The organism is Methanobrevibacter sp. (assembly GCF_030539555.1).
Taxonomy (GTDB): Archaea; Methanobacteriota; Methanobacteria; order Methanobacteriales; family Methanobacteriaceae; genus Methanocatella.
Genome location: NZ_JAUNXX010000003.1, coordinates 1 through 57,671, shown reverse-complemented (window position 1 = coordinate 57,671; position 57,671 = coordinate 1). Strand labels below are relative to the sequence as shown.

Annotated in this window: 58 protein-coding genes, 4 tRNA genes and 1 other RNA gene (1 of these 63 running past the window's edge); 46 read left to right on the top strand and 17 right to left on the bottom strand. The window is 32.9% G+C overall.

The features are described from left to right. From Q4Q55_RS01565 to Q4Q55_RS01555, 3 genes are all read right to left on the bottom strand, one after another. A protein-coding gene (locus Q4Q55_RS01565) for a hypothetical protein (RefSeq protein ID WP_303371060.1) crosses the window boundary here: on the bottom strand, positions 1-1,950 show its 5' portion. 942 nt of this gene lie to the left of the window's left edge; 1,950 of the gene's 2,892 nt are visible here — the first part of the coding sequence; it begins with the start codon at positions 1,948-1,950; its stop codon lies off the left edge, out of view. 126 nt (positions 1,951-2,076) lie between these two features. Continuing rightward, entirely contained in the window at positions 2,077-2,715 is a 639-nt protein-coding gene (locus Q4Q55_RS01560) for a cobalt-precorrin-7 (C(5))-methyltransferase (RefSeq protein ID WP_303371059.1), read from the bottom strand. Between the two features lies 1 nt (position 2,716). Further along, on the bottom strand, positions 2,717-3,100 hold the full coding sequence (locus Q4Q55_RS01555; RefSeq protein WP_303371058.1) for a helix-turn-helix domain-containing protein: 384 nt from the start codon (positions 3,098-3,100) through the stop codon (positions 2,717-2,719). A 131-nt stretch (positions 3,101-3,231) separates the two neighbouring features. Between Q4Q55_RS01555 and Q4Q55_RS01550 the strand changes: the two genes are divergently transcribed. Both Q4Q55_RS01550 and Q4Q55_RS01545 read left to right on the top strand, forming a co-directional pair. Next, positions 3,232-4,017, top strand: a complete 786-nt coding sequence (locus Q4Q55_RS01550) for a protein-ADP-ribose hydrolase (RefSeq protein ID WP_303371057.1) — start codon at positions 3,232-3,234, stop codon at positions 4,015-4,017. Beyond that, positions 4,017-4,868, top strand: a complete 852-nt coding sequence (locus tag Q4Q55_RS01545; RefSeq protein WP_303371056.1) for a hypothetical protein — start codon at positions 4,017-4,019, stop codon at positions 4,866-4,868. The genes Q4Q55_RS01550 and Q4Q55_RS01545 overlap by 1 nt, the downstream gene beginning before the upstream one ends. Here the strand turns inward: Q4Q55_RS01545 and Q4Q55_RS01540 are convergent. Both Q4Q55_RS01540 and Q4Q55_RS01535 read right to left on the bottom strand, forming a co-directional pair. Further along, complete coding sequence (locus Q4Q55_RS01540; RefSeq protein ID WP_303371055.1) at positions 4,865-6,991, bottom strand: phage holin family protein; 2,127 nt, start codon at positions 6,989-6,991, stop codon at positions 4,865-4,867. The two genes, Q4Q55_RS01545 and Q4Q55_RS01540, sit on opposite strands and share 4 nt — an antisense overlap. After that, on the bottom strand, positions 6,988-7,857 hold the full coding sequence (locus Q4Q55_RS01535; RefSeq protein WP_303371054.1) for a metallophosphoesterase: 870 nt from the start codon (positions 7,855-7,857) through the stop codon (positions 6,988-6,990). Before Q4Q55_RS01535 ends, Q4Q55_RS01540 begins: the two co-directional genes overlap by 4 nt. 79 nt (positions 7,858-7,936) lie before the next feature. Here Q4Q55_RS01535 and Q4Q55_RS01530 point away from each other — a divergent pair, with 79 nt between their 5' ends. The 3 genes from Q4Q55_RS01530 to Q4Q55_RS01520 all read left to right on the top strand — a co-directional run bounded on the left by Q4Q55_RS01530 (position 7,937) and on the right by Q4Q55_RS01520 (position 10,583). Further along, positions 7,937-9,127 (top strand): redox-regulated ATPase YchF, encoded by a 1,191-nt coding sequence (locus tag Q4Q55_RS01530; RefSeq protein WP_303371053.1) that lies wholly within the window; start codon positions 7,937-7,939, stop codon positions 9,125-9,127. A 111-nt stretch (positions 9,128-9,238) separates the two neighbouring features. Continuing rightward, positions 9,239-9,553 carry a TIGR04076 family protein gene (locus tag Q4Q55_RS01525; RefSeq protein WP_303371052.1) on the top strand — a complete coding sequence of 105 codons (315 nt, stop codon included), beginning with the start codon at positions 9,239-9,241 and terminating at the stop codon, positions 9,551-9,553. A gap of 19 nt (positions 9,554-9,572) precedes the next feature. After that, a complete protein-coding gene (locus tag Q4Q55_RS01520; RefSeq protein WP_303371051.1) occupies positions 9,573-10,583 on the top strand; it encodes an SLC13 family permease in 1,011 nt (336 codons plus the stop codon). On the opposite strand, the gene Q4Q55_RS01515 is transcribed toward Q4Q55_RS01520, so the two are convergent. From Q4Q55_RS01515 to Q4Q55_RS01505, 3 genes are all read right to left on the bottom strand, one after another. Further along, a complete protein-coding gene (locus Q4Q55_RS01515) occupies positions 10,570-11,583 on the bottom strand; it encodes a hypothetical protein (RefSeq protein WP_303371050.1) in 1,014 nt (337 codons plus the stop codon). The two genes, Q4Q55_RS01520 and Q4Q55_RS01515, sit on opposite strands and share 14 nt — an antisense overlap. Before the next feature lie 23 nt (positions 11,584-11,606). Then, entirely contained in the window at positions 11,607-11,882 is a 276-nt protein-coding gene (locus tag Q4Q55_RS01510; protein WP_303371049.1) for a 2TM domain-containing protein, read from the bottom strand. A gap of 84 nt (positions 11,883-11,966) precedes the next feature. Beyond that, positions 11,967-12,365, bottom strand: coding sequence for a C-GCAxxG-C-C family protein (locus Q4Q55_RS01505; protein ID WP_303371048.1), 399 nt, complete (start codon positions 12,363-12,365; stop codon positions 11,967-11,969). 88 nt (positions 12,366-12,453) lie between these two features. Here Q4Q55_RS01505 and cfbD point away from each other — a divergent pair, with 88 nt between their 5' ends. From cfbD to Q4Q55_RS01450, 11 genes are all read left to right on the top strand, one after another. After that, the gene (gene cfbD / locus Q4Q55_RS01500; RefSeq protein WP_303371096.1) at positions 12,454-13,527 is read left to right on the top strand and encodes a Ni-sirohydrochlorin a,c-diamide reductive cyclase catalytic subunit; all 1,074 of its coding nucleotides are present in this window, start codon (positions 12,454-12,456) and stop codon (positions 13,525-13,527) included. Continuing rightward, positions 13,524-14,120 (top strand): imidazole glycerol phosphate synthase subunit HisH, encoded by a 597-nt coding sequence (gene hisH, locus Q4Q55_RS01495; RefSeq protein WP_303371047.1) that lies wholly within the window; start codon positions 13,524-13,526, stop codon positions 14,118-14,120. Before cfbD ends, hisH begins: the two co-directional genes overlap by 4 nt. A gap of 2 nt (positions 14,121-14,122) precedes the next feature. Beyond that, the gene (locus Q4Q55_RS01490) at positions 14,123-15,487 is read left to right on the top strand and encodes an AIR synthase-related protein (RefSeq protein WP_303371046.1); all 1,365 of its coding nucleotides are present in this window, start codon (positions 14,123-14,125) and stop codon (positions 15,485-15,487) included. 97 nt (positions 15,488-15,584) lie between these two features. Then, on the top strand, positions 15,585-16,022 hold the full coding sequence (locus Q4Q55_RS01485) for a hypothetical protein (RefSeq protein WP_303371045.1): 438 nt from the start codon (positions 15,585-15,587) through the stop codon (positions 16,020-16,022). A 50-nt stretch (positions 16,023-16,072) separates the two neighbouring features. Next, positions 16,073-16,146, top strand: a tRNA-Arg gene (locus Q4Q55_RS01480). Positions 16,147-16,166: 20 nt separating this feature from the next. Next, positions 16,167-17,429: a tRNA pseudouridine(13) synthase TruD gene (gene truD / locus Q4Q55_RS01475; RefSeq protein ID WP_303371044.1), complete on the top strand. Its 1,263-nt coding sequence runs from the start codon at positions 16,167-16,169 to the stop codon at positions 17,427-17,429. Between the two features lie 8 nt (positions 17,430-17,437). Further along, complete coding sequence (locus Q4Q55_RS01470; protein ID WP_303371043.1) at positions 17,438-18,220, top strand: zinc-ribbon domain-containing protein; 783 nt, start codon at positions 17,438-17,440, stop codon at positions 18,218-18,220. A 14-nt stretch (positions 18,221-18,234) separates the two neighbouring features. Beyond that, a complete protein-coding gene (locus tag Q4Q55_RS01465) occupies positions 18,235-18,624 on the top strand; it encodes a DUF126 domain-containing protein (protein ID WP_303371042.1) in 390 nt (129 codons plus the stop codon). A 9-nt stretch (positions 18,625-18,633) separates the two neighbouring features. Next, positions 18,634-19,848, top strand: a complete 1,215-nt coding sequence (locus tag Q4Q55_RS01460; RefSeq protein ID WP_303371041.1) for an amidohydrolase family protein — start codon at positions 18,634-18,636, stop codon at positions 19,846-19,848. After that, positions 19,845-20,636 carry a nitroreductase family protein gene (locus Q4Q55_RS01455; RefSeq protein WP_303371040.1) on the top strand — a complete coding sequence of 264 codons (792 nt, stop codon included), beginning with the start codon at positions 19,845-19,847 and terminating at the stop codon, positions 20,634-20,636. Before Q4Q55_RS01460 ends, Q4Q55_RS01455 begins: the two co-directional genes overlap by 4 nt. 55 nt (positions 20,637-20,691) lie before the next feature. Continuing rightward, entirely contained in the window at positions 20,692-23,184 is a 2,493-nt protein-coding gene (locus Q4Q55_RS01450; protein WP_303371039.1) for a heavy metal translocating P-type ATPase, read from the top strand. Between the two features lie 5 nt (positions 23,185-23,189). On the opposite strand, the gene Q4Q55_RS01445 is transcribed toward Q4Q55_RS01450, so the two are convergent. Both Q4Q55_RS01445 and purB read right to left on the bottom strand, forming a co-directional pair. Next, positions 23,190-24,038 carry a hypothetical protein gene (locus Q4Q55_RS01445; RefSeq protein WP_303371038.1) on the bottom strand — a complete coding sequence of 283 codons (849 nt, stop codon included), beginning with the start codon at positions 24,036-24,038 and terminating at the stop codon, positions 23,190-23,192. A gap of 8 nt (positions 24,039-24,046) precedes the next feature. Beyond that, entirely contained in the window at positions 24,047-25,396 is a 1,350-nt protein-coding gene (gene purB, locus Q4Q55_RS01440) for an adenylosuccinate lyase (RefSeq protein WP_303371037.1), read from the bottom strand. Between the two features lie 151 nt (positions 25,397-25,547). Between purB and Q4Q55_RS01435 the strand changes: the two genes are divergently transcribed. The 19 genes from Q4Q55_RS01435 (at position 25,548) to Q4Q55_RS01345 (ending at position 39,647) form a co-directional block, all read left to right on the top strand. Then, positions 25,548-25,751 (top strand): helix-turn-helix transcriptional regulator, encoded by a 204-nt coding sequence (locus tag Q4Q55_RS01435; RefSeq protein WP_303371036.1) that lies wholly within the window; start codon positions 25,548-25,550, stop codon positions 25,749-25,751. A 163-nt stretch (positions 25,752-25,914) separates the two neighbouring features. Then, the gene (locus tag Q4Q55_RS01430) at positions 25,915-26,685 is read left to right on the top strand and encodes a CPBP family intramembrane glutamic endopeptidase (RefSeq protein ID WP_303371035.1); all 771 of its coding nucleotides are present in this window, start codon (positions 25,915-25,917) and stop codon (positions 26,683-26,685) included. 22 nt (positions 26,686-26,707) lie between these two features. After that, entirely contained in the window at positions 26,708-27,109 is a 402-nt protein-coding gene (locus Q4Q55_RS01425; protein ID WP_303371034.1) for a hypothetical protein, read from the top strand. An 86-nt stretch (positions 27,110-27,195) separates the two neighbouring features. Then, positions 27,196-28,692, top strand: a complete 1,497-nt coding sequence (gene trpE / locus Q4Q55_RS01420) for an anthranilate synthase component I (protein ID WP_303371033.1) — start codon at positions 27,196-27,198, stop codon at positions 28,690-28,692. Continuing rightward, positions 28,689-29,273 (top strand): aminodeoxychorismate/anthranilate synthase component II, encoded by a 585-nt coding sequence (locus Q4Q55_RS01415; protein ID WP_303371032.1) that lies wholly within the window; start codon positions 28,689-28,691, stop codon positions 29,271-29,273. Before trpE ends, Q4Q55_RS01415 begins: the two co-directional genes overlap by 4 nt. Further along, on the top strand, positions 29,270-30,277 hold the full coding sequence (gene trpD / locus Q4Q55_RS01410; protein WP_303371031.1) for an anthranilate phosphoribosyltransferase: 1,008 nt from the start codon (positions 29,270-29,272) through the stop codon (positions 30,275-30,277). Before Q4Q55_RS01415 ends, trpD begins: the two co-directional genes overlap by 4 nt. Before the next feature lie 5 nt (positions 30,278-30,282). Then, on the top strand, positions 30,283-31,059 hold the full coding sequence (gene trpC, locus Q4Q55_RS01405) for an indole-3-glycerol phosphate synthase TrpC (protein WP_303371030.1): 777 nt from the start codon (positions 30,283-30,285) through the stop codon (positions 31,057-31,059). Beyond that, positions 31,052-31,651, top strand: a complete 600-nt coding sequence (locus Q4Q55_RS01400; RefSeq protein ID WP_303371029.1) for a phosphoribosylanthranilate isomerase — start codon at positions 31,052-31,054, stop codon at positions 31,649-31,651. The genes trpC and Q4Q55_RS01400 overlap by 8 nt, the downstream gene beginning before the upstream one ends. Beyond that, complete coding sequence (gene trpB / locus Q4Q55_RS01395) at positions 31,648-32,832, top strand: tryptophan synthase subunit beta (RefSeq protein ID WP_303371028.1); 1,185 nt, start codon at positions 31,648-31,650, stop codon at positions 32,830-32,832. Before Q4Q55_RS01400 ends, trpB begins: the two co-directional genes overlap by 4 nt. Further along, positions 32,825-33,598 carry a tryptophan synthase subunit alpha gene (trpA, locus tag Q4Q55_RS01390; protein ID WP_303371027.1) on the top strand — a complete coding sequence of 258 codons (774 nt, stop codon included), beginning with the start codon at positions 32,825-32,827 and terminating at the stop codon, positions 33,596-33,598. The genes trpB and trpA overlap by 8 nt, the downstream gene beginning before the upstream one ends. An 83-nt stretch (positions 33,599-33,681) precedes the next feature. After that, positions 33,682-34,416, top strand: coding sequence for a proliferating cell nuclear antigen (pcna) (gene pcn / locus Q4Q55_RS01385; protein WP_296804093.1), 735 nt, complete (start codon positions 33,682-33,684; stop codon positions 34,414-34,416). Positions 34,417-34,474: 58 nt separating this feature from the next. After that, positions 34,475-35,347 carry a hypothetical protein gene (locus tag Q4Q55_RS01380; protein WP_303371026.1) on the top strand — a complete coding sequence of 291 codons (873 nt, stop codon included), beginning with the start codon at positions 34,475-34,477 and terminating at the stop codon, positions 35,345-35,347. A 217-nt stretch (positions 35,348-35,564) separates the two neighbouring features. Beyond that, positions 35,565-35,843, top strand: coding sequence for a 50S ribosomal protein L44e (locus Q4Q55_RS01375; protein WP_292743332.1), 279 nt, complete (start codon positions 35,565-35,567; stop codon positions 35,841-35,843). A gap of 9 nt (positions 35,844-35,852) precedes the next feature. After that, on the top strand, positions 35,853-36,032 hold the full coding sequence (locus tag Q4Q55_RS01370) for a 30S ribosomal protein S27e (RefSeq protein ID WP_067044971.1): 180 nt from the start codon (positions 35,853-35,855) through the stop codon (positions 36,030-36,032). A 64-nt stretch (positions 36,033-36,096) separates the two neighbouring features. After that, complete coding sequence (locus tag Q4Q55_RS01365; RefSeq protein ID WP_303371025.1) at positions 36,097-36,894, top strand: translation initiation factor IF-2 subunit alpha; 798 nt, start codon at positions 36,097-36,099, stop codon at positions 36,892-36,894. Between the two features lie 6 nt (positions 36,895-36,900). Next, entirely contained in the window at positions 36,901-37,071 is a 171-nt protein-coding gene (locus Q4Q55_RS01360) for an RNA-protein complex protein Nop10 (RefSeq protein WP_292821201.1), read from the top strand. Between the two features lie 3 nt (positions 37,072-37,074). Continuing rightward, entirely contained in the window at positions 37,075-37,845 is a 771-nt protein-coding gene (locus Q4Q55_RS01355; RefSeq protein ID WP_303371024.1) for a proteasome assembly chaperone family protein, read from the top strand. A 30-nt stretch (positions 37,846-37,875) separates the two neighbouring features. Then, positions 37,876-38,436, top strand: coding sequence for a DUF2112 family protein (locus Q4Q55_RS01350; RefSeq protein ID WP_303371023.1), 561 nt, complete (start codon positions 37,876-37,878; stop codon positions 38,434-38,436). 23 nt (positions 38,437-38,459) lie between these two features. Further along, positions 38,460-39,647 carry a TIGR00375 family protein gene (locus tag Q4Q55_RS01345; protein ID WP_303371022.1) on the top strand — a complete coding sequence of 396 codons (1,188 nt, stop codon included), beginning with the start codon at positions 38,460-38,462 and terminating at the stop codon, positions 39,645-39,647. 2 nt (positions 39,648-39,649) lie between these two features. On the opposite strand, the gene Q4Q55_RS01340 is transcribed toward Q4Q55_RS01345, so the two are convergent. The 3 genes from Q4Q55_RS01340 to Q4Q55_RS01330 form a co-directional block, all read right to left on the bottom strand. Beyond that, positions 39,650-39,723: transfer RNA gene (locus Q4Q55_RS01340), tRNA-Arg, on the bottom strand. 54 nt (positions 39,724-39,777) lie between these two features. Then, positions 39,778-39,851, bottom strand: a tRNA-Arg gene (locus Q4Q55_RS01335). A gap of 90 nt (positions 39,852-39,941) precedes the next feature. Further along, complete coding sequence (locus Q4Q55_RS01330) at positions 39,942-40,499, bottom strand: endoglucanase (RefSeq protein ID WP_303371021.1); 558 nt, start codon at positions 40,497-40,499, stop codon at positions 39,942-39,944. Positions 40,500-40,657: 158 nt separating this feature from the next. Between Q4Q55_RS01330 and frhA the strand changes: the two genes are divergently transcribed. The 4 genes from frhA to frhB are packed head-to-tail and all read left to right on the top strand — an operon-like array spanning position 40,658 to position 44,166. Continuing rightward, entirely contained in the window at positions 40,658-41,872 is a 1,215-nt protein-coding gene (frhA, locus tag Q4Q55_RS01325; RefSeq protein WP_303371020.1) for a coenzyme F420 hydrogenase subunit alpha, read from the top strand. Between the two features lie 19 nt (positions 41,873-41,891). Further along, the gene (gene frhD / locus Q4Q55_RS01320; protein WP_303371019.1) at positions 41,892-42,461 is read left to right on the top strand and encodes a coenzyme F420-reducing hydrogenase, FrhD protein; all 570 of its coding nucleotides are present in this window, start codon (positions 41,892-41,894) and stop codon (positions 42,459-42,461) included. Further along, positions 42,461-43,303 (top strand): coenzyme F420 hydrogenase subunit gamma, encoded by an 843-nt coding sequence (gene frhG / locus Q4Q55_RS01315; protein ID WP_303371018.1) that lies wholly within the window; start codon positions 42,461-42,463, stop codon positions 43,301-43,303. Before frhD ends, frhG begins: the two co-directional genes overlap by 1 nt. Before the next feature lie 11 nt (positions 43,304-43,314). Then, positions 43,315-44,166, top strand: a complete 852-nt coding sequence (frhB, locus tag Q4Q55_RS01310) for a coenzyme F420 hydrogenase subunit beta (protein ID WP_303371017.1) — start codon at positions 43,315-43,317, stop codon at positions 44,164-44,166. A 96-nt stretch (positions 44,167-44,262) separates the two neighbouring features. On the opposite strand, the gene map is transcribed toward frhB, so the two are convergent. Then, positions 44,263-45,180, bottom strand: coding sequence for a type II methionyl aminopeptidase (gene map, locus Q4Q55_RS01305; RefSeq protein WP_303371016.1), 918 nt, complete (start codon positions 45,178-45,180; stop codon positions 44,263-44,265). Positions 45,181-45,281: 101 nt separating this feature from the next. On the opposite strand from map, the gene Q4Q55_RS01300 reads away from it, so the two are divergent. The 5 genes from Q4Q55_RS01300 to Q4Q55_RS01280 all read left to right on the top strand — a co-directional run bounded on the left by Q4Q55_RS01300 (position 45,282) and on the right by Q4Q55_RS01280 (position 47,356). Beyond that, positions 45,282-45,689 (top strand): hypothetical protein, encoded by a 408-nt coding sequence (locus tag Q4Q55_RS01300; RefSeq protein ID WP_303371015.1) that lies wholly within the window; start codon positions 45,282-45,284, stop codon positions 45,687-45,689. 8 nt (positions 45,690-45,697) lie between these two features. After that, positions 45,698-46,213: a hypothetical protein gene (locus Q4Q55_RS01295; RefSeq protein ID WP_303371014.1), complete on the top strand. Its 516-nt coding sequence runs from the start codon at positions 45,698-45,700 to the stop codon at positions 46,211-46,213. A gap of 103 nt (positions 46,214-46,316) precedes the next feature. Next, a tRNA-Met gene (locus Q4Q55_RS01290) sits at positions 46,317-46,391 on the top strand. A gap of 20 nt (positions 46,392-46,411) precedes the next feature. After that, positions 46,412-46,694, top strand: an RNA gene (rnpB, locus tag Q4Q55_RS01285) — RNase P RNA component. A 110-nt stretch (positions 46,695-46,804) separates the two neighbouring features. Continuing rightward, on the top strand, positions 46,805-47,356 hold the full coding sequence (locus Q4Q55_RS01280) for a DUF2115 family protein (RefSeq protein WP_303371013.1): 552 nt from the start codon (positions 46,805-46,807) through the stop codon (positions 47,354-47,356). An 18-nt stretch (positions 47,357-47,374) separates the two neighbouring features. Here Q4Q55_RS01280 and dusB read toward each other — a convergent pair whose 3' ends face one another. The 3 genes from dusB to Q4Q55_RS01265 all read right to left on the bottom strand — a co-directional run bounded on the left by dusB (position 47,375) and on the right by Q4Q55_RS01265 (position 50,455). Then, positions 47,375-48,355, bottom strand: coding sequence for a tRNA dihydrouridine synthase DusB (gene dusB, locus Q4Q55_RS01275; RefSeq protein ID WP_303371012.1), 981 nt, complete (start codon positions 48,353-48,355; stop codon positions 47,375-47,377). A gap of 39 nt (positions 48,356-48,394) precedes the next feature. Further along, positions 48,395-49,483, bottom strand: a complete 1,089-nt coding sequence (locus Q4Q55_RS01270; RefSeq protein WP_303371011.1) for an acyltransferase — start codon at positions 49,481-49,483, stop codon at positions 48,395-48,397. Between the two features lie 123 nt (positions 49,484-49,606). Further along, a complete protein-coding gene (locus Q4Q55_RS01265; protein ID WP_303371010.1) occupies positions 49,607-50,455 on the bottom strand; it encodes a DUF1002 domain-containing protein in 849 nt (282 codons plus the stop codon). Between the two features lie 306 nt (positions 50,456-50,761). Here Q4Q55_RS01265 and Q4Q55_RS01260 point away from each other — a divergent pair, with 306 nt between their 5' ends. Next, positions 50,762-55,531: a cobaltochelatase subunit CobN gene (locus tag Q4Q55_RS01260; protein ID WP_368660128.1), complete on the top strand. Its 4,770-nt coding sequence runs from the start codon at positions 50,762-50,764 to the stop codon at positions 55,529-55,531. 138 nt (positions 55,532-55,669) lie between these two features. Beyond that, a partial coding sequence (locus tag Q4Q55_RS01255) for a right-handed parallel beta-helix repeat-containing protein (RefSeq protein WP_303371008.1) occupies positions 55,670-57,671 on the top strand: 2,002 nt, incomplete at its 3' end.

Here is a 57,671-nt window from a genome sequence, read left to right as displayed (position 1 = left end):
GACTACATTAAATTCATTTGAATATTTGTCGGCAAATTCGTCTGCAAGCCATGCAACTTCAAGTGATGCTAAGTGCATTCCATAAACATTCATTTTTCCGAATTTGGTCAGGTAACTGTTACTTAAACTGATCCATTTTTTTAAAGTATCTGAAGTTATCTTTTCATTAATTATGGTATATGTTTGCAATACTTCAAATCCCATTGTTTTGCGGTATTTTTCTCCTAAACCATAACTGATTGTTTCTATTTTTTCTGTTTCCTCTTTTCCGTCAATAAGAAATCTTGTTTGTATATCCTCTTTAGAGATGTATCCGACAATATTCTTTCCGAAGTATGAAAAAGTAACTGGTTTTTTGGTATTTGCAAATTTTATTAATGCTGTATTGTGATTAGTAACTTCATCATAACTTTTGGAATTGAACTCATTGATTGATTTGGAATAATATTTGGATAAACTGTAACGTAGTCCGTATTCATCAAAACTTTGTGTTTGGATGTTTATTTTTGCCATTATTTCATCATTCTGTAAGTAAGTTATTGTTTCACTGTTGGAAGGTCCTTTATCAGCATATACCCCGAATAATTCTATATTTCCACTAGTTTTAGATTGATAATCGATTTGAGTATATCCGTTAATTTTTGTGATGATTATTCCGTTTCCTTTTAAGTTATTCTTATTCACATCACTTCTGATTCCACTTCCGTCAAATGGAATAAAATAGCTTTTATAATCTATTATTTGTGATTCAATACCGCTGATTTTTGAGGTTGTAAATGTGTAGTTTTTATTTCCAACCTGTACTGTAAAAACTTCATTTTTTGGCATTTTTATTATTCCATTAAAACCGGTTTTTATTGAATATTTAGAGTTTTTAAATACATAGGGGATGGTTACATTAACATAATCAGGAATCAGGCTTGAATGCATTAAACTTGATTTTTTTATTACTTTATTGACCGTTATTTTATTTGTTGATTTGAGGTCAAGGTATTCAGTGGTTATTGTATATGTTCCAACTTTCAAATTCAAATATAAAGTTGCAATTCCATTGGAATTTGTTTTTTTGGTGTAGGTCTTTCCATCAACATTTATTGTTATTTTTTTATTAGGTGAAGCTTTTCCAAAACTATTAAGTATTTTTACATTAAATTTAGCAGTATCGCTTTCATTGCATATCAAATTCTTTGTTTCGATTAGTGATTTAATGAATACTGTATTTCTGATTGTTTCTGTAGTTTTAGGGTTTATTGAAGAAATATTGTATTTTCCAGGTTTTAGATTAACATATAATTTCCCGACACCTTTACTATTTGTTTTTATTGAATAAGTCTTGGAGTTCAATTTAAATTTCACATCTATGTTTTTCAATAGTCTTCCTTTTTGGTCGTAAAATGTGGCATAATATGCCGCATTATTCTTATAATATTTTGTAAAATCGCTGCATTTTATTGTACTTTTGATTGTTACAGTGCTCTTTGTAGTTTGTTTTAGATATTTGCTGGTTTCATCGAATGTTGTTAAAACGTTATAGGTTCCACTTTTTAAATTCAGATTAATTGATGCGGTTCCTTTTTTGTCAGTTACTTTATTGTAAGTTGCTCCATTGATAGAAATTTTAACTTTAGCGTTAGGTATTGCTTTTTTGTTCTTATCTTTTAGAGTAACTTTAAATATTGTTCCATCTTTATAATGCATTTTCACATTAGGTGCAGTCAGATATACTGTCTCTTTGGTTTGTTTGGAGTTTGTATTTTGGTTTGCACATAATTTTTTATCTGCATAAAAACTGTCTTCTTTACTTTCAACACTCACTTTACATAAATCCTGGTCAGGATCTGGTTGTTGAATATTAGTTGATGTTTCATTTTCAATATTGGCCGCTGAAACTGCCGAAATTAAAAAAACAAATAAGAAAATGAAACATATGGTGTTTATTTTCCGATTCATAGTTATCAACCCGTTAATTTTTTTATCCAAATTAACAATTAAACTATGATTATCGGACTATATAATCTTTAATTTTAGATTTAAATAGAAAATATTTATTAAAATGAATTTTTAAGCTAAATTATATTAGTATATGACCATAATGCACATATACGTAAATTCGCTATTTGCAATATTTTTCAATGTTGACTCGACAATTTTTTCATCCGGATAACTTAATCGTTCACAGACTATGACTTTCCTGTCTTCTTCAACACCATTGTCAAGTAAAAATTGGGCCATATCTTTCACTTTTCTTGATGGGAGTGCAATTGTTGTTTTTCCGTTGTTGATTACTGGTAAGATGTCTTCTATGTTTTCTCGCCCATGGAAAGTCATCACATTGGCATTGTCCCACTGTATGTGGCATTTTGCAGCAGCAAGCTGGAGGGAACTGATTCCGGGGATTACTTCAATATTTTCTTTATCAAATCCTTTTTCATCAGATATTCTCAAAACAGTATTCAAAACGCCTGAAAAACCAGGATCTCCTGTTGACAATATTGAAACTGTATTTCCTTCACAAGCTAATTGAACACCTTCCTTGAGCTTATCCAATAGCTCTTTAACATTAAATGCAATTTTATTGTTGACATCATCAAACAATTCAATCGCTCTTGTGCTTCCAACAGTGTAATCACTTGATTTGACAGTGTCAATTGCTTTTTTAGTTAAATATTCACTTGCACCAGGTCCAATTCCAATAATAAATATTTTTCCAGCCATTTCAATCATCAATTTTTAAAGTTTTTCTGAATGTATTTTTCAACTCTTCACGGGTTTCATCCGAATAGCTATTGTCATTTTCATCATGCAATGTAAACATGGCAAGTTCAAAAACAATTCTGTTCATTGATTTGCCGTATTCGGTTAGGTAATATTCAGTTGTTATGGGAGTAGTATTTAAAACCTTTTTTTGAATTAATCTGTTTTCTTCTAACTCTTTTAGACAATTTGATAATACTTTATTGCTTAATTTTGGTTTATCTTCTTTAAATTCTTTAAAATGTTTTTTACCAAAAAACATGTCTCGGATAATCTGAATGCTCCATTTTTTATTAATTAGATTCAGGGTTTTATCAACAGGACAAACAATCTTTTCTGTGTTCATAATAGTTAATTTGTTAAAATGTTATTTATCTTTTTATGGTTACTTCAGGGTAACATGGTTGCTTTTTAGTTACAAAAATCATTTAAATACTCAAGTTATATTATTATTAACAAAAATCATGGAGGGATAAAATGAATGCTGATGAACAATTGGATTTTTTAATTGGGTACTTGATAGATGAACGAGACGAGATAATTGAAATTCCAAATGATGTTCAATCAAAAAAGAATTTACTTAGATCATTGATGAATATTAGATTGCCTTCTTCCGTATCTGGTGAGTTTTTAAAAGTTCAGGATGATTATCTGACTAGTGAAATCTTAAATAAAACTTTAACTTCTCCAATTGATATTAAAGAAGTTAAAGGTAAAATTGCACTTTGGAAAGGTGATATAACCACATTAAAAGTAGATGGGATTGTCAATGCCGCAAATTCTAAACTGCTTGGCTGTTTTGTTCCTATGCATAATTGCATAGACAATGTGATTCACTCAGCTGCGGGCATTCAGCTAAGGGAAGAATGTAATTCCATTATGCAAAGCCAGGATGAAGATGAAGAAGTCGGGAAAGCAAAAATCACGGGCGCCTATAATTTGCCTTCTAAACATGTTATCCATACAGTAGGTCCGGCTATTCCTCAGGGTTTGAAACCTTCCAAAAAGGAATGCGAAGAATTGGCCAGTTGCTATACCTCTTGTCTGGAAATTGCTGAGACTAATAAACTTGAGTCTTTGGCATTTTGTTGCATTTCAACTGGTGTTTTTAATTTTCCACAGGAGTTAGCCGCAAAAATAGCTATAAAAACTGTTGAAGAATATTTAAGTTCAAATGAATGTAGCTTGAAACATGTGATTTTCAATGTTTTTACTGATGAGGATTACTTGATTTATAAAAAATTATTATGGGGTGATGATTGATGGATAGGTTTGTTCAAAGATTGGATGCTGCCATGAAAGCTATTAACGATGCGGATTATATTCTTATAGGTGCTGGAGCAGGATTTTCTGCTGCTGCAGGATTGGAATATTCGGGCAAACGCTTCGATGATAATTTTCAGGACTTCATTGAAAAATATGGTGTTAAAGACATGTATTCTGCAACATTTTATCCGTATGAAACCTCTGAGGAAAAATGGGCGCATTGGGCACGTCATGTTTATGTCAACAGATATTCTGTTGGTAAAACCGAATTATATGCTCAATTACTTGAATTGGTGAAGGATAAGGAGTATTTTGTATTGACAACAAATGTGGAGCATCAATTTTGGATAAATGATTTTGAGGATGAAAGAATTTTTGCTACCCAAGGAGATTACGGTTTGATGCAGTGTGAAAAAGCATGTCATGATAGGTTATATTCGAATAGGGATTTGGTATATGAGGCAATTGAAAAAACTGATGATTGTAAGATTCCAACGGAATTGGTTCCGGTATGCCCAGTTTGCGGAGGACATATGGAAATAAATGTAAGAAAGGATAATTTCTTTGTTGAGGATGAAAAATGGCATGAAATGAGCAAAAGATATCAGGAATTTTTAGAAGGTATTGATGAAGATAAAAACGTGGTATTTTTAGAGTTGGGAGTTGGTTTTAACACACCAGTAATTATAAGGTATCCCTTTGAGCAAATGACTTATGATAATCCGAATACAACATTAATTAGATTAAATAGGGATTATCCACAGGCAATACCTCAAAATAAAGATAAAACAATAAGTTTTGATGAGGATATTTCTGAAATATTAGCTTATTGGAATAGTAGAATTTAAATGTTTTTTAAATTCTCTATTTCTTTTTTTAAGAATTTATAGATGGATTCAGCACCTACCAAATCACCCGGATTTTTCCAATCTGAAGGATATATGATGAATGGTTTTGTTTGACTTCCTCCAAGTCCTCCATGACTTCCTATTAATTCTTCAAATGCGCAAACTTCATCGTTTTTAGAGTCATAAAAGCTATTGACCAGTATGTCAGGCATATTCTCAAATGTATTTTGTCTAATGAGGTGTTTTGAAGCATTTTTTCCAAATCCTTCAAGAGGATCTTCGCCAACAATTTGCCCCTTGTCGATGTAGTTTATTCCATTTTGCCCAATAACCATTGCACCATTATTGATGGAATTGACAAGTGTAAAGCCAATTCCTGAATGTTTGACAAGACCTGGAATCAAATCAGGAAACAACATTACAATTTCTTCATAATTTAATCGCTGTTTCCATTGGGTTAAATAAATTAGTCCTAAATTTCCAGATCCCAAAACAATCAATTCGGAATCTTTTGATTTTTTGGTATTGTGCTCCACACTTTCATGTCTTCTGATATACTCAAGACTGTTAGAATATTTTTTTCGCAAATTGAGATACTGTTCATTTTCAAATATTATTGGAGGTTTTCTATTTTCTATTTCTTCTTTATCATTTTGAACGGACTCCTTTTCATCAAATAAAATGTCACGTATATTTCCAACTTTTTCTTTAATGTTTTTTATTTGCTTATTTTCTGGAATAACTGCATCTCTAAAGTGGTCTATATTATATTCTTCTTTAAATACTTTCAAATCATCTGGAAGCAGTCTTCTAACATAATCATCTAAGGTAATACCATATCTCTGTTTGAATGTTGCACCTTTACTTTGTCCGTGGTCAGATAGAATAACGATTTCATAATCTCTTTCACTCATTTCTATGGCCGTTGATAATCTCTGAAATTGAACATCAATTTGTTTTAAAGCATTCCAGACGTCGTTATCCTCTACTCCTGAATGGTGAGCTATTTCATCATACCCCATAAATGTTGCATATGCAGTGTCGATGTCTCCGGTCAATATTTCTCCGGTTAAAATCTCGGTTGTAGCCTCTCTTAAAACTACATTCGCCCCTGCCCTTACAGCAGCATAGACTATGGTTCTTCTAAGACGGGGTTGGATATTTTTTAAGCAATGAATTAATTGGGATTTTAATTCCAAAAGGATGTCCCACAAAAACAGAATAAATATCCTTTGGAAGTTATAGGCATCTAAAAATACGGTATGGAGTGTTTTATTGTATAATCTGGTTAGACCTTCTAGTTTTGAAGATGTTAATGTGGAAATTTCGCTGTCTCCAGAAAACATATTTCCTATGCTTATCCCATCAACAAGTAATCCGTTTCCGTTACTTATTCTTTTCTCAATTTTCGGTGAATCACTTAATTTTCCAGAAACTATTATCTGGTTGTCATTTTCTTTTTCCACCCATCTGTATGCAACAATATTTTCATTATTTCCATGTAAAATTCCTGCTTGGCTTGCTCCAGTTTGAGAAGATAAATCTGTTTCCCATTCTTTTAGCGTATGTGTTTTTTTATCTAACCATTCTTTTAAATTCGGCATTAAATCATTATCAATAGCTTTTTTTAATGTATCAATTGATAAACCATCGATTTCAAGCATGATTACTCCAGGATATCTCTTTTTATATTCTAATTTTCTTTTTTGGGAATGTTTTAAGATATTTTTGATGTATCTGTCGAAGTAATTTGTGTTTGTGATGTTGGTTATGAATGTTGTAGCTATTGCCATTACAATGGGAACCTGAAATGCTCCATATGCTCCAACATAAACTCCTGGAATAAAATAAGAAGCGATATAAAATATTAAAGAGTTTATAAGAATTGCCCCAATTCCAAATGTAAATATGATAAATTTCATTAGAAATCTTTGAAAAATGGGCCACAATAATGAATTTGCAATAGCCACTGCAATTACAATAATTATGGCATTATACCACGCACCAACATTAAAGTCAGTGCTGATATAATCCACGCCATATATAACTATTAGATTGGATACTAGTAGTAATATGGAGGTTATTAATGTTTTTGAATATGAAATGAATTTATTTTTAATCATTCTATCATTATTTTTTGTCTGTTCTTAGTTTTTAGAGTAATTATTGTAATTTCCGGTTTGCAGTTAATTCTTATTCTAAATGAATTTGTTCCAAGACCTTTGCTTGTGTATTGAATCATATTTCCAACTTTATAAAGTCCAACAGGATATCTAGTTGAATTCGGCCCTCTAAATGGAGTAGTTTCAAATTTAGGAATGATAAATTGCCCTCCATGGGAATGTCCTGATATCTGCAAGTCAATTCTATTGGTTTTTGATGATTCTTTTGCAAAATCAGGTTCGTGTGCAAGCAATATTGTTGGAGCATTATCTTTTAATTTGCGAAGTACTTCATCTAAATTATCTGCACAAACGGTACAACTGTCAACACCAGCGATATTTAAGCAATCTTCATCCTTTATGATTGTTCTCACATCATTGCTTAAATCAATAACATCCGATTCTTTAAATATGTCTCTTATCATTTTAGCATTCATCCAATGGTCATGATTTCCCAAAACTCCAAATTTACCGTCACGGGCTTTTAATTTTTTAAAAAAATTTTTTAAAGCATCTTCATAACCATCAATAATATATGAAAAATAATCTCCGGTTAATGTGATTAAATCAATATTCAACGTGTTTACATAACCTATCAAGTCGTCCAAATATTGAGGATTAATCCATTGGCCTAAATGGATGTCAGTTAAATTTAAAATCCTATAATTGTGAAAATTCCAACCTAAATTGTCCAGTTCAATATCTATTTCAACTAAATCAACGCTTTTTTCACTGAACTTTTTATCGGGCAGGGAATATGTCATTGCATCTTGGATTCCTTCCCGAATTTTCATTGCAGGGGGTCGTTCAACATCTTCATCTTTCATAGATTATTATATGATTTATGAAACTATTTATATTTTAAAATGCAAATATTAAGTTGTTATTAATTTTAATGTGATTATTATGCTTCAAATTGCAGTTTGTGGAAAACCAAATGTCGGAAAATCCTCATTTTTCAATTCAGCAACCGCTTCTAGTGTGGAAATGGCAAATTACCCGTTCACAACAATTGATGCAAATAAAGCAGTTGCTCATGTAATTAAGGATTGTCCATGTAAAGAATTAGGTGTTACTTGCAACCCTCACAATTCAATCTGTGTTGATGGAAAAAGATTGCTTCCGATTGAATTAATAGATGTTGCAGGTTTGGTTCCTGGTGCTCATGATGGAAAAGGATTAGGTAACAAGTTTTTAGATGATTTAATGCAAGCCAAAGTTTTTATTAACGTTATTGATGCTTCAGGTTCTACAGATTTGGAAGGAAATCCAGTTGATTCAGGCAGTCATGATCCCTTGGAAGACCTTGAATTTCTAGAAAATGAAATTGTAATGTGGATGTACGGAATACTGTCAAAAAATTGGGTAAGACTTATTAGAAAAGTCGGTGCCGAGCATTTAGATATTTCAAAAGTATTATTTGATCAATTATCAGGTACCGGAATAGCTATTGAAGACATTATTGAAGCTAAAAGAACAATAGAACCAGATTATAACAAATGGGAAGAAGAGGATTTAATTGAACTTACCCGTAATATCCTGCACATTGCAAAGCCTATGATGATTATTGCAAATAAGGCGGACCTTCCGACTTCTAAGGAAAATATTGAAAGAATTAAAGAAAAATATCCAAATGTGATTCCAACTTCTGCAAATTCTGAAATAGCACTTGTTAAGGCTAACGAATCAGGTTTAATCAGTTATGTTTCAGGTGACGACCATTTTGAAATTTTAAAACCTGATGAATTGTCTGAACCTCAAAAGAAAGCATTACAATATATTCAAACTAATATTTTGGATGTTTATGGAAGCACAGGTGTTCAGGATGCCCTAAACTATGGTATTTTTGAGCTGTTGGATAACATTGTTGTATATCCTGTTCAGGATGAAAACAAATACACTGACCAGAAAGGAAATGTCCTTCCTGATGGATTTTTAGTGAAAAAGGGGTCCACTCCAAAAGAATTGGCCTATATTGTCCACACAGATATAGGGGACAAGTTCATGCATGCAGTTGATGCAAGATCAAAAATGCGCGTGGCCAGTGATTATGAACTGAAAGACGGAGACATTATCAGTATAGTTACAAGAGGTTGATTCCTCTACTTTTTTTATTATTTTGTTGTTAATGTCTGCGGTCTAAAGATTCAAGATGGAATTGATTTATATTATATAATATTTGAATCTAATATGTAGCTGGGTGATAACTTGAAAAAAGTTAAAATCACTGTTGTTAAAAAAGTTAGGCATGATGATTTGATTGAAAAATATGAAAATCCTCTGGAACATGAGTGTGATGTTGAAGAAGGAGATATTTTCATAGCTAATGGATGGGAAAAACCAGAAAATTTCTGTGATAGTGCATGGGAAAGCCTTTCACCTTTTATATTGGCTTTGGCTAATGGTGCTGAAGATTTCTATGGAGGATGGATGAAAAATAAAAAATCTGCAATGATATCATGCAATGATGGTTTTAGACCTGTTAGTTTTCTTTTGGAAACATTAGAGGAAAACGCTGATTGAACCGTTATTAACTGATATTATGAATAATATAATCGATAAAAGTTTTAATTTTTTTAAAAAAGAAATTATATTTTCCATATCTCTAATATTAGCTATTATTTCTTGTTTTTTTGTCAAGCCAAGTGTTAATTATTTTTATTATATTAATTGGCAAACAATTTCATTGTTATTTGTGATTATGGTCATTGTTGAAGTCTTAAAAAATTTGGCCATTTTTGAAAGACTGGTTCGTAAGTTATTAACTAAAATAAAAAATACTCGAGGGCTAGTTTTTGTTTTGGTCTTTACCTGTTTTTTCAGTTCAATATTCATCACGAATGATATTTCTTTAATAATATTTGTCCCATTTTCCATATTTGCATTAAAAAAGGTCGATAGGAGTGATTTAATAATATTGGCGATTTCGTTGCAAACCATTGCCGCTAATATCGGATGCATGGTTCTTCCAATCGGAGCTCCACATAATATTGTAATGTATACGGTGTCCAATATTTCTTTTGAGTCATTTTTCCTACTGCTTTTACCTTATATTGTAGTATCTATTTTATTTTTGTTAATATTATTATTTTTAATCCCTTCAGATGACATTGCTTTGCCAAAAATGTATAAAATAGAATTTACGAGTAAAAATTTCTTTAAACGTGTTTTTCTTGGTGTTGATTATTATTTGCTCTTGACATTCATAGCTCTTTTCATATTGGTGGGTAATTTGGAAAACATTTCATTTTTCAGTTTCTTATTTAAAAAGTGGATTATTGGCAATGAGGTTTTCTGTGGCGTTATTGCATCACAGGTCATTTCCAATGTCCCTGCTGCAATATTGCTCAGCGGTTTCAGTACTAATTATGAAGCAATCATTGTTGGAATTAATATTGGTGGTTTTGGAACTCTAATAGCATCCATGGCAAATCTTATTTCCTATAAAATTCTTGTTCGTGAATATAATGAATTTAAAATCAAATATTTGTTGGTATTCACAGCTTTAAATCTGGTCTTACTGATAATTTTGTTAGGTATTACTCAATGGTAAGGTCGGGATTGTTTTTATTCTGATATGAATACCAGGTACTATTTTCAATCAGTGATTCCCGAGCAAGAAAGATAATCAGCTCTTCTGTTTCTCCATTCAGCAAGATTTCATTTTCAGCTCTTTGATACAATATCGCCATTCTTCTGTGGTCTTCAATTGTGTTGGATAATGACATCTTTCCATAATAACTTCCACTGAATAAAGTTATTGCGGACATAGTTCCAATTACAATTTTTAAAATTGAACGAATCATGTCTGTTGGTGTTAATCCAACCATTATTCCCCATCCTTGTAAGCTTTTTAAAATCCCGCTTAGCAGCTCAGAATTTATTTCACCTGATGGAATGGTCAGCATATAAATTTCAAACCCTAATGCAATAAGATAAGTGCTGATTGTAATATATAGCACTATACGTGAAATTCGTTCGTCCCTTTCTTTTTTTGCTGTTAGTTTTACAAGTTTGCTTTGATGATACTTCAATTGGTCTCTAATCCAGCAGTTTATAATGGATTCCTTTTTATTTGTATCTCTTTTAGGCAATGCCAATAAGACTTCATCAATCCAGGGGATGCCGTTTTTAATAAACCATGGTAAAATATCGGGGACCTGCTTTTTAACGCCTGCTATTGATAAGAAATATTGAATACGAAGTGTTTCGGCAAGCACCCTATATTGCAAGTATTTTCTATGGCACTCATGTCTTTCAGCCAATTTATAAAGTTGATAAACGAGAATAATCACTACTATACATCCAAAAATAAGCCAATGCAATTCTGCTTCATCATAAAGCAGGAATAGCATTGTGATTATTGTTCCAAATGCAGACAATAACCAGAGATTACGTTCATGTGTTATGGCATTTTCTATACTTAGAACGTCGGCCGCACCATAAATTCTGTCAATTTCCTTTAGTGCCGGGTCTGTAATGTTATCTTCAATGTGGGTAAATGGAATTTCACAATTTTCCATATCCTTGTAAAAGTTTTCCTTTAGAGTCATTTAAACACGATATTTTTGCAGGATTATTTTTTCATTTTTTCCATTTCTTTTTCAATCATCTTGTCTCTGTAGTCACCATCAAGTTTTTCATTTAAGACAAATGTTTTCAGGAAGTGGAATATCAGTCCGATTCCCCAAAATCCGGTTATCCAATAAAACCACCAGTCGCCTTTAAAAAAGATAACATTCATAATAATGAAAATGACATTGACAATGATAAAACTGTATAAGTGGCGATAAAAGCCAATCTTTTCATCAGCCCTTCTTTCTGCTTTTTTATATAATTCATTTTCAGACACAATATCACACTACTAGATGTACATTTTTTTATAAAATTTGCTATTAATTTTATATTTTCAACTATTTAATTTAATAGTTGCTAATTATTCGTCCCATAAATCAGCTACTTTATTTGCAATAAATACGCAGCAGTCAACACATGGAGATTTATCTTCTCCGTTATTGGTTATTGTACCGCAACATACACTTCCATATTCCTCTTTAAATGTGTTGAATATTTCTTTAGCGTTTGCTTTAATTTTTGATGGGTCATCAATTACCAATCCGTTTGCTATTAATGCGCCAGTTACGGCACCGCAGGTTCCCTCATCAAATGTTCCTCCTATTCCACCTGCAAATCCGCATCCCAATTTCACCATTTCTGCTTGAGAAATTGGATATTCTGCAGTTTCACAAAGCCCCATCAATGTTGATTCTGAGCAGCTTTTGAATTTTCTGTATTCTCTGATTTTTTCTTCTAAAATTTCTTTGTCAAGTTTCATAATGCAATCTCCGGAATTTGTTAATTAATTATATTAATTACAAATTAAAAATACTTATTTGTTAAAAATTTTTTAGGTGATAAAAATTATACATCCAAGACCAAGTCCTATTGCCGCTACCCTTTACACATTAAGGGATATGAATGTTGATGTTATTGTTATGCACGGGCCTACAGGCTGCTGTTTTAGAACAGCCAGGCTTTTAGAAGGTGATGGTGTACGTGTGGTAACTACCGGAATGTCTGAAAATGATTTTATATTGGGTGCAGGTGAAAAATTAGTCGATACCCTGATTGAAGCATATGACATGTTTCATCCAAAACTGATGGGTATTGCAGGTACCTGTGCGAGCATGATTATTGGTGAAGACATGAAAGAAGCTATAGCAACTGCTGATTTACCGTGCACAGTTATACCGGTTGAATCTCATGGGGGGTCCGGTGAAGGGGACAATACAGTTGGTGCGATAATGGTTTTAGATGCTGCAGTTGAATGTGGGGTAATTCCTCGTGAAGAGGCTGACAGGCAAATTGAAATGTTAGAAAAGGCAACAGAAGTCGAAAAAACTCGTGGAATGGCTCAAGGTAAGTACATTAAACCTAATTTTGGTGATTCTAAAGAAAATGTTGCAAAAACTGTTGTTAAAGCTCTGAAAGATGATAAAAAAGTTGCTTTTGTATTGAATGTTAAAAAGGAAACATCATACTTATTTTCAGATATCATAAATTTTGACTACAAAGAGATTAATCCGGATAACAAACCTATTTTTGTGGCTAATCTCGATGAAAACATTGGTCTTCCAAGAATCAGACAGCATGCAGTTAATATTAAAAATCAGCTGGATTTAAAACCTGATTTTATCACAGGAGGTCTTGATGAATATCCTATAACGGCAAATAAGGCAGCAGAATATTTAAAAGATAAAGATGTGGACTTGATTATCGTGTTTGGTGTGCCTCATGCATTTCCAATTGAAGATTTTGATGCAGAATCCGTTGCAGTAACAGATGGGCCTCGTTTGGTAGAACCTCTTAAGGGGTTAGGTTACACTCATGTTGTTGCGGAGCTTGATGCTCATTCAAAGACATTGGGCACTGATGAAATAGTATTTTCTGATTTTGGAGGAATGATTCGATCATCAATCGGGTGGTTAAACGAATGATAACAATAATTGATTATAAAAGCGGAAACTTGAAAAGCATTTCAAATGGATTTAAAAAAATTGGTGCTGATTATCAGATAACTGATGATAAAGAACTCATGGCAGATAGTGATTATTTGGTTTTACCTGGTGTCGGAGCATTTGGAAGCGCAATGGAGAATTTAAAACCATTTGAAGATGTGATTCATGAGCATGTCGCAGATGACAAGCCATTTCTGGGAATCTGTCTTGGCCAGCAGGTTTTAATGAGTTCAAGTGAAGAAGCTCCTGGAGTTAAAGGTTTGGATTTATTCAAAGGGCATGCAGAATTATTGCGTGGTGATGTCAAAATTCCACATATGGGTTGGAATAAATTAAATGTATGCAATGACTCACCTATTCTGGAAGGTATTGATGGAGAGTACTTTTATTTCGTTCATTCTTATCATGTGGTTCCGGATGATGAAATCATTATTGCAGGAACCTGTGATTATGGAGGGGATGTTGTAGCATCTTTAAGTCAAAATAATTTGTTTTCAACTCAGTTTCACCCGGAAAAAAGTGGTGTTGCCGGACTTAAGATTTTAAAGAATTTCACTAATTTGGAGATATAAATATGGATATAGAAGGGTTTGTAAGAGCAAGAATAGATGATTATGATTATAATGATTTGGCAGATATTTTAGCGGTAAGAATCAGGGAATACAAGACAATTTCAGAAGGAAACTCCATTGAAATGGCAAAGGCTGTAATCGATGAAGTTTCAACCACCTTAAAATTGCAGGAAAGTAATGATGAATTCTTAAAGGAAATAGCCCGTGTCAATAAGGCTGATGTGTTGATGGGTGAGATGGGAGTAGGTTCTCGCGGTGCGGGAGACTTCTTTGTTCACAGAAAAATAGCTGAAATTGTTTCATCAACCAATACTGCTTCTTTGGTTAATCCTTCCGAACAGGACGATGGAGGAGTAGTGAAAGCTCCGGTTAAAAACGATGAGGTTTACATTACCACTGCCGTTGACGGAATCCATTCACGTTTAAGTGAATATCCGTTTTTGGGAGGTTTTCATGTAACTCGTGCAACACTGAGGGATGTATGTGTAATGGGAGCAGATCCTGTAGCTATTTTAAGTGATGTTCATTTGGCAGACGATGGAGATGTTGCCAAAATATTTGACTTTACAGCGGGTGTTGCTGCAGTTTCAGAACTGGTGGATGTTCCGATTGTTGCAGGAAGTACCTTACGTGTCGGAGGAGACATGGTTTTAGGTGACAGATTCGTTTCAGCTGTAGGAAGTGTTGGTGTATCAGCATATCCTCCAACTGCAAGAAAAGGTGCAACCGAAGGAGACATCATCCTTTTAACAGAAGGTTCCGGTGGAGGAACAATAACAACAACAGCACTTTATAATGGATTCTTTGATGTGGTATGGGATACAATGAATGTCAATTTTGTCCAAGCATCTCATGCACTCTTTGAAGCCGATTTGGTAAAAGACATTCATGCAATGACCGATGTTACAAACGGAGGTCTTAGAGGGGATGCACATGAAATATCCAATACAACCGGTGTTGGTTTGGAATTCTATGAAAAAGAAATCAGAGGCATGGTTGCTCCAAACGTATTGAATATGCTTGAAACATTAAACATTGATCCATTGGGTGTTTCAACAGATTCATTGATGTTGATTGCACCTCCAGAAATTGTAGGTGACATTAAAAAAGCTGTTGCTAAATATGATGTTGCAATTTCTGAAATTGGGGAAGTCAACAATTCCGGTGAACCGATATTGATGAAAGAGGATGGCTCTCAGGAAAAATTAGTGCCGTTATTTAGAGAAGCGGCATATACTAAGATTAAAAAATTGGTAGGCGAAACAACTCCCGAAGACTTTGAATTGATGAAAGAAAAAGTTCAAAAGGCTTCAGATGCTGCAATTGCCAAAAAAGAAAAAGTTATTAAACACATTCGTGAAAATTAATTTTTTCACGCTCATTTTTTTTAAAGTGCGACTGTATGCAAAATCACACTTCTGCACTTCACAATTTTTTATAAATCTTTACTTCCAATTCTTATTCATGTTAGATGAAAAGGGAAATATTTTTATCATTGAAGCAATTTTGGCTATTACTTTGCTTTTGTTTGTATTTTTAGTATTCAATTATACAATTTCTATTTCGAATTCAGATTATTCTGCTCAAATCAAGGAATCTAAAAATGCAGAAGATATTATGGAGATTTTAAGCGGAAAAATCAATTTCACGGACAGGACTTTCATTGGTGACATTTCTGTAATTCTTAATGATAATGAAAATTCAAAGGAATCAATCCATGAAGTTTCCAAGTTGTGTGATGAGAAGTTTTCGAGTTTAAAACTTAAAAATTACAGGTTTAGTGAAACAAATATTTTAAATGATGAGGTATTTTCATCATCAGGTGATTATTCAAGTGCAGATAATGTATCGGTAGCCATCAGAACCTATGCTGATTATTCATATACATTGTCGGTATGGTAATAATTAAATACTATAAAATTCTTATACTTATATGTTATCTTATTTTGTTGGCCCTGGTGGTGTAGTTTGGATAACACATGGGACTGCGGATCCCATTCCCCGGGTTCAAATCCCGGCCAGGGCATTATATTTTCCGTGATTATTATGTTGAATGCTAATACTTATGTTACTTGTGAAAAGGGTATTGGTGGAACTATCAGAAACCAATATGAAGATTTTTATGTAGAAGAAATTCCCGAAATTATTCCGGAAGGAGAAGGTCCAAACGTTTATATCTGGATTGAAAAATTGGGAAGGACCACGTTGGATGTTGTTTTGGACATTGCCCGTGATTTGCATATCTCAAGAAAGAGAATGGGCTTTGCCGGAATGAAAGATAAGAAGGCCATAACTCGCCAATGGATTTGCATTGCCAATATGGACTCAGAGGAGCAGCTCAACCAGGTTAAGGCATTGGACGGGAAAATCTATAAAACTGATTTTTTAAAAATTATTCGAGGTCGCAAAAAGCTTAGAATGGGCCAGCTTAAGGGAAACAAGTTTAAAATTTTAATTAAGGATTTGGATGATATTGAAGAAAGTGCAAGTATTTCCAATGATGTTTTAAAACAATTGGAAATCACTGGTGTTCCTAATTATTTTGGCTGGCAGAGATTTGGGAAGCCAAGAACAATCACACATTTGGTTGGAGAAGCTTTAGTTGAAAACGATTTGGAAAAAGCTGTTGGCAGATACATTGGAAATCCTGTTGAAGACGAAAGTGAAGAAAATAAAATGGCAAGACAAGCCTTTGATGAGGGCAATCTTGAGGAATCCTTAAATTTAATGGGTAAAGGGATGAGATACGAAAAAATGATGATTAAGGAGTTAATCAAGGATTCCAAAAAGGGAGAATTAAGTGATAAATCCTATATGAATGCATTACATGCTATTCCAAAACCTCTGCAGAGAATGTTTGTACATGCTTATCAATCTTATTTGTTCAATGAAGCCGTAAGCAATAGGGTTGAAATGGGAATAAACAAATATGTTGAGGGAGATATTATTATTGACTGTGAGGAACATATTGTTCGTGATAAAACCCCTGAAGAATTCCAAGAATTAATTGATAATTTCCAAGCTAGTCCAACATGTCCGCTATACGGCACTAAAGTTCCATTTGCAGGGGGAATTGTGGGAGAAATGGAAGAGAACATATTGACAAATTATAATTTGGTAAAAGAAGATTTTAAAGTTCCGAAAATGCCACGTTTGGGGAGTCATGGGCTTAGGAGATCCATGCGTTTTCAAGTTTGGGATGCTTCGGCCATTCCTACTGATGATGGTGTTTTATGTGAATTTTCTATTAATAAAGGTTCTTATGCTACGGCTGTTCTAAGAGAAATAATGAAAAAAGATGTTGTTTAGGTGATAAAATGGTAATATGTCCTGATTGTGGAAAAGAAGTAAAAGATGCAAAATTCTGTTCTAACTGTGGTTCTATTCTTCCAAAAGTAGATGATGTCAAGGAATCTGTTGGTGAAGTTGAAAATACTATAGATGCTAAATTTGCTGAAAAACCTGTTGAGGATGAGCCGGTTAATGAACCGGTTGAAGAGGTTGTTCCTGCTGAAACTGTTGAAGTTGAAGATGTTGATGTTGTTTCTGATGTGGTTGTTCCTGCTGAAACTGTTGAAGTTGAAGAGGATGGTGCTGATTCTGAGGAAATTGAAGTTGAAACAGCCGATAAAGAAGTTATTGAAGTTAATACAGTTAAAAAATCTAAGTTCTGTACTAATTGTGGTGCAGAGATTGTATCGGGTGCTCCATTTTGTCCACAATGTGGATTCAAATTAAATCAAGAAGAGCAAGCACCCCAAACAAAATTCTGTCAATCCTGCGGTAAAAAAATTAGCATTAATGCTGAAATTTGCCCACATTGCGGTGTCAGAGTTGCAGGTCTTGCTTCAAGTGGCGAAAAAAGTGTTTTATTGGCTGCAATATTAAGTTTCCTGTTCCCAGGTTTGGGCCACTTATATAACGGGCTAACCACAAAAGGAATTAGTTTTATAATTGCATATATTGTTTCATTTATTCTCATATTCATTCTCGTAGGACTTGTTTTGGTTATTATAGTTTGGCTTTGGGCTTTAGTTGATGCTATTAAAACCACAGAAGCTATTAACAGAGGAGAAGCAGTGGAAGATAAATTATTCTAGATTGGGGTGATTTAATGATTGATTGTAGAAATATTGCAAAGGGTAAAGCAAAAGGGGAATTAATTGTTTCATCAGAGCCAATTAGTTTTCTTGGTGGTGTAAATCCGGAAAATGGTGAAATTATTGATCCTAATCATGAATTGAAAGGTCAGATAATTAAAGATAAGGTCTTGTTCATTCCTGGTGGAAAAGGTTCGACAGTTGGTTCTTATGTTATTTTTCAAATGATGAAAAACAACACTGCTCCTAAAGCGATAATTTGCCTTAATGCTGAACCAATTATAGCTACTGGGGCTATAATGTCTGATATTCCTATGGTGGACTCACCGACTGAAACTAAGGACTTGACAAATGGGACTTTAGTCGAAGTTGATGGGGATAATGGAACTATAGAAATTTTATAGGCGATTCAAATGCAAACTCTAATACAAAATGTAAATGTCATCAACCCATTTGAGGAAATAAAAACCGGGCATAATGTTTTAATTGAAGATAATAAAATCAAAGAAATATCTTCAGGAAAAATTAATTCTAAAGAAAATGTTACAGTAATTGATGGTCAGGATAATTATTTGCTCAGCGGTTTTATTGATTGTCATAGCCATATTTTCGCAAAAGGATTTCACAAAGAGGAAAATATGGCAAATCCCCTGGGAATTCATTTCTACAATGCAGTTCCCCATGCACTTCAAACAATCGATGCCGGGGTCACTTCAATTAGGGATTGCGGATCAGCAGATTTAAGTTTCAAATTAGCCCAACAAAGAAAACTATTCACGGCTCCAAAAATCTATTTGTCAATCACTCCATTGGTTATGACCGGAGGACATTTTGATTTGCTGTTGCCTTCCGGATTTGACATGGAAATAATATATCCTGGGTTTCCAAAAGGAAGATGTGATGGTATAGAGGAAGTTCTAAAAAAGACCCGCGAAATAAAAAGGGCAGGTGCTGATTTTATTAAGGTAATGTGTAGTGGGGGAGTTTTAACAACAAACACCTCTCCTGAATTTTCACAATTCAACAAAAAAGAACTTAAGACAATTGTTAATGAAGCATGTGCAAATGATATGAAGGTTTCAGCGCACTGCCATAGTTTAAAAGGAATGAAAAATTGCATCGATGCGGGATTTTCATCAATTGAACATGGAACATTCATCGATAAAAAAACCGCTCAAAAAATGGTTAAAAAGAATGTAAGTTTAGTTCCAACACTTTTGGTCCATCAATTCTTATACAAAAATGGTTTTCCTGCATGGGATAGCTATGCAAAAGAAAAAACAGAAAAATTAAAAGAAATAGTTAAAGTTCATAAGGAAAACATTTCTCTAGCCTATGATGAAGGAGTCAATATATTAATGGGAACGGATAGTGGTGTTATTCCTCATGGACACAACTTGGAAGAACTAACTCATTTGGTGGATATTGGGATGTCAAATGATGAGGCAATAGCCAGCGGAACTATTAAAGCTGCACAATATTTGAATCAGGATAATTTGGGTTTGATTAAAGAAAATTATATTGCTGATTTGATTTTAGTTAATTCCAATCCTTTGGATGATGTTTCTGTTTTAAGTGATAATGATAATATCCTGAATGTTTTCCAAGATGGTGAAATTGTAAAATGAAACTGATTATAAATGAAGAATTATGCAAAGCTTGCAAACTCTGCCAACGCGTTTGTATTCGAGACAATATTGTTGTAGAGGATTTTGCCACTGAAACAGGAAATAACTGTTTTGAATGCGGGCACTGTATGGCTATCTGCAAAGAGAACGCAATCACTTTAAAGTCTTTTGAAGGTCACGAAGATAGGATTGTTGATTATGATCCTCGTGAAATTCCAATCAGTTATGATGATTTGCTTCAATTATTAAAGCAAAGAAGGTCTGTTCGTTGGTTTAAAAATAAAAAAATAGATGAAAAAACTTTTTTTAAATTATTTGAAGGCGCTTATTACTCTCCGTCAGCTCAAAATGAGCAGGATGTTGAATTCGTGGTTGTAGATGAAAAATTGGATGAATTCATGGAACTTGTTTATGAAATAATTAAAGTTGAAGAGGACGAATTTTTCAGAATTAAGGAATTTGGTGAATATTTAAATGATAACACTACTAAAAAGTACCATCCGTTGCTATGGGAAGGTAGACAATTGATATTGACCTTTTCAACAGATAAAACAAGTGCTGTTATAGCAAATACTCGTTTGGAATTGCTTGCTTATTCATTAGGCCTTGGTGGTTTCTATTCATTGTTTATTCTCAAGGCTGATGAAATCAATCATGAAAAATTAATGAACTTTTTCCCAGAAATAGATTCAAAAAAACATTTGTACTCTTCTTTTATTATCGGATATCCTAAACTTAAATTCATGAGAACAATCCCCCACAAAAAAATTAAAGTTACTTATAAATAAAACTTTTTTTATAGAAGTATCAATATAATTATTGTTATAATGATAGGGGTGAGACATGATGAAACATAAACACATGGATTTGCCAATTGAAGGCATGCATTGTGCTTCTTGTGTTTTAAGTGTAAACAAAACATTTGAAAAAATCGAAGGTGTGGAAGAAGTGGATGCAGATTTGGCCGCCAATAAGCTACATTTAACTGTCAATACCAAAAAAATTTCCTATGAAGACATGGAAAGATTAGTTAGGAATTTAGGTTTTGAACTTCACAGTGATGAGATGACTTTAAGAATTCAGGGCATGCACTGTGCTTCCTGCACAATGAATGTTGAGAACTTTTTAATAAGATTGGATGGTATTTTCGATGTTAAGGCTGATTTAACTTCCCAATCTGCAAAAATAAGATATGACTCATCAAAAGTGGATATGGATGAAATCGAAAAGGTGATTGAGTCTTTAGGTTTTGAACTTTTGGGAATTGAAGGACAAACTGAAATTGATGAAGAGGCAATTTATCAGCAGGACTTAAAAGAAAAACGTAACAGGATAATTGTTGGCTTAATTTTTTCAGTTATTTTAATGATTTTAATGTTTAGTGGATGGGATCCGTTAATAGGTCTAACTCACTCTATTAAACAATCAACAGGCATTAACATATCTTCAATGGGATTGCTTTCATTGATAGTAAGTATAGCTCCATTTTTATATGTGTCTTTACCTATTTTAAAAGCCGGATTCAATGGATTAATGCATAAAAACTTGAATATGGATGTAATGTATTCAATGGGTATTTTGGTTGCATATATTTCAAGTATTTTAGGAACTTTCCATATTGTACTTGACCACTCATTCATGTTTTATGATTCAGCAGTTATGCTTCCTTCATTTTTAATGATAGGTAGATATTTGGAAGCAAGAGCTAAAAAAAGAACTTCAGACTCAATTCGCGAATTGATAGGTCTTCAACCTACTGTTGCAACTGCAATCGAACTTGACGAAAATGGTGAGATTAAATCACAAAAGGAAGTTTCAATTGCAGATATTGAGATTGGTGATTTGCTGCTTGTTAGGCCGGGTGATAAAATCCCTGTTGATGGTGATGTTGTCGGCGGAGAATCTTATGTTGATGAATCAATGATTAATGGCGAACCTATTCCTAAAGTCAAAAAAGACGGTGAAGAGGTATTTGCGGGAACTATTAATCAGGATGGAATTTTATATATCAAAGCTCAAAAAATTGGAAAGGAAACGGTTTTATCTAATATCATTCGTTTGGTTGAAAAAGCACAATCTTCAAGACCTCCCGTTCAAAAATTTGCAAATACTATTGTATCCTACTTTATTCCAGTTATTTTAACAATAGCTATTGTTGTATTCTTAATATGGTATTTTGTTTTAGGAGCACCGTTATTGTTCTCTTTAACATGTTTAATTTCAATACTGGTTGTGGCATGTCCATGTGCTTTGGGTCTGGCTACTCCGACAGCCGTTACAGTAGGTGTTGGAAGGGCGGCTGAATTCGGTATTTTAATCAAAAACGGAGATACTTTGGAAAATGCTGGTCAGATTGATGTTGCTGCATTTGATAAAACCGGAACAATCACTGAAGGAAAACCTGAAGTAGATGATGTAATTGGTTATGGCATTTCAGATGAGGAATTAATTAAACTTGCCGCCAGTGTGGAGCAAAATTCAAATCATCCAATCGCTAAAGCTATTGTAAACAAATCCAAGGAATTAAGCATTGATCTATATTCAACAAGTGATTTTGAAAATGTAACTGGTAAAGGTCTTAAAGCCATACTTAATGGAAGTGAAGTTCTTGCAGGAAACCTTGCTTTAATGGAAAGTGAGAAAGTTAATGTAGGCTCTGATTTGATTGATAGATACCATGAACTTGAAAAACTTAGCAAAACAATCATCTTTTTAGCACAGGATAAATCTGTAAAAGGTATTTTAAGTTTATCCGATAAAATTAAAGCAAATTCTAAAAGAACAATTGAAGAATTGCATAAGATGGATGTTGAAACTTATATGTTAACGGGAGATAATGAATCTACAGCACTCACAGTTGCAAATGAAGTCGGGATTGATAATGTACGTGCGGGTGTACTTCCAGAAAACAAGTTAAGCATAGTTAAGGAAACCCAGTCAAACCATACTAAAAAAGTATTGTTCGTTGGAGACGGTATTAATGATGCTCCAGCATTAACACAAGCCGATATCGGTGTTGCTATGGGTAATGGAACTGATATTGCTATGGAAAGTGGTGACATTGTTGTCATGGAAGGAGATTTGGAAAATGTTGTTGCGGCAATACAATTTTCTAAAAAGGTTATGAGAAGAATTAAAGAGAATATCTTCTGGGCATTTGCATATAATTCAATATTGATTCCCGTAGCTGCAGGAGTTTTATATCCTACTTTCGGCATTACATTTGAACCTGCACTGGCAGGTTTAGCAATGGCATTAAGTTCTGTAACAGTCATATCCCTTTCATTGATGCTTAAGAGATATGTTCCTGAAATAAAAAGAGAAAGTAAAAATTAATTGATTTACAAATCAATTAATTCTATTTTTAATTTTCCAAGTTTTGGAGCTATGAAGTTGTAAAATATTGCAGCAAGTGCTGCAGATATAAATCCTCCAACAACACCACTGATTACGCTAGTGATGATTGCCATAACAGTTCCACCACTGATTAACATGATTATACCGATGATTAAATTTAATATTCCATTAATTATTGCTATTACTATAGCAAAGCTCATCATATCTATTGAATCAATAGTGGTCATATTATTTTCTTTAGATAATTCCAAAACGATTCCTCTGCCTTTGGAAGCGAGTATATTATAGATGTAAGTTCCAATTAAAACAAATACGAATGTTATTACGAAACTTCCAAAGATAAACATTATTATTGTCATTGGCTGGCTTATGAGTAGCATTATCTGATAAAGATTGTAAGCTAGTAATTGCTGACCTGAAAACATCAATGTTTGGATTGTAGTATTAAGCATTAAAGGTAAAATGAATGTGGAAACCAAATAAATCAATACTGATTGAATTGCAGTTATTGTTGCAATAATTGTTGCAGTTTCAGTAGTTGAAATTTTAATAAGTTCACCATTGTTTAATGCAAATTTAATGTTTTTTAATTTTTTTGTAAGTAAGTTATAGAACAATCCTTCTGAAAAGTAGCGATAAATTCCAATCATGAATGTGCCAACGATAATTGTTGGTATGATGTAAATTGAAACTCCGATATTTTCCGGTGAAACGATGCCAATTCCTATTGTTACAATTATTGATAACAATAATGCGAATATTACACCAATTCCGGTTAGGATAATTGTATAGGAACTTAAATCAATTGATTTTAATTCTTTTACACTAGCCATTTCAACACCTAAAACCAGTCTTTGGATTTTTCAAGAAGTTCATCAATGATTATTGGTACAGATCCAATGTATGTGTGTGGATTCATGATTTTTTCGACATCTTCTTCAGTTAAGTATTTTTGCACATCTTCATCTTCTAGGATTAATTCTCCGAGCAATAATTTTTCTTTGTTTGCTTTAATTGCATTTTTTCTTACAATTCCGTATGCGGTTTGTTTTCCCATTCCGGCACGGGTAAGTTCAGCCATCAATCTTTCAGCCATAATCAATCCATTTGTCAAATTTAAGTTTCTTTCGATGTTTTCATTGTAGAATACTAAATTGGTCATTAATTTAATTGTTAAGTTTAAGATATAGTCAGTTAGAATGCAGCTTTCTGGAAACATTATTCTTTCACAGGATGAATTGGTCAAGTCTCTTTCATGCCAAAGAGGATTATTGTCTAAGGCAGCATTTACATATGATTTGACGATTCTTGCAACACCACAGATTCTTTCAGCAGTAATTGGATTCATTTTGTGTGGCATTGTGCTGCTTCCTACTTGTTTTTCAGGATCGAAGTATTCGCCGACTTCCATAAGTTCGGTTCTTTGTAAACTTCTTATTTCTAATCCTATTTTGTCTAAAGTACTTGCGATGTTGGCTAGAACACTGATGAATTCAACATGATTGTCTCTTTGAACAACCTGGTTTGTGATTGTTGCTGCAGGTAAGCCTAATATTTCTGCAACGAGTTTGTGTATTTCCCAACCTTGTTCGCCTAAAGCTGCAGTGGTTCCAACAGCCCCATCCATCATTCCAATACAGACATTTGCTTTGGCATTTTCCAATCTTACATATTGTCTGTGGAGTTCGTCAGCCCAAATACCGAATTTCATACCGTAGGTTGTTGGAAGAGCATGCTGTCCATGTGTACGTCCGATACATACTTTCATTTTGTTTTCTTCGGCTAAATTGAGCATTATTTTAGTTAATCTTTCTAATTTTTCTTTTAACACTTCAATTGAATCTCTAATAAGCAATGAGTTGGAGCTGTCTACGATATCATTTGATGTTGCACCAAAGTGAACATATTCTCCAGCACCATTTTCGCATACTTCTGTAATTCCTTTTGATAATGCGGCAATGTCGTGGTTGGTTTCTGCTTCAATTGCTTTCACTCTTTCCAATTTTACAAATTCTGTAGTGGCTTTGGCTGCAATTTCATCTGCAACTTCTTGTGGAATAATTCCGAGTTTGCCTTCAGCTTGAGCCAATGCGGATTCAACGTCTAACATTCTTTGTAATTTATTTTCTTCTTCCCAAATAGTTTTCATTTCGGGAGTACCATATCTAAATTCAATAGGGTGAATCGCCATATAATATCATCTCATTAAAGTAAATTAAATAAATTATATTAATTATTTTGTTATTTCGTATTATTATATGTTGGTCTAACAACACATTTATATATCTATTTTAAAAGAAATAATATCACCATTTATATATCTGATATAAATAGGTGATTATATGGAAACTAAAATCAGACAGTTTCGCCAAAAACTTGGAATGACGCAACAAGAGTTAGCTGATTCCGTTGGTGTGACTCGTCAAACAGTAAATGCTTTAGAAAATGCTCGTTATAACCCTTCCTTATTATTGGCCTATAAAATTACTAAAATATTGGGAAAAAAATATATTGAAGATGTTTTCATCTTCGAAAGTGATGATTAAAATCAATATGCTTTTTCAAATATTAGCTTATATTTATGAAAGTGATTTATTAGTAAAATAAAGGATTGTTAGTATTGGAGTTAATTTGATAAACTCTTTTTAACATATTAGCAATGCGTATGAAAATTTTTAATTGTTTTTATTGAAGTTATTTTTGGATATCATGTCGTTATTTAATGAGAAACTTAAAAATATTCCATTATGGGAATTGTTGTTATTATTTATCGGTTTATTTGTGATAATTTTCGGTTTGAAATTTTTTCATGTCAGTATTAATCCAATATGGTGTTATTCAATAATAATTTTTTATTTTATCTTAAAATTCAGGGATTCCTTTGGGGAATTTAAAATTGATGTTTTTAATATTTTTTCTAAAGTTTCTTTTAGTGATATTTTGATACTAGTTTTGTTGAATATTTTCTTTTCATATGGGATGCTCTATTTTTCCAATATGATTTTAAGTTTCTTTGATTTAAAAAATAGTATTATATGGCCTTTCATTTCTGCAATGAGTTTAAATATTGAAATATTTGGTGTAACTAGCTTTCTTTCAATAGTTCTTATTTCACCTATTGTCGAAGAGTTAATTTTCAGAGGCGTTTTTTTAAATAAATTAAAATTATTTGTCCCAACTGTATTTGCCGTTTTAATTTCATCATTGCTTTTCGCATCACTTCACAGTTTCGGAAGTATGTTCTCAGCTTTTATATTTGCAATCTGCATGGCGATATTATATCTTAAAAGTGAAAATATATTGCTCCCTATTTTTGGACATTTTTTGAATAATCTGATTGGTGAGAGTATTTTCCACCTTGATTATGCACAAGTTTTATTTAATGACGGTGCTGTCATGGAAATAATGTCAGTTTTGGCTGTCGTTTCTTTTATTTTAATTTTGAAATTCATCCATTCAAATTGGAATATGTTTAAATAATTCAAAAATAAAGATATCTAATATGGATTTAAGAAAAATTGGTATTCTTCTAATTTTTGTTGGGATTGTAGTATCTGTTGCATTTATTGGAAATGAGAAAGTTTTTGTCCCCGCATTGACTATTACTGTTTTGGGATTCTTCATTACTGTGGTCGGCTTTGTCACAGAAATTAGAAAAAGAAAAATTATTAATGATAAACTCGATGAGGATATTGGCAATATTCTCCAACCGTTAATAACAAAATACTCAAATTTGAATAAACAATATCGCAGTGAATTCGACGATGAGGAGTATATTCAAAAGAGACTTCAGTTAAACAGAGATTTGGAAAGAGAAATCACTGAAAAATTACCTTATTTGGAGAGTAGAGAAATAAAAAAGATTGTTATCGAGTTTAGCAAAGATCAAGACAAGTCTGTTTAAATTTTTTTTATAACTTTCTTTAATGTACAAAAAGTTACAACAAGGTTTTAAATAGTACATTCAATATAATATATTTAGTGATAAAAATGTTCTCCCCAACGATAGATGAAGTAAAAAAAATTGCAAAAAATGAGGAATATAAGCGAATTCCTGTCTCTTATGAGTTATTTTCTGATATAGCAACACCTATAGAAGTTTTAAGAATTTTAAAAGGAATTAGTAATCATTGTTACATGTTGGAAAGTATTGAGGATGCAGAAAAATGGGGAAGATACAGCTTCTTGGGTTTCAATCCTCTATTAGAATTCACATGTCAAAATGGTGTTGTTAAAATCAAGGGGGATTCCGAATTTAAAGAATTTAATGATGATTTGGTCACTATTGATACTGACAATCCTGGAGAAATAATAAAAGATTTGGTTTCTAAAAATAAATCTCCAAAATTGGATTATCTGCCTCCATTTACTGGCGGCTTTGTCGGATACTTTGCATATGATTATATCAAATATGCTGAACCTTCACTTAATTTGGATGCTGAAAACCAAGACCAGTTTAAGGATATTGATTTGATGTTATTCGATAAGGTGATAGCTTTCGACAATTTCAAGCAAAAAATTATTCTCATTTCTAATATGAAAACAGATGATTTGGAAAATAATTACCAAAAAGCATGCAATGATTTAAAAAAGCTGGCTGATTTAATCAAAAATGGTGAACGAATGGATGTTGAACCATTAAAATTAAAATCTGATTTCACTCCAGTTTTTTCACGTGAAAAATATTGCAACATGGTCGACAGAGCCAAATATTATATTAAAGAAGGGGACATTTTCCAAGTTGTTTTATCAAATAGAATCGAGGCGGATATTTCGGGAAGTCTGTTTGACACATATAGAGTTTTAAGAACTACCAATCCCTCTCCATATATGTTTTATTTTTCAAGCAACGATATAGAGATTGCCGGTGCATCTCCCGAAACATTGGTTAAACTTAATGATAGGAAGTTATATACTTTTCCTCTTGCAGGAACAAGACCTCGAGGTAAAACAGATGAGGAAGATAAAAAACTGGAAGAGGAGCTTCTTTCCGATGAAAAAGAATTGGCGGAACATAACATGCTTGTCGATTTAGGGCGTAACGATATAGGAAAAATATCGGAAATTGGTTCTGTAAGTGTTGAAAAGTATTTGTCAATTGAAAGGTTTTCCCATGTCATGCATATCGGATCAACCGTAACCGGCGTTTTAAGAAGTGATTTGGACTCTCTTGTTGCAATTGATTCAATTTTACCTGCAGGGACATTATCCGGAGCGCCAAAAATTCGGGCCTGCGAGATTATTAATGAACTTGAAGATAATAAAAGGGGAATTTATGGTGGGGCCATAGGATATGTGGATTTAAGTGGAAATATTGATACCTGCATTTCAATTAGAATAGCTTTTGCACGTAATAATAAAGTATTTATTCGTTCAGGTGCAGGAATTGTTGCAGATAGTGTGCCGGATAAGGAATTCGATGAATGCTTAAATAAAGCGGCCGCAGTAATTAATGCTTTAAAAATTGCTGATGGGGGTTTAGAATGATTCTGCTAATTGACAATTATGACAGTTTTTCATATAATTTATTCCAATTAATTGGGGAGATAAATTCTGATATTTCAGTTTATAGAAATGATAAAATCACTGTTGAAGAGATAAAAAATTTAAATCCTGACGCAATTATTTTATCTCCCGGACCTGGAAGACCGGAAGATGCAGGAATATGTATTGATGTTGTAAGGAATTTTCATGATAAAATTCCAATTTTAGGAGTTTGTTTAGGTCATCAAGCTATTTGTGAGGCATTAGGAGGTAAAATTTCTTATGCCAAAAGATTAATGCATGGAAAATCTTCAAGGGCATCTCTGGATTATGATTTTATTTTTAAAGGATTGCCAAATGAAATTAATGTGGGCAGATATCATTCTTTAAGTCTGGTTGAAGATAGCCTTCCTGAATGTCTAAAAATAATTTCAAAAGCAAAAGATGACGGGGAAATAATGGCCGTTAAACATAAGGAATTTAATGTCTATGGCATTCAGTTTCATCCGGAATCAATATTGACACCGGACGGTTTAACAATTTTAAGTAATTTTATAGAAAAAGTTGAAAGGGGAATTATATGATTAAAGAATCAATATTGAAAGTATCAGGAAAAAAAGATTTAACTTATATGGAAGCTTATGATACAATGGATGAAATCATGAGTGGTGAAGCCAGTGAAGTTCAAATGAGTGCTTATTTAACTGCAATGTCTATGAAAGGAGAAACAATAGATGAAATAACTGCTTCAGCTAAAGCAATGAGGGATCATTGTGTAAGATTATTGAATGATGAGGAAGTTCTCGAGATTGTGGGAACTGGTGGGGATGGTTCAAATACATTCAACATATCAACAACCTCTTCAATTGTCATTTCTGCAGCAGGTGTGCCTGTGGCAAAGCACGGAAATAGGTCAGCTTCAAGTAAATGCGGTGCTGCTGATGTGTTGGAGGCATTGGGCGTTAATATTTATATTGACCCTGAAAAAAGTTTAAGATGTTTAAAAGAAATTGATTTATGTTTTTTGTTTGCTCAAAATTATCACCTTTCAATGAAATATGTGGCTAATGTACGTAAAGAATTATCAATTAGAACAATATTCAATATACTTGGTCCATTAACTAATCCTGCCGGCGCTACAATGCAGGTTCTGGGTGTTTATGAAAAAGAATTGGTGGAACCTCTTGCTGAAGTATTGAATAATTTGGGTGTAGAATCCGCGATGATAGTTTATGGCTTAGATGGGATGGATGAGATTTCCGCAAGTGAAAAAACTTTTGTCTGTGAACTTAAAAATGGAAAAACAATGTCTTATGAAATCTCTCCGGAGTATTTTGATATGGAAATCGCATCTAAAGAGGATCTTGTCGGTGGAGATGCAAAAGAAAATGCGCAAATCACATTGAATATTTTAAATGGTGAAAAAGGACCTAAAAGAAACGCTGTTCTTCTAAATTCTGCTGCAGGTTTCTATATTTCCGGTAAAGTAGAATCTTTACGGGAAGGTGTTAAATTGGCAGAAGAAATTATTGATTCTGGTAAAGCATTAAAACAGCTTGAAAAATTTATTGAAGTCACAAACAGGTGATTGTAATGTTGGATAAAATTGTTGAAAAAACCGAAGAGAGGATAATCGAAGCTAAAAAAAATAAATCTCTTGATGAACTCAAAAAAGAAGTATTGGAATTAGGGATTAATGAAGATTTTCCATTTAAAAAGGCATTAAAAGACCCTCAAATCGCAATAATATCTGAAGTTAAAAAAGCCTCTCCATCAAAAGGAGTGATTGCCGAGGACTTTGATTATGTGGCTATTGCTAAAGAATATGAAGAAGCTGGTGCTTCAGCCATTTCTGTTCTAACAGAGCCTTATTTCTTTCAAGGTTCAAATGATTTTTTAAAAGAAATTTCTGAGGTTGTTTCAATTCCAATTTTGAGAAAAGACTTTGTAATTGATGAATACATGATTTGGGAAGCTAAATTGCTTGGAGCTTCTGCGGTGCTTTTGATTGTTTCAATATTGGATATTGTTCAGTTGAAGAAGTTTTTAGACTTGGCTCATGATTTGGGTCTTTCTGCAATTGTTGAAACTCATGACGGTAATGAAATAAGGACTGCCATGAATGTGGGAGCTGAAATTATTGGGGTTAATAATAGGAATTTGGCTGATTTTACTGTAGATATTGATAATAGTATAAACTTACGTAGATGTGTAAGCGATAATATAATATTTATTTCAGAAAGTGGCATTAAAACAAAGGAAGATGTTAGGAAATTAAAAGAAAATAATGTCGATGCAGTTTTAATTGGTGAAACTTTGATGAAAAGCAATGATAAAAAGTCTTTGATTTCGGAGTTGAAGAATGGTTAAAATCAAAATTTGTGGACTTAAAAGATTGGAAGATGTGGGCATTGTTAATATCTATAAACCTGATTATATTGGATTTGTATTCGCTGATTCAAAAAGAAAGGTTTCTCATGAACTTGCATATGAAATGAAAAATAATTTAAATTCAGACATTGTCTCTGTTGGTGTTTTTGTTGATGCCGATATGGATGAGATTATTGAATTATTCAATCAAGGTATCATTGAAATGGCTCAACTGCATGGTAGTGAAAGTGAAGAATATATTAAGAATTTAAAAGAAAATACCAATGATAAATTAAAAATCATTAATGCAATTGAAATGTCCAATGAAAAGGACTTGTTGGCATATGAAGATTCGATTGCTGATTATCTGCTCCTTGATAGTGGAAAAGGTAGTGGAAAAACTTTTGACTGGAGTCTGATTAGAAAAGATTTAAAAAAAGAATTCTTTTTGGCAGGTGGAATCAATATTTCAAATATCAATAAAGCCATTGATGAATTTAATCCTTATGCTATAGATTTGAGTTCCAGTCTTGAAACTGATGGATTTAAAGATGAAAATAAAATTAAAGAAATTATGGAGGTAATAAATTGAGTAAAGGAAGATATGGAGAATATGGTGGACAGTACATATCAGAAACATTAATGAATGAGTTGCTTTACTTGGAAGAGCAATATAATCATTATATGAATGACCCTAATTTTATAGAAGAGCTCAATACTTTATTGATTGAGTATGCTGGACGGCCTTCTTTATTGTATTATGCTGAAAGAATGACAGATGATCTTGGCGGGGCAAAAATTTATTTAAAACGTGAAGATTTAAATCATACTGGAGCTCACAAGATTAATAATGTTTTAGGTCAGGTATTGTTGGCTAAAAAAATGGGCAAAACAAGAGTCATTGCTGAGACTGGTGCAGGTCAACACGGTGTGGCTACTGCAACAGCAGCTGCATTATTGGATATGGAATGTGAAGTGTTTATGGGTGAAGTGGATACTGAAAGGCAGGCATTGAATGTTTATCGTATGGAATTATTGGGTGCTAAAGTCCATTCAGTGAAATCCGGAACTAAAACATTAAAAGATGCAGTTAATGATGCATTCAGAGATTGGATTGCCCGTGTACATGATACTAACTATGTTATAGGTTCAACCATGGGGCCTCATCCATTTCCTATGATTGTTCGTGACTTTCAAGCTGTAATCAGTGCTGAAGCTCGTGAACAATTCCTTAAAAAAGAAGGTAGACTTCCTACTGCAGTAATTGCCTGTGTAGGTGGGGGAAGTAATGCTATGGGTGCATTTTATAATTTTATTGAAGATGAGGAAGTTAGACTGATTGGTTGTGAAGCTGGAGGGAAAGGAGTTGACACGCCATACAATGCTGCTGCTTTAACAAACGGAAAAATTGGAATATTTCATGGAATGAAATCAATTTTTAATCAGGGGGATTATGGTCAGATAGCACCTGTTTATTCGGTTTCAGCAGGTCTTGATTATCCTGGTGTGGGACCAGAACACGCATATTTAAGAGATACAGGCAGGGCAGAATATGTTCCAGTCACTGATGAGGAAGCTGTTAACGCATTTGAATATTTATCTAGAATGGAAGGAATCATTCCAGCTATTGAAAGTGCACATGCAGTAGCTCATGCAATCAAAATAGCTCCTGAAATGGATAAAGATGATATAATAATGATTTGCCTCTCAGGAAGGGGTGATAAAGACGTTCGTTCAATTGCTAAATATAGGGGAGTTGATTTAAATGAGTAAAATAGCTGATGCATTCAAAAATGGAAAAGCGTTCATTGGATTTTTAACTGCAGGAGACCCAACAATTGAAAAAACTGTTGAATACATTTTGGCAATGGAGGAAGCGGGATGTGACTTGATAGAGATAGGCATTCCTTTTTCAGATCCTATGGCTGAAGGAGTAGTGATTCAGGAGGCTAATGTACGTGCATTAAAACATAATACCACAACCGATGATGTATTTGACATTGTTAAGGAGGTACGTGCCAAAACTGATGTTCCATTGGTATTTTTAACTTATATCAATCCAGTTTTCTTTTATGGTTATGAAGAATTCTTTAAAAAATGCGGAGAATTGGGAGTGGATGGGATTATCTCTCCCGATTTACCTTACGAAGAAAAAGGAGAAATTTCAGACATTGCAAGTAAAAATGATGTTGACGTAATCTCATTGATAGCTCCAACATCTAAAGAACGAATTCAGATGATAGCCAGTGATGCAACTGGATTCATTTATGTTGTTTCTTCACTTGGAGTTACTGGAATGAGGTCTGAAATTAAAACGGATTTAAATGCAATAATTGAGGATATTCGCGATGTCACCGATTTGCCACTTGCTGTTGGATTCGGTATAAATACTCCTGAACAGGCTCAAAATATTGGTAAAATTGCTGATGGGGTTATTGTAGGTAGTGCAATTGTAAAAATCATTGAAGAATATGGTGAGAATGCAACTGAAGCATTAAAAGAATATGTTTCAAGCATGAAAAAAGCAGCTAATGACTGATTCATTTATCATGAAAAAATTTATATAAATAGTTGGTACAAATATAAATATATTATATACAATTTTACTTTAGAGGATTATTTATGTTTAAAGCAGAATTAAGTGATTCCAGTATATTAAAAACCAGTTTTGATGCTATTTCATCAATTGTTGATGAAGTACAAATTCAAACTGATAGTGAAGGCATGAGATTGGATGCCTTAGACCGTAGTCACATAACTTTCGTACATTTAGAGTTAAAATCTAGTTTATTTGACGAATATATTTGTGATGTTCCTGAAAAAATTAATATTGACACTGATGAGTTCATGAGAGTACTTAAACGTGCTAAATCTCAAGATAGAGTCTTAATGTCAGTGGATGAAGGTAATTTTATTATTACTTTTGAAGGAGATGCGACTAGGACTTTTAAAATAAGATTAATTGATATGGAATATGATAATCCTGTTCCACCTACTATTGAACATCCTACTAACTTTAAAGTTCGTTTCTCCATATTAAAAGACTGTATCAATGATATTGATATATTCTCAGATAAAATTGCTCTTCAAGTTGATGAAGATTACTTCATTGCATCTGCAGATGGTGAATTCGGTGATGCAAGCATTAAATATCTTCACGGTGAAAATATTAATGAGCATGCAAAAGCTTTATTCTCATTAGATAAGATTAGAGAAATGCTTAAAGCAGATAAATTTTCAGAGGAAGCTGAAATTAGTTTAGGTACTGATATGCCATTAAGTTTAACTCTTACTATGGTTACAGGTGATGGTAAGCTTAGTTTCTTGCTTGCTCCTAGATTAGAAACAGATGAATAATTTCATTTGTTTTATCTTTTTTTTATTTTAAAATTTATTTATTTAGAGATGGTATTAAGTGGATCAATTTTACAAAATTTTACGTAATGTTCAAAAAAAAGAGCGTAACAATAGTACTTTAGCTCGTGTAGATGAAACATTTTATAATGATATACATGAGTATTTAGACAGGTTAAAACAAGAAGCTATTAATGATCCTTTTTCTAATGTCCCTCAAATGCTACATGAAGCTCAAAGAATAGCCACTGAGATATGTGAGAGGAGAGAACATAAAATTACTGATGCGGCTGTTGTAAATATTCACAGGTCATATCATCTGTTCACTGGTAAACCACAATTTGATTTGATTGATACTACTCCTTTAAATTTAACTCCTGAAGAGGAAAAATTTTACTTTTCACTAATTGATACCCTAAAAAACCATAGGGGAAATATTTCGTTAGAAAAATTATCTGATGGTGAAGAAAAGGCAGATAAAAAAATCATCAAGCCAAAAGAAACCCAATCAAATACATTAATTGCTCCAAAATCTGTTAAAAGTGAGGATGAGGAGGTATTAAATCGATTGGATGAAATTTCCAAAGCCAAACCAATTGTTGAAAAAAAAGAATCCGTTGAAAAACAGATTATCAAATCTCAAAATGAAGAATTGAAAAAAGAAGTTTTTACCAAACCTAAAGTTCAAAGCGAAAATATTGAGGAAAATCCTAATGCTTTTGATGAAAATGAAGAGTTTTATGATTTAGAATCTAAAAGAATTGCTAAGGACAGTGAACTTGTTACAATGTTGGTTTTTGATGAAATTGGACCTATTGTGGGTGTTGATGAAAAGATTTATGGTCCTTTCAGACCTCAGGATTTAGTTACTTTACCTTTGGTAAATGCAAAAGTATTTTTCAAAAATCGTAAAGGTCGTCGAGTTAAAATTTAACCAATTGCCATTAACTTTAAATATCTTAATATATAGATATAATGAATGTATCTATTTGTGATAATAAAAAATTATATTTTTTTATAATTTGGATTTTTGCTGTCTGTAGACTTGATGCGTTACAATGCAGTTTTAATCTCTAACGTTTTCTAATTGAATTGATGTTTAGATAAATTCATAGATAGATTTATAATGACTTATTAATTACGGTGAAAAAATGAAAATACCAAAAGAAAAAAGAACATATTGTCCTCACTGTAAAAGACACACAATGCACGAAGTACACACTGCTAAAAAAAGAAAAGCTAGTGAATTAACTTGGGGACAAAGACAATTCAGACGTGTGACTGCTGGTTACAGAGGTTATCCAAGGCCTTTACCTGCTGGAAACAAACCTGTTAAAAAATTAGACTTAAGACTTAAATGTAAGGAATGTGGTAAATCTCACATTAAACAATCTTTCAGAACTGGAAAACCAGAATTTGTAGCAAAATAGGTGATTAACATGGTTAGTAAAGGAAGAGGAAACTTTTTAAAAGTTAAATGTTTAGATTGTGACAATGAACAAGTAATCTTTGACCGTGCAGCATCTGACGTAAAATGTATTATTTGTGGAAAAACCCTTGTCAAATCTCGTGGTGCTAAAGCAAAAATTACCGCACACATTGAAAAAGTTTTAAACTAGATTTCTAGTTTTAAACTTATTTTTTACTATTTTTTATAATTTTTTTATTAATGTTGGTGAGAGTATGGTAAGAAAAAGTCAAGAATGGCCTGATGAAGGAGAACTTATTGTAGGTACTGTTTATAAAGTTCTTAATTATGGGGCTTTTGCTAAACTAGAAGAATATCAGGGCAAAGAAGCTTTTATTCATATTTCTGAAGTATCTTCTGGTTGGGTAAAAAATATCAGGGATCATGTAAGAGAAAACCAAAAAATCGTTTGTCGTGTTCTCAGAGTAAACCCTAAAAAAGGACATGTTGATGCTTCCTTAAAAAGAATCCGTGAAGATCAAAGAACAAAAAAAATCCAACATTGGAAAATTGAACAAAAAGCTGAAAAATTTTTAGAATTATCTGCTAAATCTTTAGATAAAAGTTTAGATGAGGCTTATGATGAAGTAGGTTATGAGCTTATGGATATCTTTGGTGATGTTTATGGTGCTTTTGAAACAGCTTCTGATGAGGGCGCTGAATCACTTACTGAAGAAGGAATCCCACAAGATTGGGCTGATGCTATCACTGAAGTAGCTAAAAAGAATATTACTCCTCCTGAAGTTCATATTAGTGGTTATGTGGATATTGAAACTTTTGTTCCTAATGGTGTTGATGTCATTATTGCTGCTCTTAAAGCCGCTGAAGATAATGGTGATGAGGAAGAGGAAATAAAAGTTCAATGTGTTGGCGCACCAAGATATAGAATCACTGTTAAATCTACCGATTACATATTAGCTGAAAAAGCTCTCAAATCTGCTGCTGAAAGATGTATTGCAGTTGTTGAAGAATCTGAAGGTAACGGTTCTTTTTTAAGAGAGTTAGATAACTAGATTCTTATGAATATGAAAATGAATAAATGTCCCGAATGTGGGATTTATACTTTAAAAGATGCTTGCCCTAAATGTGGCGGGCAACTTAAAGTTATTTATCCTCCTAAGTTTTCAGTAGAGGATAAATATGGGAAATATCGTCGTATATTAAAGAAAGAATCAATGAAGGAGCAATAGGATATGAATGCCACAGAAATAACTATTTTAGAAGAAATCGAATTAGATAATCCTATTTTTATAGAGGCATTACCTGGTCTGGGTCATGTTGGTAAATTAGCTGCCGATCATATGATTGATGAATTTGAAGCAACTAAATTTGCTGAAATTTATTCTCCAACTTTCCCGCCTCAAGTTCTTGTTAAGGATGAGGGCGTAATTGGAAATATGATTAATGAATTATATTATCTGAAGGATGTTGGTGAAGATAATTTGGATTTGATACTTCTCGTAGGTAACACACAGTCCTTATCTCCGGAAGGTCAATACCTAGTATGCAATGATATCTTGGAATTTGTCAAACAATATGATATAAGCAGAATTTTTACATTGGGTGGAATGGCTACTGGTCAACCAATTGAAAATCCTAAGGTTTTTGGAGCAGCTACACATGAAGAAGATGTTGAATTATTGAAGGAAGCCGAAATTGAAATAAGATCTAATGATGGTGGAATCGTTGGCGCTTCAGGACTATTTTTAGGTCTGGCTGTTCGCCAGGGAATTCATGGATCTTGTCTAATGGGAGAGACTCCAGGATATTTCATTGATGCTGAATCTGCCGAAGCTATATTAAATAAACTTTCATTTTTACTTAATTTTGAAATTAATGTTGATAAATTAGAGGAAAGAGCTGAAGAAACCAGAGAAATGATTGCTAAAGCTCAACAAATGGAACAAGATTTAATTAATAAGGCTAATGCTGGAAATGCAGATGATTTAAGATATATTGGTTAATCAATATATCACTTTTAACTTTTTTTAAATATGAATGTTGTAGTCGTACCTGATGCCGCAATGATTGTAATTCCATTGATTGAAAAAAATGGACATACCTATTTATCTCCCTCAAGTTTTTCTAAATATGATAATAATGATATTTGCGAGGGCAATCTAAGTTTTGACAATTTAATTTCAAAATACTCCACTGATGAAATTCCATCCGGAGTTAAATCAAGGTTGTTCTTATTTTCAAAAGTAATCAATAAAGCTGATGCTGCAATAATACTGGGAAAAAGACCAGGAAATTCCAGTGGAATGTATGGTGCTTTAAATGAGTTGATATTATTCGGTTCAAGTTCTTGTAATAATGCTAAAATATTAGAAATTAAAATCATTGAAGATTTTAAAATCCCTACATTAAAACTTGCATATCCAACAACTCAAAAGCAAATTATTGATTTAATCAAAAGAACAGATTATTTTTTAAAAAATCTTGATGAAATTGATTCAAGTGTTAATGAAGATAATCTTGGGGTCGATTTAACTCCCAAAAGGGATACATTTTCGGTTGCACATTTAAGTAAAATTTTGGATAATTTAATATAAATTTAATTTTATAATTAATATTCATGTTGGTAAATGCAGATTTTCATGTTCACAGTTGTTTTTCATCAGCATCATCAAAAGACATGATAATTAAAAACATGGCTCCTAAATCTAAATTAAAAGGATTACATCTTTTAGGCACAGGGGATGCGTTTCATCCAGGTTGGTTAAACATTATTGAAGAAAGCACAATCTATTCGGGGGATGGAATTTATACTTTGGACGGAATGGATTTTGTTCTAACAACAGAAGTTGAAGGTAGAAATAGGATTCATCATTTGATTATCATTCCAAATATTGATATTGCACGTGAACTGTCTGAAAAATTGATTTCTAAAAATAAAAATACTGATGGCAGACCAAGAACAAGATACACTGGTGCGGAACTCTTAGAGATGGTTAGGGAATATGATTGTTTGATTGGTCCGGCGCATGCATTCACTCCTTGGACGGGGATGTATAAATCCTTTGACAGTATTTATGACTGTTATGATAAAAAACCTGATTTTGTTGAGTTAGGTTTATCTGCAGATACTTTTATGGCTGATACGATTAGTGAACTTAAGGATTTTCCATTTTTAACAAATTCTGATGCTCATTCTCCTTGGCCTCATAGGCTTGGTCGGGAGTTTAATACATTGGAGATTAAAGATATTTCATACTCTTCAATAAAAAATTCAATTAAAAAAAGAGAAATTAAAACAAATTACGGTTTGGTTCCAAACCTTGGAAAATATCACATGACTGCATGTATCAAATGTTTTAAAATTATAGATCCTGAGGTTGCTAAAGATAATAAAATGAAATGCAGTTGTGGCGGAACTATAAAAAAAGGTGTAGATTATAGAATTTCGGAGATTGCTGATTATTCTGAACCAAAACATCCGGATTTCAGACCGGATTATATTCATCTTATGCCTCTTGCAGAGTTAATATCTGCAGTTTATGGAAAAGGAGTTACTACAAAGACAGTTCAGGGTAAATGGCAAAAACTAATTGATGCTTTTGGTACTGAGATAGATGTTTTGATTAATTCCCCTATTGGTGAAATAAGTAAAATTGATTTAAATATTGCTCGGGTTATAGAATCATTTAGAAATAGGTCTATTGAAGTGATTCCTGGTGGGGGAGGCAAATATGGTCAAATTTTATTCGATAATCATGTAAAAGAAAGAAAACCAACGAAAACACTGACGTTGGATAATTTTTAATACGGACTTGGAGGGATTTGAACCCTCGATCTTAAGATTAGGAGTCTTACGCCCTTCCAGACTAGGCTACAAGCCCAAAAATATCATATTAAAGTTTTTAGTTTTTTTTAGAAAAAATAGTAATTTTTAACGGACCCGCCGGGATTTGAACCCGGGGTCTTCGGATTAGAAGTCCGACGCCCTATCCAGCTAGGCTACGGGCCCTTGAGTACAACAATAATTGATTTATTTTTTTTATTATATATATTTATCTGTTATTATTAAAAAAATAAAAAAGATTAAAAAATTTTAATCTTATCCTCTTCCTGTCTGACCTGTTGCATCATTAATCATAATACTGTCGACAGCTTCTCCATTTTCATTGTATACTGTGAAATACCAGTATCCACCAGAATAACTTACAGTACCAGCATAACATCCTTCTTGTTGAACTGCTCCATCTGCAATACTTTGTGCTTCAGATTGAGATAAATAAGTACCTGTTGAATAATCAGATGAAGAACTACTACTGTCTGAGGAATAATCGCTGCTACTTCCACTGTTTGAACTTCCACTATAATCTGATCCTGATCCGGATCCTGAACTTGAGCTGCCACTTGAACTTCCACTATCATCTGATCCTGGTCCTGAGCTAGAACTGCTGTCACTGCCAGATGTGGTTGCTACAGAAGATCCACTTCCATTAGTTAATGTGGTATTGTTTCCAGTTCCACTTCCGGGATTATCGTTAGCAGGCATACTAGATAAATCTGAAAAAATTGGATTGTTACTATTGGTTATTCCATATGCCGCTACTGCTGCTGCAATACATAACACAATAATTATTGAAATGATTATATTTGATTTTTCCAATATTATCCCTCCTAATAATTTTATTAAAGATAATAATATAATTAAGTTGTTTATCTCTTATATATATTTCTATCTGTATTTTTAGTATTACTTTATAAATATAATTAAACAAATATTATTAATGTTAGTTTCTAAGTTTTAAAATTGAGGTGACAAATTTGAAAGATAGAGTAGTTATATCCCCTACAACTCGTCAAGAAGGCCATGCCGAACTCGTCATGGAAGTTGATGATGAAGGGATAGTTACAAAAGGGATGTATTTAAGTATAACTCCTGTTAGGGGTTTAGAAAAGATGGTTCTTAACAAAGCTCCTGAAACCGCTCCTGTTTTATGTCAAAGAATTTGTGGAGTATGTCCAATTCCACATACCTTAGCTTCAGCTGAAGCAATGGACATGGCATTAGGAATCGAAATTCCTAAAACAGCTAAATTGTTAAGAAAAGCTGTCGCTGCAGCACATGGTATTAACAGTGCAGCAATTCACCACTTCTTAGTTGCACCTGACGTTGTCCCTGAGGACAAATTCGTAGATGCAGTTAACAGTGTAAGTGAAGTAAGAAAAACTGTTCAATATGTTGTAGATATGATTGCTGGTGAAGGTATTCACCCATCTGATATTAGAGTAGGTGGAATGGCAAGAAACATTACACCATTCACCAAAGAAAGATTAATCGAAAGAATGACTGCATTCAAACCAAAACTCGAAGCACACGTTGAATTTATCAAAAACTGTGTACTTGAAGCTGGGTTACCTAAAGATTTAGGTGTAGTTAACCAACCATTAATGGCTACCGATGCAACTTACGGTACCAACGATTTCGATATGGACAAATTCTCAGAAGTATTACCTGAAGCATGGTATGATGACCCAGACATTGGTAAAAAAGCATGTTCTGTAATTCCTTTATGGGAAGGAACTAATGTTGAAACTGGTCCAAGAGCAAGAATGGAAAAATTTGCAGGATTTAAAGATAAAGGTGTAGTTGCTCAACACGTTGCACGTGCTGACGAAATGATTAAAAACTATGAAGCTTGTATTGAAGCATTAGATGCAATTGATCCTGCAGCACCTGCGAATGTATCATACGATAAAAGAGGAACTGGTGAACTTGGATTTGGTGTTATTGAAGGTCCTAGAGGAACTGACGTACACATGGCTCAAGTCAAAGAAGGTAAAACCCAATTCTACTCTGCAATTGTACCAACTACTTGGAATATTCCAACTATGGGTCCTGCAACTGAAGGATTCCATCATGAGTTAGGTCCACATGTAATCAGAGCTTACGATCCATGTTTATCCTGTGCTACTCATGTAATGGTAGTTGACGATGAAGATAAATCCATTCTTAAAAACGAAATGGTGAGAATCTAAGTATTTGGAGGATTTATTAATGCCTTATGATTCGGATATTATCGTAATTGGATGCGGGAATGTATTATTTAAAGATGATGGATACGGTCCAGTAGTCATTAATATTTTACAAAAAATTTTTAATGATGAAAAAGACTATTATGATCCGGCAATTACTGACTTTGTTGAAAATGAGTTTGATAAGGATATTTTAAAAGACATTGAAGAAAAAGTTAAAGGCATAACATTACCTAAAGGTGTTCAATTTATTGATGGTGGAACTGCAGCTCCAACTAACTTTTTCCCGTTATATACTGATTATAATTGGAAAAAACTCATCGTTGTGGATGTAGTTGAATTTAATGATGAACCTGGAACTGTGGATATTTTTGATCCTAATGTTATGCAACAAGGAAAATACGATAATCCTCATGGTATGACTGTTGAGGATCCTCTTCGTGAAATTTCCAAAAAATGTGAAGTTGTAATTGTTGGTTGTAAACCTGCTGAAATACCAACTCCGGATATTGATATGGGTTTAACAGAACCTGTTGAAAAGGCTATTCCAGAAACTATAGATATTATTTTAAAAGAAATCGGGGTAAAATAATGTTTGATAAATTGAAAAAAGCTTTTGGTGGATCTGAAAAAGCAGAAGAACCAAAAGTAGAGGAAAAAGTTGAAGCTGCTGCTCCTGTTGAAACAAAAGCACCAGAAGAACCTAAAGCTGCTTCATCCAAACCACGTATTGGTTACATACACTTAAGTGGTTGTACCGGTGATGCAATGTCTTTAACTGAAAACTATGACATATTATCCACTGTTTTAACTGACATGATTGACATTGTATACGGACAAACTTTAGTAGACAAATGGATTCACGGTACTTATGCTGAAGAAATGCCTGAAATGGACTTATGTTTAATTGAAGGTTCTGTATGTTTACAAGATGAACACAGTGTACACGAACTTTTAGAAGCAAGAAAAAAATCTGGTTTAATTTGTGCATTCGGTTCCTGTGCAATGACTGGTTGTTTCACCACTTTCGCTCGTGGTGGTCAACAAGCACAACCTAAACACGAATCTTTCTTACCTATCAGTTCATTAGTTAAAGTAGATTTAGCACTTCCAGGTTGTCCTGTAGCTCCTGAAATGATTGCAAAAGCTGTAGTTGCATTATGTGAAGGAGACATGGCATACTTACAACCTGCTTTAGATAAAGCTGCATGTGAAAAAGGTTGTGGTTGTGACGTATTAACTAACATTATCCGTAACGGATTATGTTCTGGATGTGGAACTTGCGCTCTAGCTTGTCCAACAAGAGCTATGGGCTTTTCTGAAGGTAGACCTAGTTGTGACAGAGACAGATGTATTAAATGTGGAAATTGTTACACAATGTGTCCAAGAGCATGGTTACCTGTAGAAAGAATTAAAAAGGAAACAGGACTTTAGGAGGATTGAATATGCCATTAGGTACTTATAAAGAAGCACTCTCTGCAAGATCTACTGAGAAAAAAATTCTAGATGTATCACAAGACGGAGGAATTGTTTCAGCATTACTCTGTTACGCACTCGATGAAGGAATTATTGAAGGTGCAGTAGTAGCTGGAACTCCTGACGATGATTGGAGACCTATTCCTACTGTAGTAACTTCCGCAGATGAAGTTATCGCTGCAGCAGGAACCAAATATTCAATGTCCCCAACTTTATCCGCAGTAAAAGAAGCAACACGTCAATATGGATTAGAAAAAGTTGGTGTAGTAGCAACTCCATGTCAAACCCAAGGTTTAAGAAAAGCACAAGCTTACCCATTCACTAGATTTGTCGCTGACAAAATCAAATTAATTGTCGGTATCTACTGTATGGAAAACTTCCCTATGGCTTCTCTTGACACATTTGCAACTGCAAAATTAGGATTTGACAGCTTACAAGATGCAAGCAAAATGGACATTGGTAAAGGAAAATTCTGGTTAACCAAAGATGGAGAAGACTCTGGTTTAGCCATTAAAGAAACACACGGATACGAACAAGCAGGATGTAACATATGTATGGATTATGTTGCTGAATGGTCTGATGTATCAACTGGTTCAGTTGGATCTCCTGACGGTTGGTCTACTGTATTGACCAGAACTGATGACGGTGCAAACATATTCAAAGGTGCTGTCGCTGCTGGTTTAATTGAAACAAAACCAATGGACGAAGTAAAACCTGGTCTTCCTTTACTTGAAAAATTAGCTAAAGGTAAAAAAGACAAAAACGGTAAAGAAAGAGAAAGAAGGGCTAAAATGGGATTACCACTTCCTGTGGAATACTAATCCTTCTTTTCTTTTTTTTCTTTTATTATTTTAAAAATCAACAAAAATTCTTATTTTAAATTATAAAAAAATAGTTTGAAGAGGATATGCTCTCTTCTAAATTGTTGTAACAATACAACCTTCTTTTTCAACAACTACAGTATGTTCTTTTTGACTTACAAAACAACCTTTCTTTTCTCTAAGTGGGGAATATGGATAAATTGCCATGGCATCGGATAATTGTTTTAAAGCAGTATTTCCACGTCTTTCACCAAATTTATCTGTTATCCATCTTCCTGAAAATGGAACATGCTGATTATTGTTTTGGATGTATTTTAACACTTTTTGTGTACTTTTCATTCTGAAGGGCTTATTTGCCATATACGAGAAGATGTAATGGCCAGGTGCATCATTTACAATGCCCTCTCCATTTGTTGCAAATGGTTCAATTGCGATTGCTTGACCTTCTTCTAGAACATATCCGTCATGATTATCATAATTTGGTATTGAAATTCCAGCATGTAAATTATTTTGCTCTAAACTGTGCCCGGCTAAATTAAAAATAGGGTTTAGATTGTATTCTGATATGGCTTCATGCACTGCAGCTCCAATTTTTGCCACTTCAACACCCGCTCTAACGGTGGATATTGCAGCTTCCAGACCTGCAGCGGACGCTTCGACAATTTCTTCATGTAAATTAATCTCGTCTTGGGAGTAATTTTCATCAATGTTTCCTTCAGCGATTATAGTTACTGCAGAATCAGCAATATACCCATTAACCATTGCACCTAAATCCAATTTTACCATATCTCCCGCATTGATTAAAGTTTCATCATTTGCCGGAGAAGTATAATGTGCCGCAAATTCATTTATTGATACATTACATGGAAAAGCAATTTCTGCTCCAGTTTTTAAAATTTCACTTTCTACATATTCCACTAGGTCAATGACTAAAGTTCCATCTTTAATCATTTTTGAAGCTTCACTGCGAATATCTGAAACAATTTTTCCAGCTTTTATATAAGATTCCATCATAGATATTTACCTTCTGTATTAATAATTAATTTTATAATTGATAAAGTTTATATAATATTTTATATTCATTATATTGTATAAATTTAATCGGAGGTAATAATATGGATGTCCCTACAATTCCTGATCAAATGTTCTTATTAATTGTTTTGATTATTGTAGCAATTGTGCTTTTAATTATTGTATTCCAATGGAGAAAAGTTGCACAATCTAAAAATTCAATTTTAATGCTTGAAAAAGAAATTGAACTTAAAAAAATGTCTATGGTTGAGAAAGATATTGAATCCAAAAGATTAATGGATAATCCGATTCCATTGCCACAAGACAAACAAGATAGTCTTTCTGCAATAAGACAGTCCACTACTGATGTCAGAAGTGAAGTTGGTTATTTGCACACTGAAATTAATGAAAGATTGGCAAGATTGGAAGCTCAAACCGAGCAAAAGAAATTAGAAAAAATGCTCAAAGAAATTGAGGCTAAAGAAGCTAAACTTAATAAAATGAATAAATAGGGGATAATATGGAAGCTATTGAAGCTTTTGCAATAATAATATTGATTATTGCTATTATAATTTTAATTTATTATTATTTACTTAACAGCCCTGAAACAGCTCAAAAATTACGTAGTTACGTTCCAAAAACTGCTGATGCTCATATGGATGAGCTATTGGGTAAAAATTCAGATTATGATTTGACTAAAGAAGAACAGGCTGAAGAAGAGTCTGGCTCAATGAGTAAAAGGATTAAAGTTAAATTAAGTGATATAGACATGTCAGGTTTAAATACTGATGCATTTTCTCACAAAATTGATGCGTTTTTAGATGAAAAAAGCGATCAACTAATTAAAGACTGGTCTTTAGCTACAACCAATGATTTAGATGAATTGGAATCTAAATTCAGCGAAACCACAAGTCATGTTGATAGTTTGGAGAAATCTTTTGATGAATTTAAAAAATCTTCTGAAGAATTCCAAAAAGTCACTGAAGAGAAATTGGATGATTTAGATAAAAGAATTGAATCTTTGGAAAATAATTAATTTTATTTTCTTAATTTTTTCAATTTTTTCTATAAATATAGAAAGGTTTATATATTATCTTTATTAAAATTATATTATAGTTTTATACTATTTTTGTTCGTATAGCAGGGTGGGGTAGTCTGGTGATCCCGCGGGGCTCATAACCCCGAGATCCCTAGTTCAAATCTAGGCCCTGCTACTTTTAATTAATATTTTTTGGCAAGTTAAAGACAGCTGCTGGTTTATTTTAAACTAAGGAAACTCCGCCCATCACACAGAACTATGGCGTTGAAAAACGTATACTGAGAAGTATGACTCTGGAGCAGAAACGACACGTCTTTTAATGGTTGACGATGATATTAAATTGAGGACATTAAAAGGAACGGTGAAACGGCCATTCCATAGGATGCAAGAGCAAAGGTGCCGATGACAATCTGTATGAGGCAAGGTAGCACGCTAAGATGAATGCTGTTAAACAGAAGGTGGGTTACTCTTAACGGGCCATGAATATTAATTATTTTCTTATTTTACTAATTTTTACATTAATTAAGTTTACTTCCCTAACATATTAAACAAAAAAATATTTTTAATTCATAAAAATAATATACTACTATGGAATCTAAAGATATTCTAATAGAATTAAAGGAATTATCCTCAAAAAATTCTATTAAAAAAAGCGAATTGATGGGAATACTTAAAAAATATGCACATACAATTAGTGTATATGACTTAATGGAGCTTTCTGAACGCATGAGAAAAGAAGGTGAATATCTCGATGAAGAGTATCGTGAACACTTCCTGGAAATTTATATTAAAAATTTCATATTGCGCATAAATGAACTCATCGCTTTAAAGGATTATGATGATTCAAATATTGATAAGGATTCCTTTGATGAAACATTCCCTATTCTTGAGAGAATGTTTGAAAAAGAGGCATTGCCGGGTTTTGAAGGAGATAAATTCCCATTAGTTTATGCTGTCATTTCATTGTATGTAACGTATATCACAGAAGAGCCAATACATCATGTTGGAAGCGAATTTCCTGGAAACTTGAAAGTTGAAGAAATTAATGGTGAATATTTCTGTCCAGTTAAGGAAAAGCATATGGATAATGTCAATGCAACTTGTCATTATTGCATTGCTAAACAAAATCCTAACATTTAACATGCTTAAATGAGATGGTTAACGAGCAACGGATTTCTTGTAATCTTCAAGCAATTCATATAACTCCTCTTTTGTGTGAATTTTAAATAATTTTGGCTTAATTTCTACACTTCTATATGAATTCTTAAGATAATATGCTGCATGTGTTCTCATTTTATGCACTGCCACTTTTTCGGGCAATTTTTCAGAAAGTAGTTCAACATGCCTTTTTATCATTGCTATTTTTTCATCAAGAGTTACTTTTTGCGGTTCAATTCCACTATCTAAATAATCAATACATTGCTTGATTAACCATGGATTTCCACGAACAGCTCTTCCAAGCATAATTGCATCACAACCCGTTTCATCAATCATCTTTTTTCCATCATAACATGACCAAATATCTCCATTTCCAATGACAGGTATGGATACATGGTCTTTTACATCATGTATTAATGACCAATCTGCTGGAATGTCGTATCGGTCTTCTCTTGTGCGTGGATGAACGGTAATGGCTGATGCTCCGGCATCTTCAATAACTCCTGCAACTTCAAGGGCATTTATACTTTTTTTATCCCATCCGCTTCTTATCTTAACTGTCACTGGTATATTTGCAGCATCTACAACTGTTCTTACTATTTCATCGATTTTATCAATGTTTTTTAAAAGAGCACTTCCTGCATTGCTTTTAACTGCGACTTTGGTTACAGGACATCCCATGTTGATGTCAATGATGTCGGGTTTCATTGTCTTTGAGATATATTCCGCCGCAATTTCAAATGATTCGGGATCTGCTCCAAATATTTGCTGGGAAATCGGTCTTTCCTCTTCGGTCATGTATAACATCTCTTTTGTTTTCCAGTTGCCATACATTAGAGATTTTGATGAAACCATTTCCGTTTCAATAAGACCACAACCCATTGATTTGGCAATTCTTCTAAAAGCAGAATCACATATTCCGGCCATTGGTGCTAAAACAACCTGATTGTCAATTTTTACATGGCCTATTTTCCATTTCATAAAAATCACGATAAAAATAAAAAAAGAGAGATTTTGGAATTACACTCCACATAATCTCTTTAAGACAGGTATCTTGCTTAATATTAAGATTAATGCCCATGAGCAAACTAATGTTAAAACTAATGTAAGTGAAGTATAAACAAACTTCTGAGATTTTAGTGGTGCTAATAAAATGTAAAATCCATATTTAACTATCATATGGGATAAATAGATTCCGTAACTGCACACACTAACTGAAAAAATTGCTTTTCCTAGTTTGCTGGATTCTAATTTGTTAATTATCCCATCACTTTCTGAGAAACATCTGAATGCAAGGAATGTTGAAAGTACAGCGATAATGTTTAATATGTTGAATTGGGATATTGAACCATAGCTTTTGATACTTAATGAATGTGATGTTAGCAATAAAATTTCAGCACTATAAAATGCGATTGCAATTATTAGGAATAGGGCCAACAGTTTGTTATAACTTAAATTAACATATTTATTGTTATTCAAATCACATCCGGATAAATAATATCCCATTACTGCAAAAATGAAATAATACAAGTAATTATATGGTTTTGATTTAGGTATTAAATCAATATTGATTAAAACTATTAATATTAAACTTATTATCAAAGCAATTTTTAAAGTATTTTCGTAACGTTCATTGAGCTTATTGATTATGAATATTATAACATAGGTTACCAGAATCATTGGCACAAACCAAAAGAAGACGGTTTTTCCATCTGGATTGATGTTGAACACACTAAAAATCAAATTGCCGATAGTGCCGTAATCATAATAGTTCTGGCCGATATATTGTAAGAAAATTACAAATAAAATGAATATTATTCCCCAAAATATATATGGAACCAAAACCCGGTTGAGTCTTTTTTTTGCGAATGTAATAAGCGAATCTTTTCTACCAATTAGTAAACATCCACTAAGGACTACAAAAAGAGGAACTCCTAAATTACGCAGCATATTTAAATAAACGGAATAATACCAAAAATTTGAACCAAATAGGCCTTTTGTACTTGCAAATGATGCGAAGGTATGGCAAGCAATAATACAAATGATGGCAAATGCCCTTATAATATCATAATAAAAAATTCTTTTCTTAGCAGATTTAATTTGATTCATATTAATATATTTGTGGATATTATTAATATATAATTTGTAGTATTATCTTAATGTATTTTGGATATCATTAATAATTTGTAGTAATATCTTTAAGAAATTTTAAAAAAAGAGGTTGGGAATATTTTAGTTAAATATTCCTCCTAATATGTCATTTGTTGAATCACCAGTATCCGTACTGTTTAAAATTTCAGATACCTGAGTTTCGTAATTATTGATGTCTCCTTGAGCATTTTGAATTTGTTCAATTGAGCTTGCAAGATTTTCGATATCATTATTTGTAATGTTAATGTTGTTGTTTATTGTGTAATTGTTAATAATGTTTACAATAGTCTGATGATCTGTAATGTTTTCTTCTTGCACGGTTTCTTTGACATCATCCACTAAGTCAGATAACTTATCAGCGCTAACGTTTGAATTTTCAACAATTTCCGCTTGTGTGTAAATCTCTTTATTTGCTGCTTCTTTTACAGTTTCAGGAATTTCAACATTAGTGGCTTCTTCATATGAGTTCATTATTCCTGCAAGTGCGGATTCTCCTGTTGCAGTTACTGGACTAGTTACATAAACATGTCCACTTGTAATTCCGGCTGATTTCAATGCGGATAAGTACATATCTCCAGTTATGGTGGTGATTTTTGATTTGTCCACACTAACTTCGAGATTGTCATTATCATTAAGGTCAACAAGTGCTGAGGAAAAAATCTGACTTGAGTCATAGGTTTTTCCTGTTATTGTACTTGAAATTTTGTTAACTTCACTAGCTGTAATAATTTTTTCAGCGACATTATTTAAGTCTAAGCTGGTTTGACTTTTAAAAAAGGAATCAACGTCAGCTTTATAATTTGTATTCGCATGAGTAGTTTCACCATAGGTTATAACAACTGAATTGGCTTCACCTGAAAAACCTGCTGGTATAACCATACCTATCAGGATTATAGATAAAATAACCATACCAATAGTAATCTTACGCATATTATCACCTCTATATAATAGCACACTTTATATATTTGATTTAGTATTTAAATGTATCTTATTTGTATATTGAAATTAAATAAGTTTTTATTAATTTTAGTATTTTTTAAATATCCTCAACTAAAATTTAAATATGTTAAGTGATTAAAATAATAATTATATAATATAATACGAGGTGAAACTTTGAAATCAGATAAAAAATTGTTGTTCACATTAATTATTGCAATAATACTTTTATTTTCTATAGGCTGTGTATTTTCAGCAGATAATGAAACAATTGAAGATGCTGTATCTAGTTCACCTCAAATTGATGATGTTCAAGATAGTTTATCTGTCCAAAAAATTGAGAATTCCAGTGATGAAATTCTCTCATCGGATAATCTTGGTGGTGATGTATTATCATCAAATAATAATGTAATTAAGATTTATGTAAAAGATTCATTCAATGAAACCGGAAAAACTTGGGATGAAGATGGGTTCATTTTACCGGGTGCAACAGTTAAGGTTTTTGATTCATCAAATAAACTGATTTCTACTCAAAAAACTAATTCTAAAGGAGTTGCAGAATTTAAAAACATCGGATCAAGCAAATATTATTTGGAAGTTAGTTACTTGTCTTATGAACCTATTAAAATAGATGTTGATTTAACAAATAAAAATGACGTTACATACACCCTTAAAGATGTGATGTTTGTTCCGGATATCTTGTTGTTGGTTGACTACAATTCCCACAACGAAAAAGTTGATTTACTAATGAACATGTCCAGACGTGTTGCATACATCAGCACTACCAACTTTGATGAATCAAGAGTTTGGTTAGCCGAATATGCTAATTATATACACATTGACATGTTTGCTGAAAGTTCATCATATAACAAGTTCACAGCATCCTATTTAAAGGTTATTTTAGCTAATTCTCCTGCAAATATTAATTATAAGGTTGCATACACTTTTGGTGTTTATTCACAGGAGATATTGAATGCAACTGGTTTACATATCATTGGTGCTAATCCGAATAATAATAATTATGACACCATAGAAAACACTTACATCGGATCTTATTTCCAGGCTGAAGACATTCAGGATTCTGATGTTTTAAAAACTAATATGGAAAATTACTTTAAATATGTCTGTTATTTAATCAATCCTAATAAATATACAAATCCAACTTTAACAGAAGAAGGAATTCCTTTAATGAGTCCTGAATGCGGATTCTATCATCCTGATTTGGGAATGTATACTCTTGTTCCTGGTGCTGATTTGATACATCAATGGATTACACAAAATCCGGGTTATACAAAAACCAGTGATGGAAGCTTAAATTGGATGAAAGAAGAATATGAATATTGGGTTGAACATGCATTAAATCCTACTGATTTGTTCAACAGATTTGAAAATGATTTAAAATCCAAGCTTAATCCGGATAAAAAAGTAATTGCTATTGCAACATATTACTGTGGTGGGGATGTTGTTGATTCATTAATCAGAAGTTATTCTGCCAATGGTAGGGTTGCATTTAATGTGTTTAAGACAAGTACTAATCCATCAATGTCTTCAATTTTAAACAGAGTTACAAATGCTTCTATTCTAGGTATTTCAACTATTACTTCATTGTATAGTTGGTCTTTAAGTTATGCTAATGGGTCTGCTGAAGGAGATTTATCTGAAATTGATTTGACTGTTCTTAAAGGAGTTAATGAAATTTCTGAATATAGTTATAATAGTGAACTCGGTCCACAAATTGAATGGACTTATGCGGTAACTTTCCCAAGTTTTGAAGGCGTATTCGGTCCGGTAATTTTATCTTATGTTGATGGTGAAGGTAAGACTCATGTAATTCAATCCGGTGTGGACAAAATGGCTAAATTGAGTTGTGGATGGGCTGATTTGAAAGATTTAAATAATTCTGATAAAACAATAGCTATTGTTTTGTATAATTATCCTCCGGGTAAAGCAGAAATTGGTGCATCATATTTGAATGTTACTCAAAGTACTTATGAACTTCTTATCAAGTTATATGAGCAGGGATATGATACTGGTGGGGATATAAGGAATATCATGACTCCTCGTCAATTGGAAGATATTATTTTTGGAATGGGTAATAAGGGGTCTTGGGCTTCTGGTTTACTCAACCAATATGTTTTAAACAATTGGGGTGCATTAGTTCAACATAATCAATTAATATCCACCAAAGATTATCGTAATTTAATAAAAGGCCTTCCTCAGGATTTAATTAAAAATATGACTGACTATTGGGGATCAGGTTTGGGGCCTTCAATGGTGTATAATGGTACTGATGAACAGTACATGGTTGTTCCGGGAATCTGGTTCGGCAATATATTCATCACTTTCCAGCCAAGTAGAGGTTGGGAAGAGATTAAAACTGTTGAAAATTACCATGATTTGACACTGCCACCAACACAGTATTATGTGGCATTTTATGAATGGTTAGACCAAACCGCCAAGGTAAATGCAATTATTAATATGGGTACTCACGGTACTATTGAATGGTTGCCAGGCACAAATTTGGGTTCAGTTGAAGGAGATTGGACATTTGAATTGACTTTAACTCCAACTATCTATCCCTATATTGTTTCAAACCCTGGAGAGGCTATGGTGGCACGTGATAGGATCGCAGCGATGTTAATTACACACATGACTCCTGCAATGGTAACTTCTGGCTTATATGGTAATTATACTGTGTTAAATAATTATATTACATATTATAAAGACCAAGTTAAACTTAATGTAACTGCTAATGCTGCGGCATACAAGAAAAAAATCATAGATTTGGCTCCAACATTAGGATTTAGAAAATTCAACGAAAAAAATGAAACTTTTGATGCTTGGCTCGATGATTTGCATCTTTATCTGGAATCTATGGGTGATGATTTCATTACTTATGGTCTTCATTCTTTAGGTAAAATTTTAACCGGCAATGAACTGGTTGAAGAAGTTGTTACAATTACTATTTCACAAACTAAGATATATAATTATATAATGGAATTCTTATATCCTCAATTTAAAGGAATGAATTTTTATAGTGATATTGACGGTAATCTAAATTATTTAACTGAATCTAATAAAATTAAACAATTTTTAAGAGATTATGTTGCATATCTTGTTAATGGCAGTTCTGTCAGCGAATTAAACGAGAGATTTGGAATTAAAGTAAACAGCTCATTATATAATGCAACATTATATGCTGAACAGGTAATTGTCAATATTCAAAATAACAATGAATGGAATGCTATTCTAACTGCATTGGAAGGAGGTTATGTTCCTGCAGGTTTATTTGCAGATCCTTCTTATGGGGATTCAATACCTACTGGATATGATGGATATGCATCTGACCCTTCAAGAATGCCTTCTGAGGCAGCATATGAATCCGCTGTGAATATTGTTGATTTATTACTCGCTAATTATTATGAAAAACATGGGAAATGGCCAGAATTAACTTCAATTATACTTTGGGGTACTGAAATATCAAGAACTGAAGGTATTGGTGTTGCAGAATTCTTATACTTCCTGGGATGTAAACCGGTATGGGCTGATAATGGTAAGGTTATTGGCGTAAGAATGCTTCCGTTGGAATTTCTGACTGTAAAGCTTAATAATGGTACTGTGGTTCACAGACCTAGAATTGATGTATTTGCGAGTATCGTAACAAACAATAGGGATTGGATTAACTGGATGGTGACTGCTGTAAATTTGGCTGCTTTTGCACCATATGAAAATGAGACTAACAATTATGTTATCAAACATTATGCAGAAAATCCTTCTCTGGATAGATTATTCGGTCTTCCGGGCAATGTATTGGAAGGAACAGGTATGTCTAACCTTATTCCAAATACTGCGGATTGGAATATTGATACAATAAATGAGTTTGCAATGGATGTTTACTTGTCAAGAGTATCCTATTCATGGACTATTGATGAAAATGGCAATCTTGTAATTTCTAATCAGAAAGATAACTTCATATACTTGCTTAATAAAACTGATTTGATAACTCAAAACTTTGACAGTACTTGGAGACTATTCGATTCAGATGATTATTATGACTGGTTTGGCGGGTTATATAATGCAGCTACTGTATTGAGAAATCAGTCAGGGTTATCCAGGCCTGACACTTCATTTGTGGATATAAGGGTCAAGAATAAATATGTTGCAAGAACCTATGAGGAAGAAATCGAATATGAAATAAGAACCACTCTTTTAAACCCTAAATATTATATGCCTCTTATAACCGGTGGTGGTACCGGAATGAACTCATATGCGGCAAGGTACCAGAACATGTTTGGAGGTTTGACTGTAAGTAATAATAAATTGAATGCTGAATTGGGAAATCAATTGGCTAATGAACTGCTAGGAATGAATGGTTATATTGATGGTGCAACTACGTCAGCAGGTTATCAGACTTCACTTGCATGGATGATTTATCTGGCAAATCAGGGAACCTGGTCTGGAGATGCCAAAACTGTTCAAAAACTGGTTGATGAGTATATGAATCAGGTAATTCAATATGGGGTTGCATGTTGTCACCACACCTGTAAAAATCTTGAATGGAATTCTAAAATTATTCAAATGAGTTCTTTAACTCCTTCTAAAAAACAACAGTTTTCAGATATTTTAGCTCAAGCAACAAACACTGATCCTTTATATCAAATGGAAACCCAAGAGTCTACAAATGGCAATGCAGAGGGTTCATCAAACGGTAATTCCAATTCTGGTTCAGATAATGGTAATGCCAATCAATTAGCTAATGGAACTACTCAAAAACAACAGTCAAGTGATGGATTCAGTGGAAAAACTTCTGCAGGTAATGATGGGGGTCAAACCGGAGAAGCCAAAACTGCTTCAGAATCTCAGGATTCAAGTTCATCTGCTTCATCCGCTTCAGCAGGTGATTCAGGTAATTCCAAAGCATATGAACTGTCAGAACAATCCACTTCCAAATCTGCAACTGCAACAGAATCCAGTATGCCGATGTTTGTTATTATTGCTGTAATTATATTGATTGTAATATTTTTAGCAGGTTATCTTAGAAATCCGAATGATGAATATGATGATTATTAATTAATCATTTACTTTTTTTTTAAATTTTAGAAATTTTTAAATATACTTTAATTATAAAATTAATAATATAATAGATTATTATTAAAGTTTTGTTTAATAAAGCTTTAAACTATATTTGAATTTAATGTGAGGTATATCATGGTTAAAAAAATTAATTTTATATTAGTTTTATTGCTGCTATTTATATCAATAAGTGCTGTTAGCGCAGCTGATGATTTAAATGCTACATTGGAGAGTAGTGATGAAACTTTTCATGATTTAAGTATTTCAGATGAAATAATATCTGATGATACAACTAATAACGAGGTTTTAACTTCTTCTTCACACACAGTTAATGCAGATAATTATAATAATTACTTTAACAAAAAAGGAGAGTTAGTTTCAACCGATGTTAAACAGGGAGATATAATTAATGTAGACGGAGATTTCTCTAAAGTGAATTTTACATTTAGGGTGCCGGTAAATATTGTAGGTTCAAGTTCAAATAATCTTCAAAACTGTGTATTTACATTATATGATGGTGCTTCTGGAAGTAACATATCCAATTTGAATATCGCAAATACCAATAACTATAATTATGGTGTATTCTTAAATGGTGCTAGTAATTGTTTAATTAAAGGATGCACTATTGTAAATACTGGAGCATCTTCATATGCAATCTGTATTGCAAATAATGCTAATTACAATAATGTTACAGATAATAAGTTGACTTGTTATGGGTTAACTTATGGTCATGGGACAAGATCCACACCTCCTTTAATCATAAGTGGGGCTCATTATAACAATATTGCAAATAATGATATTGGCTGTGATGATGCAAATGCGATTTATTTATCAAGTTATTCCGGCGGCCCTTTAAATGGAGGGGAATCTAATTATAATGTAATTTACAATAATACGGTTAAATATAATGTATTACCTACTTCTTGGAGTTTTGGTATTCAAATAATGGGTAAAAATAATATTATTGACTCTAATACGGTTATTGGGGCGTATAGAGGTGTTTCAACTTCAGGTGCAGGTAATACTATTATTAACAATAAAATTATTAACATTACTGGTGCTGATTTTAATAATCCGACTGTTGAAGCGGGTGGTGAAACAGCTATTGTTGGTTCATATAGTTCTGTTGTTGTGAATAATACTGTTTTAAATGCCAGACTCACTTCATCAAGTTCTGGAATTTCAGTTCTTGATAATTCAATTGTTGAAAACAATACTGTGCAAGTATTGGGAGGATCCGGAATTCATCCGCAAGGTTCATACATTTCAATTATTAATAATAATATTTCCACAATTTCTGGTGCAGGTGTTCTTATTAACACATTGGCATTTAATTTAACAATAATTGGTAATACTATTGTAAGTCAATCTGGTGTGGGGGTTTTAGTTCAAAAACTCAGTTCCAAAAAGATGCCTGGAAATTTAACTGTTATAAATAATTATATTTCTACTGAAAATTATTATGCGATTGATGCAAAGGATGCTAATTCTAATACTGTTAATGTACTAACTCCTAACAAAGGTAATGGGCATGTTAGAACTCCTGAAGGAGAATATGATGCTTCAAAACCAATATACAACTTTAATGGAACAATCTATACGGTCACTCCAGTTAATTATGATAATTATATAAGTGATAATGGATATTTGTCAGCTAATGTTAGTGATGGAGATATTTTATACTTTGATGGTGAATTTTCAAATAAAACAATATTCATCAATTCTGCAGTTAAAATAACTGGTAAAAATCCTATATTTAATAATGTTAAATTTAAAGTTTACACTGATGGTGTTTGGGTTGAAAACTTAACTATTAAAAACGATAAGATCTCAAACGGTTGGGGAGTTCTTGTTTATAGAACATTTGGAGCAACAATCACCAATTGTAATATTGAGGTATATGATAAAAATGCAGCATATGCAATATATGTTGTAGAATCAAGTAATATTGATGTAATTGGCAATAATTTGACTTCATCCGGTAATTATCTCACTTACACATTACTTGCACATACTGTTGAAGACTGCAGATTCATTAACAATACTATTTGCACTTACGGAACATCAGAGATATATATCAACGGTGGTGAAGTTTGTATTGAGGGTAATGAAACATGCATAGACGGTTCTGAAAACT

Bases quoted from the DNA above. Each gene is read 5' to 3' on its own strand.
- Q4Q55_RS01355 (WP_303371024.1), top strand. From the start codon at position 37,075: ATGAATGCCACAGAAATAACTATTTTAGAAGAAATCGAATTAGATAAT.
- Q4Q55_RS01445 (WP_303371038.1), bottom strand. From the start codon at position 24,038: ATGGCTAGTGTAAAAGAATTAAAATCAATTGATTTAAGTTCCTATACA.
- Q4Q55_RS01280 (WP_303371013.1), top strand. From the start codon at position 46,805: ATGGAATCTAAAGATATTCTAATAGAATTAAAGGAATTATCCTCAAAA.
- Q4Q55_RS01455 (WP_303371040.1), top strand. From the start codon at position 19,845: ATGAAACTGATTATAAATGAAGAATTATGCAAAGCTTGCAAACTCTGC.
- Q4Q55_RS01545 (WP_303371056.1), top strand. From the start codon at position 4,017: ATGGATAGGTTTGTTCAAAGATTGGATGCTGCCATGAAAGCTATTAAC.
- Q4Q55_RS01270 (WP_303371011.1), bottom strand. From the start codon at position 49,483: ATGAATCAAATTAAATCTGCTAAGAAAAGAATTTTTTATTATGATATT.
- Q4Q55_RS01435 (WP_303371036.1), top strand. From the start codon at position 25,548: ATGGAAACTAAAATCAGACAGTTTCGCCAAAAACTTGGAATGACGCAA.
- truD (WP_303371044.1), top strand. From the start codon at position 16,167: ATGTTGAATGCTAATACTTATGTTACTTGTGAAAAGGGTATTGGTGGA.
- Q4Q55_RS01485 (WP_303371045.1), top strand. From the start codon at position 15,585: ATGTTAGATGAAAAGGGAAATATTTTTATCATTGAAGCAATTTTGGCT.
- Q4Q55_RS01425 (WP_303371034.1), top strand. From the start codon at position 26,708: ATGGATTTAAGAAAAATTGGTATTCTTCTAATTTTTGTTGGGATTGTA.
- Q4Q55_RS01505 (WP_303371048.1), bottom strand. From the start codon at position 12,365: ATGAAACTTGACAAAGAAATTTTAGAAGAAAAAATCAGAGAATACAGA.
- hisH (WP_303371047.1), top strand. From the start codon at position 13,524: ATGATAACAATAATTGATTATAAAAGCGGAAACTTGAAAAGCATTTCA.
- Q4Q55_RS01375 (WP_292743332.1), top strand. From the start codon at position 35,565: ATGAAAATACCAAAAGAAAAAAGAACATATTGTCCTCACTGTAAAAGA.
- Q4Q55_RS01295 (WP_303371014.1), top strand. From the start codon at position 45,698: ATGGAAGCTATTGAAGCTTTTGCAATAATAATATTGATTATTGCTATT.
- Q4Q55_RS01300 (WP_303371015.1), top strand. From the start codon at position 45,282: ATGGATGTCCCTACAATTCCTGATCAAATGTTCTTATTAATTGTTTTG.
- Q4Q55_RS01490 (WP_303371046.1), top strand. From the start codon at position 14,123: ATGGATATAGAAGGGTTTGTAAGAGCAAGAATAGATGATTATGATTAT.
- Q4Q55_RS01400 (WP_303371029.1), top strand. From the start codon at position 31,052: ATGGTTAAAATCAAAATTTGTGGACTTAAAAGATTGGAAGATGTGGGC.
- Q4Q55_RS01550 (WP_303371057.1), top strand. From the start codon at position 3,232: ATGAATGCTGATGAACAATTGGATTTTTTAATTGGGTACTTGATAGAT.
- Q4Q55_RS01465 (WP_303371042.1), top strand. From the start codon at position 18,235: ATGATTGATTGTAGAAATATTGCAAAGGGTAAAGCAAAAGGGGAATTA.
- Q4Q55_RS01530 (WP_303371053.1), top strand. From the start codon at position 7,937: ATGCTTCAAATTGCAGTTTGTGGAAAACCAAATGTCGGAAAATCCTCA.
- Q4Q55_RS01470 (WP_303371043.1), top strand. From the start codon at position 17,438: ATGGTAATATGTCCTGATTGTGGAAAAGAAGTAAAAGATGCAAAATTC.
- frhB (WP_303371017.1), top strand. From the start codon at position 43,315: ATGCCATTAGGTACTTATAAAGAAGCACTCTCTGCAAGATCTACTGAG.
- Q4Q55_RS01415 (WP_303371032.1), top strand. From the start codon at position 28,689: ATGATTCTGCTAATTGACAATTATGACAGTTTTTCATATAATTTATTC.
- frhD (WP_303371019.1), top strand. From the start codon at position 41,892: ATGCCTTATGATTCGGATATTATCGTAATTGGATGCGGGAATGTATTA.
- Q4Q55_RS01265 (WP_303371010.1), bottom strand. From the start codon at position 50,455: ATGCGTAAGATTACTATTGGTATGGTTATTTTATCTATAATCCTGATA.
- Q4Q55_RS01460 (WP_303371041.1), top strand. From the start codon at position 18,634: ATGCAAACTCTAATACAAAATGTAAATGTCATCAACCCATTTGAGGAA.
- Q4Q55_RS01350 (WP_303371023.1), top strand. From the start codon at position 37,876: ATGAATGTTGTAGTCGTACCTGATGCCGCAATGATTGTAATTCCATTG.
- trpE (WP_303371033.1), top strand. From the start codon at position 27,196: ATGTTCTCCCCAACGATAGATGAAGTAAAAAAAATTGCAAAAAATGAG.
- Q4Q55_RS01560 (WP_303371059.1), bottom strand. From the start codon at position 2,715: ATGGCTGGAAAAATATTTATTATTGGAATTGGACCTGGTGCAAGTGAA.
- Q4Q55_RS01450 (WP_303371039.1), top strand. From the start codon at position 20,692: ATGATGAAACATAAACACATGGATTTGCCAATTGAAGGCATGCATTGT.
- Q4Q55_RS01370 (WP_067044971.1), top strand. From the start codon at position 35,853: ATGGTTAGTAAAGGAAGAGGAAACTTTTTAAAAGTTAAATGTTTAGAT.
- Q4Q55_RS01540 (WP_303371055.1), bottom strand. From the start codon at position 6,991: ATGATTAAAAATAAATTCATTTCATATTCAAAAACATTAATAACCTCC.
- pcn (WP_296804093.1), top strand. From the start codon at position 33,682: ATGTTTAAAGCAGAATTAAGTGATTCCAGTATATTAAAAACCAGTTTT.
- trpD (WP_303371031.1), top strand. From the start codon at position 29,270: ATGATTAAAGAATCAATATTGAAAGTATCAGGAAAAAAAGATTTAACT.
- Q4Q55_RS01430 (WP_303371035.1), top strand. From the start codon at position 25,915: ATGTCGTTATTTAATGAGAAACTTAAAAATATTCCATTATGGGAATTG.
- Q4Q55_RS01515 (WP_303371050.1), bottom strand. From the start codon at position 11,583: ATGACTCTAAAGGAAAACTTTTACAAGGATATGGAAAATTGTGAAATT.
- frhG (WP_303371018.1), top strand. From the start codon at position 42,461: ATGTTTGATAAATTGAAAAAAGCTTTTGGTGGATCTGAAAAAGCAGAA.
- Q4Q55_RS01365 (WP_303371025.1), top strand. From the start codon at position 36,097: ATGGTAAGAAAAAGTCAAGAATGGCCTGATGAAGGAGAACTTATTGTA.
- trpC (WP_303371030.1), top strand. From the start codon at position 30,283: ATGTTGGATAAAATTGTTGAAAAAACCGAAGAGAGGATAATCGAAGCT.
- map (WP_303371016.1), bottom strand. From the start codon at position 45,180: ATGATGGAATCTTATATAAAAGCTGGAAAAATTGTTTCAGATATTCGC.
- trpA (WP_303371027.1), top strand. From the start codon at position 32,825: ATGAGTAAAATAGCTGATGCATTCAAAAATGGAAAAGCGTTCATTGGA.
- Q4Q55_RS01535 (WP_303371054.1), bottom strand. From the start codon at position 7,857: ATGAAAGATGAAGATGTTGAACGACCCCCTGCAATGAAAATTCGGGAA.
- purB (WP_303371037.1), bottom strand. From the start codon at position 25,396: ATGGCGATTCACCCTATTGAATTTAGATATGGTACTCCCGAAATGAAA.
- Q4Q55_RS01555 (WP_303371058.1), bottom strand. From the start codon at position 3,100: ATGAACACAGAAAAGATTGTTTGTCCTGTTGATAAAACCCTGAATCTA.
- Q4Q55_RS01345 (WP_303371022.1), top strand. From the start codon at position 38,460: ATGTTGGTAAATGCAGATTTTCATGTTCACAGTTGTTTTTCATCAGCA.
- Q4Q55_RS01360 (WP_292821201.1), top strand. From the start codon at position 36,901: ATGAATATGAAAATGAATAAATGTCCCGAATGTGGGATTTATACTTTA.
- Q4Q55_RS01520 (WP_303371051.1), top strand. From the start codon at position 9,573: ATGAATAATATAATCGATAAAAGTTTTAATTTTTTTAAAAAAGAAATT.
- dusB (WP_303371012.1), bottom strand. From the start codon at position 48,355: ATGAAATGGAAAATAGGCCATGTAAAAATTGACAATCAGGTTGTTTTA.